We start from the raw sequence: 57671 nt of genomic DNA on the forward strand, positions 1-57671 counted from the left end.
GTCCGAGCCGTCGAGACTCGCGCCTGCGGCGCATGCGCTTCGACGACTCGGACGCGAGACGGCCACGAACGGTCGCTCGTAAGACTCGCTCCGTCGAGGTCGCTGACGGCGGGACGTTCGGCACCTGATGCACGCATGCCGGGCGGTGGAGTTCCGCGCCTGCGGGCGGATGCGCTTCGGCCACTGGGATGCGAGACGGGCCGCGAACGGTAGCTCGTAAGACTCGCTCCGTCGAGGTCGCTCACGGCGGGACGTTCGGCACCTGATGCATGCACGCCGCAAGGGCACGACTCGCGTCTGCGGCGCATGCGCTTCGACGACTCGGACGCGAGACGGGCCGCGAACGGTAGCTCGTAAGACTCGCTCCGTGGCGGTTACGCCGCGAAGCAACCCCTCGGCATGAGTACCCCGTCTAGTAGACCGGCAGTGACTTGTCTACCTGATTCGCCCAGGCGACGATGCCGCCCTGCACGTGCGAGGCGTCGGAGAAACCGGCGTTCTTCAGGACCGCGAGCACCTCCGCAGAGCGGATACCGGTCTTGCAGTGCAAGACGATCGGCCGGTTCTGCGGCAGATCCGACAGCGCCTCACCGGAGAGGAAGCGATCCTTCGGGATGAGTTTGGCGCCCTCGATGTGCACGATGTCCCATTCGACCGGCTCGCGAACGTCGATGAGCTCGATTTCCTTGCCAGCGTCGAGCAGCTCTTTGAGCTCGCGCGCGGTAATCGTCGAACCCGCCGCAGCGGCCTGCCCCTCCTCGGACACCACACCGCAGAACGCCTCGTAGTCGATCAGTTCAGTGATCGGCTGACGCTCCGGATCGCGGCGCAGCTTGATGGTCCGGTAGTTCATATCCAGTGCGTCGTAGACCATGAGACGGCCGAGCAGCGGTTCGCCGATGCCGGTGATCAGCTTGATCGCTTCAGTCACCATGATCGAACCGATGGAGGCGCACAGCACGCCGAGGACACCGCCCTCGGCGCAGGAGGGCACCATTCCGGGCGGCGGGGCCTCCGGGTAGAGATCGCGGTAGTTGATGCCACGGCCGTCCGGTGCGTCCTCCCAGAAGACCGAGACCTGGCCCTCGAAGCGGTAGATGGAGCCCCAGACATACGGTTTGCCCGCCAGCACCGCGGCGTCGTTGACCAGGTAGCGGGTGGCGAAGTTATCGGTGCCGTCGACGATCAGGTCGTACTCGGCGAACAGCTCGACGGCGTTCTCCGGCTCCAGGCGGATCTTGTGCAGCCGGACCTCGATGCCGGAGTTGATCTCGAGGATCGAATCGCGCGCACTATCGGCCTTCGGGCGGCCGATATCGGATTCACCGTGGATGATCTGGCGCTGCAGATTGGACGCGTCGACCTCGTCGAATTCGACGATGCCGAGCGTCCCGACACCGGCGGCCGCCAGATACAGCAGCGCGGGCGAGCCGAGCCCGCCGGCGCCGATTACCAGCACCTTGGCGTTCTTCAGCCGTTTCTGCCCGTCCACACCCAGGTCCGGGATGATCAGATGACGGCTGTAGCGGGCGATCTCGTCCTTGGTCAGCTCCGCGGCCGGTTCGACCAGCGGCGGCAGGGACTTCGGTGATGACACGTCCAGGGCTCCTCGAATCAATTGGCCGATCGCACTGTGGTGACTCAGCGCCTACTTACTCAACACCGACAATCGGGCCGTTCTTCCCGACCTATGGTCCAGCATCAACAACGGAGGGCAGCGACCGGCCCTGCACAACCGACCACCACGGAGCGAGTCTTACAAGCGCCCCGTTCGCGGCCCATCTCGCATCCCAATGGCCGAAGCGCATCCGCCCGCAGGCGCGGAACTCCACCGCCCGACGGAGGGCATCAGATGCCGAACGATCCACCATCACCGACCACAACGGAGCGAGCCTTACAAGCGACCCGTTCGCGGCCCATCTCGCATCCCAGTCGTCGAAGCGCATCCGCCCGCAGGCGCGGAACTCCACCCCCCGGCATGAGGGCATCAGATGCCGAACGATCCGCCATCGCCGGCCACAACGGAGCGAGTCTTACGAGCGACCCGTTCGCGGCCCATCTCGCGTCCGAGCCGTCGAAGCGCATGCGCCGCAGGCGCGAGTCTCGACGGCTCGGACGCGAGACACAGGGGGCCGCGAACACGCCGCGCCGGAGGCGCGGCCAACAATTCAGCCGCGGGGATAGGGCCATGGGTTGAAGCGACAGCGCTTACCGTCCATCGGGACCACACCGTCCGGATCGAGGGCGGCGATGTCGTTGTTCTTGGTGCCGAAGGTCTGCTGCATCATCACCGGCGCGAGCCCGCCGTCGGTCTCGCACGGCTGATGCTGGTGGTAGCCGATGGCATGGCCGACCTCGTGGTTGACCTGGTACTGCCGATAGGAACCGATATCGCCCTCGAAGGCCAGCGCACCGCGCACCCAGCGCACCTCCGAAAGCACCACTCGCCGCAGATCGGCATTGAAGCAGGAGGAATCGATCGGAATGTCGAAACCGCAAGCCTTGCGCGAGGACTCGCGGGAGGCGAGCGAAATGCGGAAGTCCGGTTCGCCATGATCGATGCGCCGGAAGGCGAATTTGGTGTCGTGCGCCCAACTCTTGGGATTGCCCAGGGTGCTGTCGACCAACTTGGCCACGGATTCGTCCCCGCCGAATCCGGAAGTGTCCACGCCGTCCTCGATTTCGACGGTGTACTTGAACTGGAACTCCGATCCGGTGCCCACCTGCGCGGTGGTCCCCGGCACCACACGCCATGTGCCCGTACCGTTTTCGGTGAACGGTCCGCCGTCGGGCAGCGCGCCGGTCGGCAGATTCGTCGGGAAGTGGCCGTCGCCGGGCGGTGCGCCGATGATCCCCGCGGATGCCGCACGCGGGCTCAATCGTCCGAATCCCGGTGCCCCGCCCGGCATATTCGCCGGATCGGTGCCCCCGCGCACCGCGTCGACGATCACCAACACGGTCACCACGAAAAGTACGGGAAGTGCGTAAGCACGCCAACCATAGGTGCGGATGAAACGACCGACCGCGCTCTGCTTCTTGGTATCGCGCTCGGGTCTCGGTGCGCGGGAACGACTCTCGTCGGGTGCGGTGGGATCCCAGCGGGCCCGCAGCGGTTGATAGGAACGGTCGACCATTGGGTCGGACGAACCGAGCGGGTCATAGACCTCGACGCCATTCTCATTCCGCGGTGGCGAACCGGATCTCCATTCGATCTCACCCTCGGCACCGTCCTGGGCAGCGGCACCGTTTCGGGTGGCTGCCCCCGTACGCACCTCGGGGCCTGGCCTTTCCACAGAGCCCGAGACTACGGAACCGGACGCGGTGGAGCCAGCCCGGCGGTGCGCACTGCGTCCGGCGCCGGAGGGTCTTTCCGGTCGGTCGGTCACGTCAACCAGCGTCTCACAGGGCGCAATACCCCCGGCCCGAGTACATCTCCGCGCCCGATGCCGACCCTTTCGGGCGACCTGCGAGCAGTCGCAAGCGGTGCGATATATCTCACCGAGTGGACTGCATCTGTGGCCCCGATCTGCAGACGCGGTACAAACGGGTATCGTTCATGGGATACCCGGTGTACACCCCTATTTGCCGGGGCATCGACTGGGAGAGCCGAAAAATGACTGACCTCGTGGACCGGATGACGTCCCGCAAAACGTCCTCCGATGCCATGGCGCCGACCAAGCGCGGTACCCGGCTTCCGCGCGACGAGCGTCGTCAACAGCTACTCGCGGCCGCCAGTGAGGTGTTCGTCCAGCGTGGCTACCACGCCGCGGGTATGGACGAGATCTCGCAGTGCGCAGGAGTGAGCAAGCCGGTGCTCTATCAGCACTTCGCCAGCAAGCTCGAGCTCTATTTGGCGGTGCTGCAGAACTACGTCGACATGCTGGTGTCGAGTGTGCGCCAGGCGCTGCGTTCGACCACCGACAACCGACAGCGTGTGCGCGCCGCGGTGCAGGCCTATTTCGATTTCGTCGACAACGAAATGCAGGGCTTCCGACTGGTTTTCGAATCCGATCTGATCAGCGAGCCGCAGGTGCAGCGCCGGGTCGAGCAGGCCACCGAGGCCTGTGTGGACGCGGTCTTCGACCTGGTCGCCCACGATTCCGGTTTGGACCCCTACCGGGCCAGGATCCTCGCGGTCGGACTGGTCGGCACCAGCCAGTTCACCGCACGGTACTGGCTGGAGGCGGATCGGCCGATTCCGAAGGAAGAGGCGGTCGACACCACCGTCGCGCTGGCGTGGGGCGGTCTGTCGCACGTGCCGCTGCATCCGATCCACTGATCGAGCTCAAGACAGCAGAGCCCCCGCACTCACCCGAGTGCGGGGGCTCTCGCCTGTTGCGTCGCGGTTCGGCTCAGACCGCCGCGAAGCCGACGCGACCACCGGTGGCGGCGCCGATCTCGACGTAGGCGACCTTCGAGGCCTGGATCAGGAACTTGCGGCCCTTCTCGTCGGTGAGCGCGACGACGCCGCCCTCGCCGCTCAGCGCACCGGACACCAGCGCCTCGACCTCGTCCGGGGTCTGCCCGCTGTTGATGACGAGCTCGCGCGGGCTATCCGAAATACCGATCTTGACCTCCACGGCCAACCTCCGAACCTAGAGTCCTGTGTGCTGTCGAAATCAAGGCTAATGCAGCACCCCGAAGCCGGTAGCACGCCCGCCTGCGCTCAGAGCGAACAAATGCTACTTGGGCTCGATGAGCTGGATTTCCAGCTCGATCTTGACGGTATCGCTGAGCATGCCGGGCAGCGGGCCCCCGACGCCGAAATCGGTGCGCTTGATGCTGCCGGTCGCGGAGAAGCCCGCATGCCGGTCGCCGGTTCCGGCGAATACCTGGACACCACCCCACTCGACATCGAGGGTGACCGGCTTGGTGATCCCGCCGAGCGTGGCCTCGCCCTCGACCTCGAACGATTCGGTGATCTGGACCGGCTCGACGGCACGGAAGCTCAGGGTGGGGCGGTTGGCGACATCGAGGAAGTCGGCTGTGCGGACGTGGTTGTCGCGATCGGCATTGCCGGTGTCGAAGGAGTCGAGGTAGATGGTGGCGCCGAGGGTGGCGAAACCGTTGTCGTCGACGACGAACTCGGTCTCGAACTTGTTGAAGCGGCCGCGGACCTTGGAGATGCCGAGGTGGCGGATGGTGAACTCGACCTGGGAATGCATCGCGTCCAGGGCCCAGGAGCCCGGAGTGAGTGTGGTAGTGGATTCAGCGGAAGATGTCATGCCATAGACCATGACCGGACCGTGGTCCGTTAGCCAGACCGCCGTTATCCTGGACCCGACAGGGCGCGGATAACCATCCCAGGACGAGGCACGATGAAACGTATGGCACCCAATCCCTTCGCGGAATACCTCATCGCACGCCGCGCCCAATTGCGGCCGACGGATGTGGGACTTCCCGAGGGCGGTCGCCGCCGTACCCCAGGACTGCGCCGCGAAGAGGTCGCAGTGCGCGCCGGGGTGAGCGCCGACTATCTGGCCCGCCTCGAGCAGGGCCGCGATACCAATCCGTCGCCCGCGGTCATCGATGCGCTCGCGCAGGCCCTGCTGATCGAGGGTAAGGACCGCCACCACTTCGGTTGGCTTGCCGTCACGACGACCAACGAATCCCGCTGCCCCACCACCCAAGCCGTCGAAGAGCATCCGACGCCCGCGATCGAGACCATCCTGCGCGCACTGCATCCCACTCCGGCCTTCGTGATCGGGCGACGGCTCAATGTGCTCGGCTGGAATCCAGCCTGGGAGGACATCGCGAAACCCGTTGGACTGCTCGACAATCCAGAGGTCGTGAATCTGGCCTGGTTCACCTTCGCGCATTCGCGCGCCAAGCAGGTGCTGCGGAATTGGGACGAGGTGGCCGATATTTTCTCGGCCGCGCTACGGCGCGCGACGATCCGCTGGCCGGGCGAGGACCGCCTGCTAGAGCTGATCGACGCGCTGCTCGCCTATCCGGAGTTCGAAAGCCGTTGGCAGCCGCAGCATATCGACGACCTGGTCTCGGGCACGATGCGGTTCGACCACCCGGAGTACGGCCATATCGATATCCCGTTCGAGGCACTGAACGCCGATAAGGATCAGTGCATCGTCGTCTGGCTCACCGACCAGGCGCAGGCGCAATCGCCCGGCCTGCGACTGGTCCGCGCTGTCAACGAGTAATCAGATTCCCAGGACGGCCATGCGTTCGGCGTGGCTGGCCTGCATGCGCTCGAACAGCGCGGCAATGCCGTTGAGGTCACCGGTCGCGGCCAGCACCAGCTCGGTGAGTTCGTCGCGCTGGGCCATCACGTATTGCGCCTGGGTGATCGCCTCACCGAGCAGCCGCCGACCCCACAGCGTCAGCCGGTCGCGCTCGGAGCGGCTCGTCGCGACCGCGCGGCGCACCTCCTCCACCACGAATTCGGAGTGGCTGGTCTCGGCGAGCACATCCCGGACCACGGCGGAGACCTCGGGAGACAGGGCGCCGGCGATCTCGGTGTAGAAGTCGGCGGCGATACCGTCACCGACGTAGAACTTCACCATCGACTCGAGCCAGGTCGAGGGATCGGTGGAGTCGTGGTAGGCGTCCAGGGCGCGCACGAACGGCGCCATCGCGTCGAAGATATCCACACCGCGCTCGGCCAGCGCGGACTCCAGGGTTTCGAAGTGCCGCATCTCGGCGGCGGCCATCTTCGCGACGGCAACCTTGCCACGCAGCGTCGGCGACAGCTTGGCCTCCTCGGCCAGCCGGTAGAACGCGGAGATCTCACCGTAGGCGAGCACCGCGAACAGGTCGATCACGCCCGTATCGTCGGTGGAAATGGACGACCCGAACAACGAAACCCCTACCGCTGCAGATGACTGTGCTCCCATGTCGACACAGCCTAGTCCCGGTCTGTTACGGATCACCGTCATCCCAGTGCATGTCGCCGTCATCCCAGGCGAACATCGGGGGCGTGGTTGTTCAGGACAGCTCGGACAAGAACTTGTCGAGATAGGTCCACGTGGTGTCGCGGGCGGTTTCTCCGGTAAGGATGCCGAGGTGGCTGCCGGGTGCGGTTTCGTAGCGAACGGACTGCGCGCCGGTGAGGATGCGCTGTCCGGCCGCCACCGCGGCGGCGGGGGTGATGACATCGGTGGGTCCGCCGACCAGCAGCACGGGCGCGGCCACGTCGGCCAATTCGATGCGACGCTCGCCGAGTTTCACGACACCACGGCCGATGTCGTTGTTCAGGATCAGGCGACCCCACAGCTGGCCGTAGAAGCGGCCCGGATAGCCGGGCATCTCGGACATGAATCGGTCGATGGACTCCATCTTGGCCAGGGTTTCGGTGCGGGCGATATTGCTCGCGACGAACCAGGGCCGGGTGAGTTCGCGGTCCCATGCGGTGACCTTGTAGGCGATTCGGGTCAGCGTGGCCGGAATGCCGCCCGCCGCACGCACCGCCGTCGAAGTGGCGATACCGCCGGTCAGCTTGGCCACCGCACGCACCTGCGGAATGCCGGTCATCTTGTCGTAGTCCAGCGGCGAGCCGACCGCCGTGATGGAGCGGATCGGCAGTTCGGGATGCGCGGCCGCGCTCAGCAGTGCGAGGGTGCCGCCGATGGACCAGCCGACCAGATCGACCGGACGGCCGTCGCGATCGGCGGAGGTGCGCAGGATCGACTCGGGCAGGATGTCGTCGATCCAGGTCTCGAAGCCCATCCGCCGGTCGGCGAAGGTGATCGCGCCGTAATCGACGACGTAGGGCGCCCGGCCCGTCTCCAGCAGGAATCGGGCCAGGCTCTGATCCGGACGCAGATCGAAGCAGCTGGCGGGCGCGGCGAGCGGCGGTACCAGCAGCACCGCCGAATCCGTTGCGGCAGCGGCGGATCCGATACCCTCGAAGCGACGCAGCTGCCGATGCGGTTCGTCCCACAGCACGGTCGACGGGGCGGGATCCGGCGCCTCGACGCCCTGGCCGAAGGTCAGCGCCCAGGCATTGCGCGCCGCGATGGTGACGGTGTCGGTGAAACTCACCTCGAGAATGTCTCACATCCCGTTACCGATGGTTACAGGCAACTCCGCTTTGTGAGCAACCGTGGACCGCTCAGCCCCGCGTCATGCCGATCGGATTGAGCGGCGGCACCACGCTCTCCTGAACACGCTTCGTCAACGGTTCGAGCAAGTAGGTCAGCTCGGCGATGGCGTCCTGCGACAGCGCCGCCAGTGCGCCGTTCCAGGCGGCTTCGTCGGTGCCCGCCTCCACTCGTTCGAGCAATTCGGCGCCAGAGCCGGTCAACTCCGGGCTGATCGGCTCCCCCACGATCAAACCCCTGGCGCGCAACTCGTCGGCGATATCGGACCATTCCCGCTCCGACCAGCCGCGCGCTGGCCGCATCACCGATTCGGGCGACTTACCGGCCGCTACCTGCAGCACCAGCGCCTGCGATCCGGACAGACCGTGGGCAACCAGGGCCGCGACATGGCCGTCGCCGCGATGTTCGCGCAGGGTGGTCGTGAGCTGCCACAGCGCGGCCACCGGATCGGCGGACAGCGGCAATTCCGCATTCGCCGCATACAACGGGCGGCCGGTCGGATCGGCCGTGCGCGCCACCGGATCGAGCAATTCGGCGGCACGGGCACAATCAGCTTCACCGGCCCCTGCCCCGCGCAACAATCCGACCGAAAAGGCGAGCCGGGCCTGCAGACATGCCTCCGGCGTCGTCCGGGTCCAGGCGTCCGGCACCGCCTTGGCCACCGTGTCCGGATGAAATCCGGCGAAGGTCGCCAGTACCGCGCCCGCGCCCACCGCCCCCAACGGCGCGGCCCGGAACGCGAAGTAGGTCTGCCAGAATCCGCGCAGTCCGAGCGCAACTCCGGCCTGCTTGACGTCCGCGCCGAAATACACGACATCGTGGATGGGTTCGAGAGTGTGCCAGATTCGACGCGCCAGATGAATTGCCATGTGGCGCAGCGTACGTCGACGGTCAACGCAAGGAAACCGCGCATTTTGTCCGGAATTACCGACCATTTCGAGCGACCTGCAAGCAGACGCTACGGCGGCCGACCGTTACATCGAATTCGAGCCGTGCAGATTATCACGCTACAATCTCTGCGGACAACGGAAATTTTCGTCCGTCGAGTCGCCGGATCGTACGGTCGCCCGAGTGTCGCCGACGAGGTTTTCGAAGTCCGGGAATATGTGCGCGCACCAGATCCGCATCACCCTTGCGCCGCGCCGATGTCTTCCGAGGTCAGCCGCCGAAACGACGAGCTCCCGCAGACATCAGGCCCGTGGCCGAGGTGAGTATCACAGGCGGATATGTGGTTGTCGCGGGCCGGCCGGTCCGCCCCACACCTCGTGCGCGCGTGACGCGATAACGAGGAAAGGCACGAACCTGAGCAAGATCACTGTCGAACAGGAACCTGGTCTGGCGGATACGCTACTGACCGCCGAACTGGACGAAACCCACACCGCTCCGACATTCGCCGAATTGGGGGTTCGCGATGAAATCGTGCGAGCGCTCGGCGAGATCGGAATCGAACGCACTTTCGCAATTCAGGAACTGACCCTGCCGCTGGCACTCGCCGGTGAAGATCTGATCGGTCAGGCCCGCACAGGTATGGGTAAGACCTTCGGATTCGGTGTGCCGCTGCTGCACCGGATCGCCACCGCCGACACCGGGACGACCCCGCTGGACGGCACCCCGCGGGCACTGATCATCGTGCCGACGCGCGAACTCTGCATCCAGGTCACCCAGGATCTGGAGAACGCGAGCAAGTACCTGAAGAACCACCAGGGCCAGCTGCGCGTGCTCTCGATCTACGGCGGCCGCCCCTACGAGTCCCAGATCGCAGCGCTGCGCTCCGGCGTGGACGTCGTAGTCGGTACCCCCGGCCGACTCATGGATCTGGCCGATCAGGGCCATCTGATTCTCGGCAAGATCGGCGTGCTCGTCCTGGACGAGGCCGACGAAATGCTGGACCTGGGCTTCCTACCCGATATCGAACGCATTCTCGGCATGGTTCCGACGCAGCGTCAGACCATGCTCTTCTCGGCCACCATGCCGGGTCCGATCATCACCCTGGCCCGCACCTTCTTGACCAGGCCGACGCATATCCGCGCCGAGGAGCCGCACGACTCCGCCATTCACGACCGCACCGCGCAGTTCGTCTACCGGGCGCACGCACTGGACAAGAGCGAGCTGGTCGCCAAGGTGCTGCAGGCCGAGAGCCGCGGCGCGACCATGATCTTCACCCGGACCAAGCGCACCGCGCAGAAGGTCGCCGACGATCTGGCCGACCGCGGCTTCGCCGTCGGCGCCGTACACGGTGACCTCGGACAGATCGCTCGGGAGAAGGCGCTCAACAAGTTCCGCAAGGGCGCCATCAATGTGCTGGTCGCGACCGATGTCGCGGCGCGCGGCATCGATATCGACGATGTCACCCACGTCATCAACTACCAGTGCCCGGAAGACGAGAAGACCTACGTGCACCGGATCGGGCGCACCGGCCGGGCCGGACGCACCGGTGTCGCCGTGACGCTGATCGACTGGGACGAACTGAACCGCTGGGCGGCCATCAACACCGCCCTCGCTCTCGGCATCCCGGACCCGGTCGAAACGTATTCGCGGTCCCCGCATCTGTTCTCCGACCTCGGCATTCCGGAGGGTGTCACCGGCACCATCCGCAAGCCGAAGCCGGTCCGCGACGAGGACGCCGAGGTTGTCGAGCGCCCCGCCCGTGCGCCGCGCAAGCGCAATCGGCGTCGCACCCGCGCGGGTCAACCGATGGACGGCGAAATCAACGGCACCGAAACCGACGAAGCCGAAACCGATACCGCCGCAGCTCCACTCGACGACGCGACCGACGACGAGACGGCGGATAAGCCCGCGCGTCGCCGCCGTCGCCGCCGCAGGTCCGCCGGTGCCACCGAAGACAGCACCGAGAACGGCACCGAGTCGAAGGACAACGGGGACAATGGGAACGGCGTGACCGCCGAGTCGGACTCGGACGGCGATACCGATGACGCCGAAACCACCGATCAGCCCGCACGCCGTCGGCGCCGTCGGCGCAAGCCCGCGGGCGAAGGCGAAGCGACCGCGGACACCGCTTCCGAAACGGTGACCGCCTCGGCATAGCGCGATACGCAGGCGCGTCTGTCATGGACAGGCGCGCCTGTGGCGTCTCAGCCGCGCCGACGCGGACGCGTCACCGATGCACGGCCGCAGTCGAGCGGCCACGGGTCGCCGAACGTGGAAATACCGGCAGGTAAGCGCCATTGAACCCGTCTGCGGCCGTCATACGTCGGCGGATGTCCACGCGAGACCGATCGCATCCCCCGGGCGACACGTTGTAGTCTCGCAAACGTGCTCGCACCCGAGCGGCGAACGCGCGCCGACATCATCTCCGCAGTCGCGATCGCCGTGGTCGTGGTGATCGCGGCAGCGGTGGTGTGGTCGCGCAGTGATGCCAGGGGCACCGAATCGGTGACGGCGGAACATCCGGTTTCCACTCCCGCGGCCGCCGATCAGGTTCCGACGAGCTTGCGCGAGCTGTGGCATGCGCCGGACCCCGCGGCGAACCGGGCGCTGGTGGCCGCGGGCACAGTCGTAACAGGCGCGGATGGCACGGTCACCGGACACGATCCGCGTACCGGTGCGGAAGTGTGGCACTACCGGCGAGACCTACCCCTGTGCGGCGTGGAGTCGCAGTTCGGCACGGTAATCGCGGTGTACAAGGATCAGCGCGGCTGCAGCCAGGCCACGCTGCTGGCCGGTGAGGACGGATCGCGCCGGACCGCACGCAGCAGCTATATGGATCCGACCGTGCAGCTATCGGTCGACGGCACCTATGTGCTGGCCCAGGGCCCGCGGCGGCTGGAGATGTGGCGCTCGGATCTGGTGCGCACCCTCGAATACGGTTACGTCGACGCACCCGTGAATGTGAAAACCCAACCGCGCAAGGGCTGCAAGCTGATCTCGTCGAGTTCGAGCTCCACCCGGCTCGCCGTCCTCGAACGCTGCCCCGAAGATCCGACCAACCGGCTGACCGTGCTCAATCCGGCGCCGAAGGACAATACGGTGCCCGAGGAGTACGGCTCGCATGTGCTCAACGGATCCGGTGCGGACTCTCCCGACGGGCGCGTAATCGCGGTGTCCGACAACCGAATCGTGCTGTACCTGCCGGGTACGCCCGCGACCGCGACCGCCGAAGCGATTTCGCCGCGGCTGGAAGTCTTCGACGGCACCGGGAATGCGCTTGTGGTGCACCAACTTTCCGCACCGCTGAGCGATAAGACGACAACCACTCGGATCAGTTCGCTGTTCCTGGTATTCACCGGCAACAGCCTGATCGCCTTGAACGCAGGCACTTTCGATCCGATCTGGGCCACTCCCGGCGCACTCGGCAGTCCCGTCTTCATGGCGGGCCGACTACTCGTGCCGGTCGACGGCGCCATCGCGGTCCTCGATCCCACTTCGGGCGCCGAGGTGTCGCGCATTCCGGTGGCCCGCCCCGGCTACGACGGCTCCCCCATCTCGCTCGCCGTCCTCGGCACAACCGTGCTGGAAAAGCGCGGCCCCGAGATCTTCGCGCTCGGCTAGCACCTGCCCGTTCCCGGCGGTGTCGGACCCGTACTCCATGATGGAAGTCATGTCCGCACGCGACGATGCCCGACTGGTCCTGCTCCGGCACGGCGAAACCACTTGGTCGAGCCAGCGGCGCCATACCGGCCGCACCGATCTGCCGCTCACCGAGCGCGGTGAGGAACAAGCCCGCGCCGCGGGCGGACTGCTCGGTGAGCTGAAGCTGCGCGACCCGCTGGTGCTCACCAGTCCGCGGCAACGCGCTGTGCGCACGGCGACGCTTGCGGGGCTCGTCGCTAGCGACTCCTTGCAGGTCGCTCGAAACAACACAGCTTTAGTCGTCGATGACGATCTGGCCGAGTGGGATTACGGCGACTACGAGGGGCAGACCTCCGTCGAGATCCGTGAGCACGATCCCGGCTGGACCATTTGGACCGGAGTCGTGCCGGGTGGCGAGACGGCCGCACAGGTCAGCGCGCGCGCCGATCGGGTACTGGCATCGGTCGAAGCCGCACTGCCTGACCGGGATATCGTGCTGGTCGGCCACGGTCATTTCTCCCGGGCGCTGATCGCCCGCTGGGCCGAACTCGATATCCGGGAGGGGCGGCGCTTCGCCATGTCGACCGCCGCGATCACCGTGCTCGGTTACGAACACGACGACCGAACCATCCTGGCGCACAACCTAGTTCCCGCAAACCATGGAGCCGCACTATGACTCGCACCGGCCAGATCCGCCGCGCCACTCCCGCCGATGTACCCGCCATGGTGGGCCTGGTCGAGGATCTCGCCGAGTACGAGAAGTCCCGCGCGGAGTGCACACTCACCGCCGAGCAATTGGACGCCGCATTGTTCGGGCCGTCGCCCGCGGTTTTCGCCCATGTCGTCGAGGACGAGACCGGTGTGGTCGGCTGTGCGATCTGGTTCCTGAACTACTCCACCTGGACCGGCGTACACGGCATCTACCTGGAGGACCTGTACGTCAAACCGGAGACCCGCGGCAAGGGTTACGGCAAGGCGCTGCTGGCCGCCCTCGCCGAGGAGGCCGCCGTCAACGGCTACAGCCGGGTCGACTGGGCCGTGCTGACCTGGAATACGCCCGCCATCGAGTTCTACAAATCCATCGACGCCAAACCACAAGACCAGTGGGTCGGCTACCGGCTCACCGGCGCGGCCATCGATAAGCTCGCCGCCGAAGCCTCGTGAGCGAGCGAACCATCAACACAGCCGAGCACTCGCTCGTGCCGGAACCGAGCGCCAGCGAGGTGGAGGCATGAGCGAGCGTAGCGAGCGAACCATCAACACAGCCGAGCACTCGCTCGTGCCGGAACCGAGCGCCAGCGAGGTGGAGGCATGAGCGAGCGTAGCGAGCGAACCATCAACACAGCCGAGCACTCGCTCGTGCCGGAACCGAGCGCCAGCGAGGTGGAGGCATGAGCGAGCGTAGCGAGCGAACCATCAACACAGCCGAGCACTCGCTCGTGCCGGAACCGAGCGCCAGCGAGGTGGAGGCATGAGCGAGTGAGGGTTACCGCACCCACGGATTGGCCGGCCACCGCGGACGAGGCCATGGCGATCCAGGATGCGTTGCGGCCATTGGTGATTACGACCGACCCGCATCCACCGCAATTCCGCACCATCGCCGGCCTCGACTCCGCCTACGACGACGAAACCGGGATCGCCGCCGCAGCCGCCGTCGTATTGGACAGTGCCACACTGGATCCCGTCGATACGGCCGTAGCGCACGGTACGGTCACCTTTCCTTACGTGCCGGGCTTGCTGTCCTTCCGTGAACTGCCCATTACCCTCGCCGCACTCGAAAAGCTCGGTACCACACCGGATCTGCTGATCTGCGATGGCCAGGGACTCGCACATCCACGCCGCTTCGGCTTGGCCTGCCACGTCGGAATCCTCACGGGCACACCGACGATCGGCGTAGCCAAGACACCGTGGGGCGACTACGCGGAGCCCGGTCCGGAGCGCGGCGCAGTCAGCGATATCGCGATGGACGGCGAAGTCGTCGGGCGCGCGCTACGCACGCGGCGTGGCGTCAAACCGGTCTTCGTCTCGGTCGGTCATCTCATCGACCTGGACACGGCATGCACTCAGGTGCTCGCGCTGACCCCGCGCTACCGTCAGCCGGAAACCACCCGCCAGGCCGATCACCTGTGTCGTCAGGCACTGCGCGCCGCCACCGCCTGAACCCGGCTACTTCGATTCCGGTTGGATCCCGTACACCTCGGCCATCCAGCGATTCGACGCGGGCGCGAACAAGAGCACCAGTGCTCCCGCCACGACCAGGCCGAGCAGCGCACCGAGCACCGGCTGATGCGAATCGGTCAGCAGCGACCAGGTCACCGGAAGCAGCAGCACCTGTGCGATCACGGCGATGGCGCGCCCCCATCGGTGCCCGAGAAAAAGTCCGATCCCGGCCGCGAGCACCGCGCCGCCGAGAATCCCGAACCATGCGGCAGTGCCGTATCCGCTCGCGGCGCTCTGATCGTGTCCGAGCAGGCCACGCACGATCAGCACGATCGCCACGACCACGGCCACCGCACCCTCCAGCGCGACCAATCCGCCCGCACCGCGCACCGTCGCGGGCACACCCGCCGAAACCTCGTCTTTGCCGCTGTCCGCCACGTGGCCAAGCCTAGAACGCACTCGGCGGCTTTTCGGACCGGGCCGTGCGCCGATTAGGCTGCCGAAGGTGCGGACGTTGCTGATCGTGAATCCGAATGCCACCTCGACTACGCCGGCGACGCGGGACCTGCTGGCGCACGCGTTGGAGAGCCGGACTCAGCTGACCGTCGCGCATACCCAGCACCGCGGCCACGCGGCGGAATTGGCGCAGTGGGCAGCTACCAACGAGATGGACCTGATCGTGGTGCACGGCGGCGATGGGACGGTCAACGAGACCATCAACGGCTATCTGCCGCTGCCCCAGGTCGACGACGGACAGGCCTGGCTGCCGCGCCTCGGCGTGATTCCGGGCGGCTCGGCGAATGTGTTCGCGCGCGCCCTCGGCATCTCCCCGGATCCGGTGACCGCAACCAACCAGCTCATCGATCTGCTCACCCTCGACCACGACCGCAAAATCGGGCTCGGCCTCGCCGATGACCGCTGGTTCGGCTTCAGCGCGGGTGTCGGCCTCGACGCCGATGTCTGCGAAGCGATCGACAACAGCCGCGCCAATGGCCATGCCGCCACCCCCGGTCGCTACGTTCGCACCACTGTCCGACAGTTTTTCAAGTCGAAGCGCAAGGAGCCGAGCGTCCGGATCGAGATCCCGGGATTCGACCCCATCAGTGAGGTCCATTACGCCTTCGTAACGAACGCCAGCCCGTGGACCTACCTGAACGCCACCCCGGTGCACACCAACCCGGGCACGGCCTTCGAAACCGGTCTCGGCGTGTTTGCCGTGCGGTCGATGTCGGTGGTCTCCACCCTGCTGCTCGCCAGACAGCTTCTCGCGACCAATGGAAATCCCAAGTCCCGCAATCTATTTCGCGAGGACGATGTGCCGTCCGTGCACGTCGAGGCCAGCGAGCCGATCGGCCTGCAAATCGATGGCGATTTTATCGGAAAACGCAACATGGTGGATTTCACAGCTGTGCCGGACGTGCTCGAGGTCGTCGCTCCCCGCCCGAAATGAGCACGAAACACGCGAAAAAACTCGGTGTTGTGCTGCGAAAACCGGGTAGAGCGAGTACAAAGGACCGGTCAGGTTCCCCCAGGGGTTCCTTGAGAGCGTGAGCTTCCCCACGGTGCACCGGATACCTATTGACATCTACGGTGTTCGTGAAAGCATTCACAAGCAACCGTGCGGAAACATTCGAGTCGCACAAGTGAACGATCCACAAACCGTAGGCGCCCTTTGCGGCGCCCAGCAAAGGAGCAGAGGAATGGACTGGCGCCACAAGGCCATCTGTCGCGATGAGGACCCCGAGCTGTTCTTCCCGGTGGGTAACAGTGGTCCGGCGCTCGCGCAGATTGCCGATGCCAAGCTGGTCTGCGCTCGCTGCCCCGTTACCGCTGACTGCCTTTCCTGGGCCCTGAAGTCCGGGCAGGATGCCGGCGTGTGGGGCGGTATGAGCGAGGACGAGCGTCGGGCGCTCAAACGTCGCAACGCCCGCACCCGCACCCGCACCGTCGTCTAGTAGGACGACCAGCGTTACCGGACCTCTCAGCCCGGCCCGGTAACGCAGTCAAGCCCGGCACTCAGGTGCCGGGCTATTTTGTGCCTGTATCTGATTGCAGCGCCTGCGGCGCTGCGTGTTCGCTCGTAAGACTCGCTCCGTGGTCGTCACCTGCGCACAGAAGCTGAGTCTTATTGCTTACCGGGTGAATTCGTCTCAGCGCCCAGAGCGTCGGCCCAAGGGGACGCGCAGCACCGCGTCGGTGCCGATGTCGGCGCCGGGGTGCAGGCCGATGGAGCCGCCGAGTTCGGCGGTGACCAGGGTGCGCACGATCTGCAGGCCGAGGCGGTCGGAGGATTCCAGGCTGAAACCCGGCGGCAGGCCGCGGCCGTCATCGCTGATGATCACGTCCAGCCAGCGCGCCGAACGCTCGGAACGGATTGTCACCGTGCCGTTTTCGCCGGAATCGAAGGCGTGCTCGATGGCGTTCTGCACCAGTTCGGTGAGCACCATCACCAACGGGGTGGCGCGTTCGGCGGAAAACACGCCGAGCGAACCCGCCCTGCGCACTTTGATTCTCGCGGTGTGCACGGTCGCGACATCCGCCATGATCGGCAGCAGCCGGTCCACCACCTCGTCGAGATCGACCTCTTCGTCCACCGACATCGACAGCATCTCGTGCACCGAGGCGATCGAGGTGACCCGGCGCACCGATTCGGTCAGTGCGACCTGCGCCTCCTCGTTCTCGGTCCGGCGCGCCTGCAACCGCAGCAGCGCGGCGACGGTCTGCAGATTGTTCTTCACCCGATGGTGGATCTCCCGGATGGTCGCGTCCTTGCTGAGCAGCGCGCGGTCGCGGCGCTTGACCTCGGTGACGTCACGGACCAGCACCGCGGCCCCGGCCAGTTCCCCGTGCGGGCGCAGCACCAGGGTGCGCAGCAGCACGGTGGCACCGCGCGCCTCGACCTCCATGCGGCGCCCGGTGCGTCCCGCCAGGGCGGCCTGGATATCGCCGACAACCTCTTGGGCGTCGAACGGATCGGTGATCAGTGACCGGGTGGTGACGGCCAGATCCTGACCGGCCAGATCCGACTGCAAACCCATCCGGTGATAGGCCGACAGCGCGTTCGGGCTGGCGTAGACGACGATGCCCTCGGTATCGAGCCGGATGAAGCCGTCGCCCGCGCGCGGACTCGAGTGCGTTGCAGCGCGGTCCTCGGTGGTCGGAAAGGTGCCGTCGGCGATCATCTGGCACAGATCGTCGGCGCAGGCGACATAGGCGATCTCCAGCGTGCTACGCACCCGCGAGCGCTGCAGATCGGTATCGCGGCTGAGTACCGCGATGACATCGTCGCCGCAGCGCACCGGAATGGCCTCGCGGATGGCGTGCACCGGATGCGGATGGTAGACGCCCTCGGCCTCGACATCGCTGTCCGCGCGCACGACCTTGCCGGTCATCAGCGCATCGAAAACCTGCGGATGATCGGTCTGCGAGGTGGTTCTGCCGACCCGATCCTCCGGATGGACGGTGGGCGCGGTCGTCGGGCGACACTGTGCGACGCAGACGATGTCGGCGCCGTCGGTGATCGGTCCCGCACCGACCCACAGCAGCAGATCCGCAAAGGACAGATCGGCGAGCAGCTGCCAATCGCCGACCACCCGCTGCAGATGGTCCACGGCGACGCCGGGTAGGTCGGTGTGTTCGGCCAGTAGCTCACTCAGTGTCGCCATTTCGATCTACCCGCTTCAGAAGTTAAGAGATGACGGCGATTAGGTGCCCGGCCTTGATCGCATCGCCCTCTTTGACGCCGATCGAGGTCACCGTGCCACCGCTCTCGGCGAGCACCGGGATCTCCATTTTCATCGACTCGAGGATCACCAGGGTGTCGCCCTCGTGTACCTCGTCACCCTCGGCAACGACAACCTGCTGCACGACCGATACCAGCTCCGAGAGCACTTCCTCCGCCATGACACCCCATCCACTCGTTCGCCCGTATCCGCTGAAGCTACAGCCAACCACACATGAAACAATGGCCTTCGATCAGAAGGGAGACTACCTATGGGTAAGCGTGGTCGTAAGAAGCGCAGCCGCAAGGGAAGCGCGGCCAACCACGGCAAGCGTCCTAACGCCTGAGCCGTAACAGACGAAAAACACCGAGGGCCAAGATCTTCCGTAAGGCACTCGGTGTTTTTTCTGTGTCCGGACCTACTCGGTGGTCTCGACCCGCGTGACCGTGACGGATCGGCGGATCTCCAGACTCAGCCGATCCCGCAGCGAATCCGGTGCCCGATCGCCGCCGCACTTGCGGCTCAGCAGGCTCTTGATCTTCTCCTCGATGCCGTAGGCCTCGATGCACGGTGAACAGTGATCCATGTGGTGCTGCAGCCGGGCCCGGGTGGCGTCGTCACATTCACCGTCGAGCATGAGCCAGACGTCGGCGAGCACAGCCGTGCAGTCCAACTCCATATCGGGGTCACGCTCCGTACTCACTGCTTGACCTCCTGGCGTTCCGCGCCGTTGCGGTTGAATCCACGTTCGCGCGCCACATCGGCGAGCAATCCTTTGAGCTGCTTGCGGCCGCGATGCAGCCGGGACATCACCGTACCGATGGGGGTGCCCATGATGTCGGCGATTTCCTTATATGGGAAACCCTCGACATCCGCGTAGTACACCGCCATCCGGAATTCCTCCGGCAGCTCCTGCAGTGCGGCCTTGATGGCGTCATCCGGCAGCGCGTCCAGCGCCTCCACCTCGGCCGAACGCAGCCCGGTCGAAGTGTGCTCGGCGGTGGCGGCGAGCTGCCAGTCGGTGATCTCGTCGGTCGGATACTGCGCGGGCTGGCGCTGCTTCTTGCGGTAGGAGTTGATATAGGTGTTGGTCAGGATCCGGTAGAGCCAGGCACGCAGATTGGTGCCCTCCTTGAAGGATTTGAAGCCCTGGAACGCCTTGACGTATGTCTCCTGCACCAAATCCTCGGCATCGGCCGGATTCCGGGTCATGCGCAGCGCGGCACCGTAGAGCTGGTCGAGCAATGGGAGCGCATCGCGCTCGAATCGCCGCACCAGCTCGGTATCGTCGACCGCGGCGCCGACCGCACCGTCGGTCACCACGTCATCGTCGCTCGTCACACCAATCCCTTCGATCGCCGTACCTGCCAAATCTACAGGCGCGGCCGGATCGAGTGAGAACTGAGAGTCCCTCTGCGACGTCACCGGGCGTTCTTCGAGCAGAACGGGCACCGACCTCTCCTTCGCGTCGTACAACCGCCGTGCGGCTTCCGTATCGCATGCAACATGTCCGCGCTCGACTGTGTTCCCATAGCGAACTCCCCGCGCCGAAAACGCCTTGCCGACCGCCATTAGGGTGACCGGCATGGCAGGAGCCTCGACCCCGGCGATCCGCACGCTGGCCAAGGCCGGTGTGGCCCATCGCGTTCACGCGTACAAACACGATCCGCGCGCGGACTCCTACGGCATCGAGGCGGTCGACGCACTCGCCGCCGAGGTCGGGGTGACGGCGGCACAGATCTTCAAGACGCTGGTGATCGAACTGTCTACCGGCGCACTCGCGGTCGCCGTGCTGCCGGTGCCGAATACCTTGTCGCTCAAGGCGGCCGCCGCAGCACTGGGCGCGCCCAAGGCGGCCATGGCGGATAAGGCGAAGGCCGAGCGAATCACCGGTTACGTACTCGGCGGCATTTCCCCGCTCGGCCAGCGCAAGCTGCTGCCCACCGTGGTCGATGCCTCGGCATTGGCCTGGGACCGCATGCTTTGCAGCGCGGGGCGGCGCGGTCTGGAGATCGAACTGGCGCCAACGGACCTGGTCCGGCTCACCGATGCGGTAACCGCACCAGTCACATCCGTATAATTCCGCACCAAGCCAGCAACATTTGTGCGTTACTGAACGGGCCATGATCGTCCGACTCGAGGATGTGATGCGAAATGTCCGCCTGTCAGCGCTTGCGCACCGTAATCGTCGCCCTGTTCGGAGTTCTCCTGCTCGCCCTCGGCCCGGTCGCGCTGCTCGCGCCGACGGCAACCGCGGCCCCGGGTGGTCCTGCGGTGACGGAAGTCAGAGACTCCCCGTTCGACGGGCAGGGCGTCGACGATGCACCGAAGAGGAACGACACCCCGAAGAAGGATGAAAAGGCCGAAAAGGCCGAAAAGCTGGGCGGCGGTGTCGCGGGAAAGGTCATCGACCTGAGCAGCGGTGCAGCGGGCAAGGCCATCGACCTGGCCGGCAGAATTGCCAAGTGTGCGCTGAATATCGCGACGAACAGCGTGAAGTGCCAGCTCTGAGCCACTGAGCTACCCCACGGCGGGCCGGGCGATCACAGCAAGCTGATCTGCCCGGCCTGTTCCGTACCGCCCCGAGAGTCCAACGGCGCCAACAGTTCCGGACCGTTATTGCGCACGCTGTTGACCAGCGATGAGACCGGACGCGCCACAATGCCCGCCACCGATTCGGCGCTCGGCGTCTCGAGCAGCGTGGCCGGCGCCGGATGATCCGGATCCAGCCAGGCCGCCCAATTCTCCTCCGGCATCGGCAGCGGCATCCGATCGTGGATGCGGGTGAGCTCGCCGACGGCGTCGGTGGTCAGAACGGTGCACGACAGCAGCGGTTCGCCCTGCTGCTGCGAACGGTCCCGCCATACCGACCACAGTCCGGCCATATACAGCCGTGAGCCATCGGCATTCGCCATGAAGTACGGATGTTTCGCGACCTTGCCCTTGGCCCCGGTATCCGGTTCGACCAACCACTCGTACCAGCCGTCCATCGGAACCAGACAGCGGCGATACTTCACCGCATCGCGGAACGATGGCGTGGTCGCGGCCTTATCGGCACGGGCATTGAACAGCGGTTTGCCCTTGACCGGCACACCGGGTTCGGCGGCCTTGGTCCAGACCGGGATCAGGCCCCAGCGCATCCGCCGGACGCGCAACTTGGGGTCGTCGTCCGGGTGGCCGTGCTCATGGCGCTCCACCACGGTCAGCACCTGAGTGGTCGGCGCGACGTTGTAGTTGGCGGAACCGCCGTTGTCAGCGGTCGGCGTCTCGTCGATGGCGTCCAGTTCGGCGGCGAGCCGACCGGGATCGGTAGTTGTCGCATATCTGCCGCACATATCTCGATACTTGCACGCAGTGCCGACAGACTCGGGAAGAATTGACGGGAGGGGTGACCTGGTGAGAGTTGTGGCATAACATCATCTCAGAGAATGGTCGTTAACTTATCTCGGCAAGAGGAGAGACCAACCGTGACAACCATCGAGACCACCCCAACGGCGCCGGAGACGGCGCTGACATCGGTCGATCCGGCCACCGGAGAGGTCATCGCAACCCATACCATCGCGGAGGCGGACGCGGTGCGCGCCGCCGTCGCCAAGGCCCGCACCGCCGCGGCCACCTGGGGCGGGCTGAGCTTCGACGAGCGGCGCAAACATCTGCTGCGCTGGTCGAGCCAGTTGGTCGCGGACTCCGCGGAATTCACCGCGCTCATCCACCAGGAGAACGGCAAACCCCTCGACGACGCGTTCCTGGAGTTGATGCTCGCGCTCGAGCACATCGCCTGGGCGGCCAAGAACGCCAAGAAGGTGCTGTCGCCGAAGAAGATCTTCCCCGGCGCGTTGATGGCGAATTTCTCCGCGCGATTGGAACAGCGCCCGCTCGGTGTCATCGGCGTGATCGGCCCGTGGAACTATCCGGTCTACACCCCGAACGGCTCCATCGCCTACGCCCTGGCCGCGGGCAATACCGTGGTCTTCAAGCCGAGCGAATTCTCCACCGGCATCGGCAATTTCCTCTCCGATGCGTTCAAGAAGGCCAATCCGGAGCTGCCCGAAGGCGTCTTCGAGACCGTCAATGGTTACGGCGCGACCGGCGCAGCGCTGGTTCAGGCCGGGGTGGACAAGATCGCGTTCACCGGCTCCACCGCGACCGGCAAGAAGATCATGGCCGCGGCCGCCGAATCGCTGACCCCGGTGCTGCTGGAATGCGGCGGTAAGGATGCGGTGATCGTCGCGGGCGATGCCGATGTGAAGGCCGCGGCCGATGCGGTCGCCTGGGGCGCCACCGCCAATAGTGGCCAGACCTGCGCCGGTGTGGAGCGGGTCTATGTAGACCGCTCGGTGCGCGACGACTTCGTCGCCGAGGTCGAGCGCATTTTGAAGGACATCAAGCCGGGCTCGGACGCCGATGCTTCCTATGGTCCGATGACTATGCCCAGCCAGATCGATATCGTGCGTCGCCATATCGATGACGCACTGAAGAACGGCGGCACCGCGGTGCTCGGCGGGCCGGAGTCGGTCAAGGGTCCGTTCATCGAGCCGGTCGTACTCGTCGATGTGGACGAGAACTCCGAGGCCGTGGCCGAGGAGACCTTCGGCCCGACGGTCACCATTCGGACGGTGGACGGCGTCGACGAAGCGGTCGAGCTGGCGAACAGGTCCAAGTACGGGTTGTCCTCGGCGGTCTACTCGAAGAAGAACGGCCTGGAGATCGCGCGCAGGCTGCGTGTCGGCGCGACCTCGGTGAACTCCGTACTCGCCTTCGCCGCCATCGCGGGCCTGCCCTTCGGCGGTGTCGGCGATTCCGGAATCGGGCGCATCCACGGCGAGCCCGGCCTGCGCGAATTCGCCCGGCCGCATTCGATCGCAGTGCAGCGCTTCGCGATTCCCGGCATGGCACTGCTCAGCTACTCCCGCACCCAGTCCACCATGAAGCTGCTGCGTCGCCTGGTCCCGATCCTGCACGGACGCCACAAGTAGGTTTGCCCTTGGCTCACGCGTCGGGCGAGCCCAGGCACACTGCCGACCAACAACGGAGCGAGTCTTACGAGCGACCCGTTCGCGGCCCGTCTCGCGTCCGAGCCGTCGAAGCGCATGCGACGAAGTCGCGGAACTCCGTCGCCCGGCATGCGTGCATAAGGTGCCGAACGATCCGCCGTGAGCGACCAACAACGGAGCGAGTCTTACGAGCGACCCGTTCGCGGCCCGTCTCGCGTCCGAGTCGTCGAAGCGCATGCGACGAAGTCGCGGAACTCCGTCGCCCGGCATGCGTGCATAAGGTGCCGAACGATCCGCCGTGAGCGACCAACAACGGAGCGAGTCTTACGAGCGACCCGTTCGCGGCCCGTCTCGCGTCCGAGTCGTCGAAGCGCATGCGACGAAGTCGCGAGTCTCGACGACTCGGACGCGAGACACAGGGGGCCGCGAACACGCCGCGCCACAGGCGCGGCAAATCAAACACAGCCCAGCCCGTGTGTCCGGTGACGCGATGGGCGAAGATGGACAGGTGAGCTTCTGGCCAGCGCCCCCTGTCGATGTCCCCGTGTACGCGACCGTGACCCTGCCCGGATCGAAATCGATCACGAATCGGGCCCTGATCCTGGCCGCACTCGCCGAGGGTCCCTCGACCATTTCCGGCGCGCTGCGCAGCCGCGATACCGAACTCATGATCGGCGCCCTGCGCGCATTGGGCGCCCGGATCGAGGGCGACGCCGAAACGCTGACCGTGACACCCGCGCCGCTGCACGGCGGCACCGTCGACTGCGGCCTCGCCGGCACCGTCATGCGCTTCCTGCCCCCGGTAGCGACACTGGCCACCGGCGATGTCGCCTTCGACGGTGACGAGCAAGCCCGGGTTCGCCCACTCGGCACCATCCTGGAAGCACTGCGCCGGATCGGTGCGGAAATCGAGGGCGACGCACTGCCGTTCACGGTGCACGGCAAGGGTGCGCTGCGCGGCGGCGCGGTCACCATCGATGCCTCCGGGTCCTCCCAGTTCGTCTCCGGACTGCTGCTGTCGGCGGCCCGGTTCGACGAGGGCATCGTGGTGCACCACGACGGCAAGGCACTGCCCTCGATGCCGCATATCGAGATGACGGTGGAGATGCTGCGACGCGCCGAAGTCGCCGTCGATGCCCCCGCCGACAGCCGCAAAGCCCAGACCTGGACCGTCGCACCCGGCCCGATCCGCGCGGTGAACTGGGATGTGGAGCCCGACCTGTCCAATGCGACGCCCTTCCTGGCCGCGGCCGCCGTCACCGGCGGCGAGGTCCGCATCCCACATTGGCCGCGCCTGACCACCCAGCCCGGTGACGTGATCCGGGAGATCCTGGTGCGCATGGGCGCCGAGGTGACCCGATTCGATGGTGTGCTGACCGTGCGCGGCCCGGAGCGCCTGGCCGGCATCGATATCGATCTGCACGATGTCGGCGAGTTGACCCCGACCGTGGCCGCCCTTGCGGCACTCGCGGATTCGCCGTCCTGGCTGCGCGGTATCGCGCATCTCCGCGGTCACGAGACCGATCGGCTCGCGGCCCTGTCCACCGAGATCAACCGGCTCGGCGGCAATGTCACCGAGACCGAGGACGGACTCGAGATCACCCCGGCCCCGCTGCACGGCGGCCGCTGGCATTCCTATGCCGACCACCGAATGGCAACGGCCGGTGCGATTCTCGGACTCCGGGTGCCCGGCGTGGAAATCGAGGATATCGGCACCACGGCCAAGACGCTGCCCGGATTCGTCGGCCTGTGGGAACAGATGCTCGATCCCACGCTCTCGGATCAGGGAGCGGCCCGCTGAGAAAGCGCGAGTACGACGAGTCGGATGTCCGGGTGCGCCCGGGCAAATCCTCTCGTCCACGCACGAAAACCCGTCCGCAGCACAATGATGCGGAATCGGCCATGGTCGTTTCGGTGGACCGCGGTCGCTGGGGTTGCGTGCTCGGCGGCGATCCGGACAAGCTGATCGTCGCCATGCGGGCCAGGGAACTGGGCCGCACTCCGATCGTCGTCGGCGATCAGGTCGACGTGGTCGGCGATCTGTCCGGCAAACCCGATACCCTGGCCCGCATCGTCCGAGTCGGGGAACGCCGAACCGTCCTGCGCCGCACCGCGGATGACACCGATCCCTTCGAACGGATCGTCGTCGGCAATGCCGAACAGCTGTTCATCGTGGTCGCCCTCGCCGATCCGCCGCCGCGCACCGGTTTCGTCGAACGTGCCATGGTCGCCGCGTATGCCGGTGGACTGCAACCGATTCTGTGTTTGACCAAACACGATCTGGCCGCCGAATCCGAATTCGCCGCCGCCTTCGACGATCTCGACCTCGCCATCATCTACGGCGGCATCGACGACCCGAGCGATCCGGTCCTCGATCTGCTCACCGACCGACTCACCGCCTTCATCGGCCACTCCGGCGTCGGCAAATCGACGCTGGTGAATCGCCTTGTGCCCGATGCGGATCGGGCGGTCGGCGAAGTCTCCGGCGTGGGCAAGGGCAAACACACCTCAACCCAATCCGTCGCCCTACCGCTCCCGAACGGCGGCTGGGTAATCGACACACCCGGTGTCCGTTCCTTCGGACTGGCTCACATCACCCCCGACGATGTCATCGCCGCCTTCACCGATCTGGCCGCCGCCATCGAGGATTGTCCCCGCGGCTGCACCCATCTCGGTCCCCCAGCGGATCCGGAATGCGCGCTGGATACCTTGCCCGGCAAGGAACGCCGAATCGCCGCGATCCGCCTCCTGCTGACCGCGCTGAACTCCAACGAATCCTGGTAGTCAGTGCCCGTCGGCCTGTTCAGGCGCGAAGGGCCATTCCTCGAATCGGTCGCACCGACCGTCGGAGTCGAACCGCAATACCCACAGATCCCGCCAGCGCGACAACGTATCCCACCGATACTCCACGCTCACCCGCACCACGGCGGTCGAATCCTGCACCGCGACAACCTCGGCTGCCATCGTGAACGCCTCATCCGGCCCACTGCGCTCGGCCTCCCAGAACACCTCGAGCGGTTCGAGACCGACAATCGGTTCCGCCCACGGCGACACCAGATACTCGACATCGCGGGTGAACAGCTCCCCGAGCATCGCGGTACCCGGCGCACGCCAGGCCCGTTCATAACCACCGACCCATTTCTCGACAGCGTCCCGGTCCACGCCTCGTAAGCTACTCCGCCGCACCACCCCTCGTGGCCGTTAGCGACTGCTTGCGGGTCGCTCGAAAGAGTCCGCTGCACCGACGACGAAGGCGCCCACGGACTTGAAGTCCATGGGCGCCTTCGTGATCGCTCAGTGCCGACGCCGCGACTTCGGTGCGCGCTTCGGCTTGGCCTGCGCGCGGGCCGCCTCGCGGCGCTCACGGCGAGTGCCGCCGTCGCCGTACTCCTCGGCATCACTGTGCACCGCGGCGTGGCCGCCCTCGTCCGGACCCGAATAGTGGAAGCCGTTGTTGGCCCGGGAATCGCCGATCCCCTTGGCACGCAACGCCGCCGGCGCGCCATTGCCGACCGGCGCCTCCTGGGTGGGCAGTGGACGCGGCGCGGTGGCGCCGACCGGCGAGCGCAGGCCCGGCTCGACCGCGACGCCCTCGGGCTGCGGCTGCTGCACCTCGACCTGCAGGTTGAACAGGAAGCCGACCGACTCCTCCTTCAGGCCGTCGAGCATCGCGGCGAACATGTCGAAGCCCTCGCGCTGGTATTCGACCAGCGGATCGCGCTGCGCCATGGCACGCAGGCCGATGCCCTCCTTGAGGTAATCCATCTCGTAGAGGTGCTCGCGCCACTTGCGGTCCAGCACCGAAAGCAGCACCTGGCGTTCGAGATTACGCATCGAGCCCTCGCCGGCCAGACCGTCGATCTGCTGTTCGCGCTTCTCGTAGGCGTCGTGCGCGTCATCGAGCAGCGATTCGACCAGTTCGTCCTTGGTCAGATCACCGGCCTCGCCGACACCGGTCTCACCGGTCAGCTCCTTGTAGTCCAGGCCCACCGGGTACAGCGTCTTCAGCGCGGTCCACAACTTGTCCAGATCCCAGTCCTCGACGTAGCCCTCGGCGGTGGCGCCGTCCACATACGCGGTGACCACGTCGGTGATCATCTCCTGGACCTGGCCTTCCATATCCTCGCCGCGCAGGATCCGGTTGCGCTCGCCGTAGATGACGGTGCGCTGCTGGTTCATCACCTCGTCGTACTTGAGCACGTTCTTGCGGATCTCGAAGTTCTGCTGCTCGACCTGGGTCTGCGCGCTCTTGATGGCCTTGGAGACCATCTTCGCCTCGATCGGCACATCATCGGGCAGGTTGAGCCTGGTCATGATGGCCTCGAGCGCGGCGCCGTTGAAGCGCCGCATCAACTCGTCACCGAGCGACAGATAGAACCGGGACTCACCCGGATCACCCTGACGGCCGGAACGACCACGCAGCTGGTTATCGATACGCCGCGATTCGTGCCGCTCGGTGCCGAGCACGTACAGACCACCCGCATCGCGCACCAGGTCGGCGTCCTCGGCGGTCTGCTCCTTGACCCGCTCCAGCGTCGGCAACCAGGCGGCCTGGTACTCCTCCGGTGTCTCCACCGGATCCAGCCCCTCTTTGCGCAGGATGATGTCGGTGATGATGTCCGGGTTACCGCCGAGCACGACGTCGGTACCACGACCGGCCATATTCGTCGCGACCGTGACCGCGCCCGGCCGACCGGCCTCGGCGATGATCTCGGCTTCCTTCTCGTGGAACTTCGCGTTCAGCACGTTGTGCGCGATGCCGCGCTTGGTGAACTGCTTGGACAGGTACTCCGAACGCTCGACGCTGGTGGTACCGATCAGCACCGGCTGGCCCTTCTCGTGCCGTTCGGTGACATCGTCGACCACGGCCGCGAATTTGGCCTCTTCGGTCTTGTAGATCAGATCGGACTGGTCCGCGCGGATCATCGGCTTATTCGTCGGGATCGGGACCACGCCGAGGCTGTAGATCTGGTGCAGCTCGGCGGCCTCGGTCTCGGCGGTACCGGTCATACCCGAGAGCTTGTCGTAGAGGCGGAAGTAGTTCTGCAGCGTGATCGTGGCGAGGGTCTGGTTCTCGGGCTGGATCTCGACGCCTTCCTTGGCCTCGATCGCCTGGTGCATGCCCTCGTTGTAGCGACGCCCGACCAGGATGCGGCCGGTGAATTCGTCGACGATGATGACCTCGCCGTCGCGGACGATGTAGTCCTTGTCCCGGTGGTAGAGCTCCTTCGCCTTGATGGCGTTGTTCAGGTAGCTGACCAGCGGCGAGTTGGCCGCCTCGTAGAGGTTGTCGATGCCGAGCTGATCCTCGACGAACTCCACGCCCGCCTCGTGCACACCGATGGTGCGCTTCTTGATATCGACCTCGTAGTGCAGGTCCTTCTTCAACAGCGGTGCGATGCGCGCGAATTCGGCGTACCACTTCGAGGAGGCGTCGGCCGGACCCGAGATGATCAGCGGGGTGCGGGCCTCGTCGATGAGGATGGAGTCGACCTCGTCGACCACGGCGAAGTTGTGGCCGCGCTGGACCAGATCGTCCAGCGAGTGCGTCATATTGTCGCGCAGGTAGTCGAAGCCGAACTCGTTGTTGGTGCCGTAGGTGATGTCGGCGTTGTAGGCCACCCGCCGCTCGGCCGGTGTCATACCGGACAGGATCACGCCGACCTCGAAGCCGAGGAAGCGGTGCACGCGGCCCATCCACTCCGCGTCACGCTTGGCCAGGTAGTCGTTGACCGTGACCACATGCACGCCGTCGCCCGAGATGGCGTTGAGGTAGGCCGGCAGCACACAGGTCAGGGTCTTACCCTCACCGGTCTTCATCTCGGAGATGTTGCCGAGGTGCAGCGAGGCGCCACCCATCACCTGCACCTTGTAGTGCTTCTGGTTCAGCACTCGCCAGGACGCCTCACGGGCCACCGCGAACGCCTCCAAGAGCAGATCGTCCAGCGTTTCGCCGTCCGCGTAGCGCTCCCTGAACTCGTCGGTCTTGGCACGCAACTCGTGGTCGGTGAGCTCCTCGAACTCGGGCCCGAGCGCGAGGACCTCATCCGCGAGGTGGGCGAGCCGCTTGACCGTGCGTCCCTCACCAATCCGTAGCAACCTCGTCAGTGTCAGCGCAGGCACGGGTCTCGTCAGTCCTCTGGTCGGTGTGTCAAATGTTCGGCCGTCACCCGGGGCGGGCAGTGTGCACATGGCCCCCGCCGAGCATGGCGGAATCCGCAGCACGCTTCATGGTAATGCGGCATCCATTTTAGGTGCCGATGACCAGCGACATAGCGCCGCATCCGCCGCTGCCGCCGAGGCGGCAGCCGTTTCTTCTCACCGTACCCGTGTGTCGGCGGTCGGAACTGGTGGGAATCCGATGGACCGGAACCTGTTTCAGCATCGGTGTCATACGATGTAAGTCGTTCGTCGTTCCGAACGCCGCGAACCCTGTCTACCAGGGACGACCCATTTCCAACGGCATACGACGACACCAAGGGGCAGCGCGGCTCAAAAGGCATCCGTTGTACGGCACCCCGATTACTGTGATCGAATCGAGCTCCTCCGGTCTCGAACCAAAGCAGCCTTCCACGGAACCTGGCGTGGGTAAAGGGGTGCGCGAATATCACTGGATACGCCACAGGGGGCAGGACGAACCGTTGTGGGCGACCACAATGGGCGATGAGACGGCTCGGGTGGGAGCCACATCGGAAGGAGCACCGGGCAGCGTGATCACGAGATTGACGCCGCAGGACACGTCGTTCTATCGGCTCGAGTCGAGCAGCAATCCGATCCATATCGGCTCTCTCGCGATCGTCCGAGGTAGCGACTCCGCACAGGGGGAAACGGCACTCGACTACGACGAACTGGTCGATCTGGTGGAGAGCAGGCTTTCCCTGGTCCCCCGCTACCGCAGGAAAGTGCGCGAAATCCCGTTCGCGCTGGGCCGCCCGGTCTGGGTCGAGGACAGCCATTTCGATATCACCTATCACATTCGCCGCTCCGCACTGCCCGCTCCGGGAACCGACTGTCAGCTGCACGATCTGGTGGCTCGGCTGGCGTCGCGACCGCTCGATCAGAGTCGCCCGCTGTGGGAGATGTACTTGATCGAGGGCCTGGCGGAGGGCCGGTCCGCGATCTTCACCAAAACCCACTCGGCACTCGTCGATGGGGATACCGCACTCGAGATCGGGCACGTCATCCTCGATACCAGCGCATCACCGCGCGGAATCGCCGATGACGCCTGGGTAGCGCCGCGCGAACCCAACGAGGTGGAACTGCTGATCGGCGCGCTCACCCACCTGTCCGCGCAGCCGCGCGAAGCGCTCGAAGTGGCGCGCGACGCGAGCGCGCACGCGTTCTCGGTGGTCGAGGCCGCGGGCAAGGCGGTGGATTCGATGGTTTCGGCCGTGCGCGCGGCCACCGTCGGCGCACCGGACAGCCCGCTCAACGCCAAGACCTCCCGCAACCGCCGCTTCGATGTGGTGCGCACGGACCTGGAGGACTACCGCAAGATCCGCAAGCGCTTCGAATGCTCGATCAACGATGCGATCCTGGCCGTCGTCACCGGGGCGCTGCGCAATTGGCTGCTCTCGCGCGGTGAGGCGCTCACCGAATCGACTGTGCTGCGCGCGGTGGTGCCCATGTCGGTCTATGTCGAAGGCATCGACGACCAGCTGAAACCGGCCAGCGAGGTCTCCTCGTTCCTCATCGATCTGCCGGTGGGCGAACCGAATCCGGTGATGCGCCTATCGCACATCTCCCACGCCACCGAGGCCAACAGCAAGCACCGGCGCGGCGTGCGGGCGCGCACCCTGGTGCACCTGGCCGGCTTCGCTCCGGCGAGCCTGCATGCGATGAGTGTGCGGGCGGCGAGTACGTTCGCAGAGCACACGTTCAATCTGGTGATCACCAACGCACCGGGTCCGCAGACCCCGATGTATATCGGCGGCGCGCGGATGCTGGAGATGTATCCGGTGTCGCCGCTGCTGCGCAACCAGGCCTCGAGCATCGGGATCACGTCCTATGACGGACGCGTCTTCTACGGACTCAACGCCGACCGCGACGCGATGGCCGATATCGGCGTGCTGGCCGCGTCGGTGCACGAGTCCATGGAGGAGATGCTCGGTGCCTGCGTCTGAGAACACCATGCGGGTCTATATCCCCGCCACCGTGCCGATGCTGCGTGAGCTCGTCGCGAACCGGGAACTGCGCCCGACCGGCGGCACCGCCTTCGCGGTCACGCCGACGCTGCGCGAGGCCTATGCCTCCGGTGACGACGAAGAATTGGCCGAGGTCGCGATGGCCGAGGCCGCGCGGGCCTCGTTGCGCCTGCTCGCCGCCGAGCGCGAGGAGGCCACCGAGGCGTCCGACGACGAGGACGCCGACGACCCTGCCACCACCTACCACAGCCCGGTCTATCGCCGCGCGGTCATCGCCGCCGATGTAACCGGTGCGAAGCTGCGCCCCGACCTCGACGACGCGGTGGTGCGATTGGCCGGACCGATCGGATACGACCGGATCGCCTCGGTGCACGTCGACCTGGCCGAGGCCGAACCCGAGGTGGCCAAGGCGGTCGATGTCGTCGATGCCGCCGACCTCGGCGATGCCGATGCCGAATTCGTGCTCGGTGATGCCGAGGACCATCAGCTGGCCTGGTACGCCGCCCAGGAGCTGCCGTTCCTGCTCGAATTACTGTGAGCGCCAGCGAGTGAACCAAAAATACAGCGCCCTTCGGGGCACGGCGGAACCGAGCACCAGCGAGGTGAGCCGTGACGCGGCGGCCTGCGTATCCCGCACTAACCTACGATGCCGTAACCTGGCTGCGAGGCGGCTTCACCGGTCGCTACGACAGGGAGACGAACGGCGGCAATGGTCTTGAAAAAAGCGGCACTCTCGGTGCGCACGGTCCGGGAGTGGCTGGAGGCTCCGGCGGCGGAAGTCGCCGAGCGCGGCGGACGGCTGAACGTACTGCGCGGCGCCGTCGCGCGCGTCACCACGCCACTGCTGCCCGACGACTATCTACACCTGGCGAATCCACTGTGGTCGGCGCGTGAGCTGCGCGGCCGAATTGTCGAGGTGCGCAAGGAAACCGCCGATTCGGCCACCCTGGTCATCAAGCCGGGCTGGGGCTTCGACTGGAAATACGAGCCGGGTCAATACATCGGCATCGGCATTCTGGTCGAGGGCCGCTGGCACTGGCGCTCGTACTCGCTGACCTGCCCGCCCAATTGGACCGATCCGGAACATCGGGGCAAGCGCCTGATCTCCATCGCGGTCAAGGCGATGCCCGAGGGTTTCCTGTCCAGCCACCTTGTCAGCGGTGTCGCCGCGGGCACCATCGTCCGGTTGGCCGCACCGCAGGGCGGTTTCGTGCTGCCGTCGCCGCCGCCGGAAAAGGTGCTGTTCCTCACCGCGGGCAGCGGTATCACCCCGGTCATGGCCATGCTGCGCGCGCTGGATCGCCGCGATGTGGTCACCGATGTGGTGCACGTGCACTCCGCGCGCACCCGCGACGATGTGATGTTCGGCGCCGAACTGCGCGATCTGCACGATCGCCACCCCAGTTTCTCCTCGCATCTGCACCTCACCGATGAGCAGGGCCGGTTCTCCCTGACCACATTGGACGAACAATTCCCGGATTGGCGCGAGCGCCAGACCTGGGCCTGCGGTCCGGCCGCCATGCTCGACGAGATCGAACAACACTGGCGCGAGGCGGGCATCAGCGACCGGTTGCATGTCGAGCGCTTCGAGATCGAGCGCTCCGCCGTGGGTGAGGGCGGCACCGTGACATTCGGCAATACCGGGCGCGCGGTCGAGGTCGACGGCGCGACCAGTCTGCTGGAGGCTGGCGAATCCGCCGGTGTACAGATGCCGTTCGGCTGCCGGATGGGCATCTGCCAAACCTGTGTCGTCACACTGACTTCCGGACATACCCGCGATCTGCGCAATGGTGACGAGCGCCGCGAAGGTGACAAGGTGCAGACCTGCATCTCGGCCGCAGCGGGCGACTGCACACTCGACATCTGAGACAGCGACACTCGCAGACGCACCGTCCCCGGGGGATCCGCCAGGTACCCTCGAGATAAATCCAGTCAGGGAAAGGACCCCGGTGGCCATCGCCGATATCAAAGCGTTCGCCCATCTCACGGCGGCTGACATCGAAACACTGGGGCAAGAACTCGATTCCATTCGGCGGTCCGTCGAACTGTCCCGCGGCGAGCGTGACGCAAAGTACATCCGGCGCACCATCGCGGCACAGCGTGGCCTGGAAGTGCTAGCGCGCGCGGTGCTGTTCGGCAGCCGCAATCGGTGGGCTTGGCTGACCGGGACGGCGCTCCTGTCGGTCGCCAAGATCATCGAGAATATGGAGCTCGGGCACAACATCAGCCACGGGCAATGGGACTGGATGAACGATCCGGAAATCCACTCCGGCACCTGGGAGTGGGATATGACCGGGCCGTCGGCGCAGTGGCGGCGGGCGCACAACTATTCGCACCACACTTACACCAATGTGCTCGGCAAGGATGAGGATCTCGGCTTCGGCATCCTGCGGATGACCCGCGACGAGCAGTGGCGGCCGATCCATCTGATCCAGCCGCTGGCCAATATCCTGCTCGCGGCCACCTTCGAATGGGGTATCGCGCTGCACGACTTGAGCATCGAGAAGGAACTCTCCGGCACGCCGCCCAAGGAGCGGATGTCGGAGCCGAACAAGGAGTTCGCCCGCAAGATAACCCGCCAGGTGGCCAAGGACTTCCTGTTCTACCCCGCGCTCACCGGACCGGCCTTCATGTCGACGCTCAAGGCGAACGCGACCGCCAACCTGGTGCGCAACCTGTGGGCATATGCGGTGATCTTCTGCGGCCACTTCCCCGATGGCGCCGAGAAATTCACCATCGAGCAGCTCGAGGGCGAGACCAGCGGCGAGTGGTATCTGCGCCAGATGCTCGGCAGCGCCAACTTCAAGGCCGGACCCGCGATGGCCTTCATGAGCGGCAACCTCTGCTACCAGATCGAACATCACCTGTTCCCCGACCTGCCGAGCAACCGGTATCCGGAAATCGCCGAGCGGGTCCGCGAATTGTGCGACAAGTACGACCTGCCCTACACCACCGGCTCCCTCGGCAAGCAGTATCTGCTGGCCTTCCGGACCATCCACAAGCTCGCACTGCCGGACCGTTTCCTCAAGCGCACCGCCGATGACGCACCGGAGACCTCCTCGGAGCACAAGTTCGCAGGTATCTCACTGCCCGCCATGCCGTCGATGCCCAATGCCGAGCGCTGGGCCGACAAGTGGAACGAGACGCACTGGCTGCCCGTCGACCCCGAGACCGGTAAGCGTCGCGGCCTGCGCTCGGCGCTCAACGAGGCCAAGGTGGTGCTGCGGGAGAAGGCGCGGCACGAGAAGGAAGTGCTGCGCGAGGCCAAGCTGGCGCTGCAGGAAAAGGCCCGTCAGGAGAAGGCGACATTGCAGCGTAAGGCCATGCGCGAGCGGGCGCTCCGCAGCATCCGCCGCCGGAAGTGAACTAGCACCCCCCAGCCACATTCGCAATGGGGGATTTGCCACACTTCGGAGATACTCCTCGCAACCTACGGTCTCGTAACTTACGGTACTGTAACCGCCATGGCGATCTCGGATGTCAAGGAATACGCGCACCTCACCGAAGCCGATGTGGAGGCACTCGGTGCGGAGTTCGACGCGATCCGGCGCGATATCGAGGCCTCGCGCGGTGCTCGGGACGCGCGGTATATCCGCAATGTCATCCGCTTGCAGCGTGCGCTCGAGATCAGCGGCCGCGCGGTGCTGTTCGCCAGTTTCCTGCCCCCCGCCTGGCTCGCCGGTGTGGCCCTGCTCAGCACGGCCAAGATCATCGAGAATATGGAGATCGGGCACAACGTCATGCACGGGCAGTGGGATTGGATGAACGATCCGGAAGTCCACTCCAGCACCTGGGAATGGGATAACACCGGCCCCTCCAAGCACTGGAAGCAGACGCACAACTACCTGCACCACAAGTACACCAATGTGCTCGGCATGGACGACGACATCGGCTACGGCCTGCTGCGCGTCACCCGGGATCAGCGGTGGAGGCCGTTCAATATCGGCAATCCGGCCTACAACCTGATGCTGCAGCTGTTCTTCGAATACGGCGTCGCGATCCAGCATCTGGAGCTGGGCAAGGTGCACCGGCTGAAGGAGGGCTCGCCGGAGCGGGCCGCATTCGAGGTCAAGCGCCGCGAGGTACTGGTCAAGATCGGCAAGCAGGCCGGAAAGGATTACCTCCTGTTCCCGCTGCTCACCGGCCCCGCCTTCGTCTCGACGCTCACCGCGAACCTGACCGCCAATATCATCCGCAATATCTGGACCAATGCGGTGATCTTCTGCGGCCACTTCCCGGACGGCGCCGAGAAATTCACCAAGGCCGATATAGACGGCGAATCCAAGGGCCAGTGGTATCTGCGCCAGATGCTGGGCAGCGCCAATATCTCCGGCGGTCCGGTCATGCACTTCATGACCGGCAATCTGAGCCACCAGATCGAACACCACCTGTTCCCCGATCTGCCGAGCAACCGCTACGCCGATATCGCGGTGCGGGTGCGCGCCCTGGCCGAGAAGTACGACCTGCCCTACACCACCGGCTCGCTTCCGGTGCAGTACTTCAAGTCCTGGCGCACCATCCTGAAGCTGGCACTGCCGAACAAGTACCTGCGCGCGACCGCCGACGACGCCCCCGAGACCGCTTCGGAGCGCAAATTCGATGGCGCCGCAATACCGAGCTTCGACCCGGCCACCGGTAAGCGTCGCGGCCTGCGCACGGCGTTGCAGGATGGGCGCCGCCGGTTCGCCCGTCGGGCCGTTTCCGTCGCCTGACGCACAGTCGTACCGAAGGCGCCCACGGAAGTCCGTGGGCGTCTTCGCCTTTCGATGGGCCGACCATTCAGGGCGCGGCGGCCTCGCGGTATCCGCCCGGGCCTCGGTAGGAGCGCCGGTTGCGGCTGGTTGACTGAGGGCGTGTGTGCTGAAGATCTGAGCGTTTACGAGGCGATCCGGATGCGGCGGGATGTACGGGCCGAGTTCACCGGTGACCTCGTCGACGATGCGACGCTGTGGCGGATACTTGATGCCGCACATCGCGCGCCCAGTGTCGGCAACTCGCAGCCCTGGGACTTCGTGGTGGTGCACGAGCATGCGACGCTGCGGAAGTTCGCCGACCACGTCGCACAGAAGCGGATCGAGTTCCGGGACGCGCTGCCGCCGGATCGGGCGGCGACCTTCGACCCGATCAAGATCGAGGGCATTACCGAGAGCGGCACCGGCATCGTGGTCACCTACGACCACGACCGCGGCGGCCCGCAGGTTCTCGGCCGCGCCACCGTACCTGAAACCGGCATCTACTCGGCGGTTCTCGCCATCCAAAACCTCTGGCTGGCCGCCACCGCCGAGCAGATCGGCGTCGGCTGGGTCTCGTTCTACGACGCCGAATTCCTCACCGACCTGGTCGGCCTACCCGACGGCATCCGCCCCGTCGCCTGGCTGTGCGTCGGCCCGGTGCACGAATTCCAACGCATACCCGACCTCGAACGCTTCGGCTGGCGCACCGGCCGCCCCCTGACCGACGCCGTCCACCAAGAAACCTTCCGCGTCTGAATCCGCGAAAGAACTACTGCCGCAAAGGCTTTGACTACCTCGCACTAGGCACAGCCTATGCGAGGAAATCACTGCTTTTGCGACAGCCGATCGGTGCTGACGCGACCGCATCCCGTCCGCCGATGCGGAGCGGCGGGACGCTGGTACAGGGCGGTCAGACTCGCTCGAGCACTGCCGATGCGCCGATTCCGCCTGCGGCACAGATGCCGAGCAGGGCGGCGTTCTTGCCGGAGCGGGCCAATTCGTTGGCCATTGTGGTGACCATGCGCGCGCCGGTCGCGCCGAACGGATGTCCGAGCGAAACCGAACCGCCGTGCACATTGAGCTTGTCGATATCGACCTCGCCGACCGCGGCATCGCGATCGAGGCGGGTCTTGGCCCACTCGTCGCTGTTCAGTGCGGCGAGCACGGACAGCGTCTGGGCCGCGAATGCCTCGTGGATATCGACGAAATCGATATCGCCCAGCGACATTCCGGCCTTGTCGAGGGCGCGCGGCATGGAGATGGCCGGGCCGATCAGCACCTGATCGGTCGGGTCGACGCTGACGTAGCTCCAGGAGCGGAAGGCGGCCAGCGGTCGGTAGCCGAGGGCGTACGCCCGCTCCTCGCTCATCAGCAGCACCGCCGACGCGCCGTCGGTGAGTGGGCTGGCATTGCCCGCGGTCACGCTGCCGTCGCGGGCGAAGACCGGCTCCAGCTTCGCCAACTTCTCGACACTGGTATTCGCGCGCACCAGTCCGTCGCGCGCGACATCCGTGCCTTGCGGGGTGCGCACCCGCAGCACCTCGTCGTCGAAGCGGCCCGAATCGATGGCCGCGGCGGCCCGGTGGTGTGAGCGTGCGGCGAATTCGTCCTGATCCGCGCGGCTGATCCCGTGGATGCGGGCCATCTTCTCGGCCGACTCCCCCATCACCTCGCCGGTGGTGCGTTCGGCGATTTTCGGTCGGCTCGGCAGCAGATCGGTAAAGGGCGCGAGCTGACGTGCTGCCGCGAGATAGTCCTTCGGCTTCGGCTTGCCCAGTGCGAGCGGCGCACCGGCGTGCACCAGCTTCTGCGGCAGCTTCACCTCGGCATTGCTGGTCGAATCGCTGCCGCCGGCGATCATGATGTCGTATTCGCCGCGCTCGATGGCCGCCACCGCCGAGGTGATCGCCTGGAGTCCGGAGGCGCACGCCCGCGTCACCGTGTACCCCTCGCACCCGGGGTCGAGACCGAGATCCAGTGCGATCTCCCGCGCGATATTCGGTGCGGCACTCGGCAGAATCACCCCACCCCACACGATCGCCTGCACCTGCGCGCCGGGCAGACCGGTCCGCTCCAACAGCCCACGCACCGCGGCATCGGCCAGCGCGATCGAATCCATCCGCGTGTAGTCACCGAACGCCTTGACGAACGGCGTGCGCGCACCGGAAACGATGACGGCACGGCGACCAGCACTGGTAGCCATAGGATGCTCATCCGCCTCTCCGAATATTCAGGCCATACAAGTCGTGAGCCGCGAGATCAGCGTTCAGGTCCTGCGTGGGATGCCTGGCCGGGTTCTGGACGTACCCGGCGAGTTACCCATGTACTCACGAAATCAATTGTCGCCTATGGATCCACTGACAGTACCCGCGAGCGCCCGGCTCAGCGATCCCCTCCATCGCCGCTGAGCCGGGCATTCTCCACCGCCCCGCCGCGCCCACGTATCAACCGATTCCGCAAGCACATGGGTAACTCCTCGGGCACGTCCGAAAGCGGGCCCGGCACTCAACCGCCGGCCCGCGACGACACTGTCGGGGCACCCCGCGCCCGGCAAAAGGCACGGGGAAGGCGGATGAGCGGCGCCTGTCCCGGCGAACGCCCCTGCTCGTCCCGGAACCCGCAAGGTCGACGTCGACACCACTCGGCGCAAGGAAACAGTAGCAATCTTTCTATTAGTTTTTCAAATCTTTTCTATGAAGTTGTCATTTCTACCAAAGAACCTCTAGCATGAGGCTCACTATGCAAAGCCCTTCGGAGCTGTCGCGACATAAGCGCTTCGGCCGAATCATCAAGGAACGCCGGGACGAACTCGGCCTCACCCAGATGCAGATCGGCGATCTGGGAGGGCCCTCGGCGCCGACGATCCGCAAGATCGAAGACGGCGATGCGACCATCAGCACGCACACGCTCAACAAACTCGACGCGCCGCTGCGCTGGCTGCCCGGCAGCGCGGCGCGCACCTATGCGGGCGGCGATCCGACCGCACACGAGGTCGCGGCGCACACCCCGAGTACCGATGAGTCGATCGTCTCCGGACCCGATTCGATCCGCTTCGAACTCTCCGATCTAACCGGACTGCTCGCCGCCGCCGGTCGGCTCAACGACGCGGTCGAGCGCGGCCGGACCACCGAACCCCATGTGGTGGCGGCCATTTCGGATCTCAACGGAGTCGTCTCCCGACTGTCCGCGCGGTACGCCACCGCGATGCTGGAACGCAACGGCGGACCGGGCAAAACCCTGCATCCCTTGGTCGCGATGGCGTTCTCGCATCTGCTCGACGTACCCGCCGTGTCCAGCGACCCCGCCGACCTGGAGGAACGCCGCTATCGCCGCTGGCTGGCCGGACGCGCGGAGGATGTGGACGCCGCCACCGAGGGCCACTTCCGCGCACGCTGGCTGGCAGCCAATCCCGGTGCGGCATCGATTCGAAACGGCAAGCAGTAGAGGGCAGTACAGATGACCGACGATGCGACGAGCCGAGCGCGACTGACGCTCAGCCACAAGGTGAATCGACTATTCGCGACCGTGCACCCACGGTCGGAGCCCGAGCGCACGACGGCCGCGGTGGCCGAACAGGTCGGTGCGCAATTGGGCCGCACCGTCCCGGAGGACCAGCTCGACCGGTTGCGGCGCGGCGAATTCGACTCGGCGCCGGTCGGATCCGAACTGCTCAGCGCCATCGCACACTGCTTCGGCGTGAGCGCCGACTATCTGACCACCACGGGCGCGGCGGCGGCCGCGATCGATCGGGAACTCGAATTGCTCGCCACCATGCGCGATGCCAATGTCGCGAGCATCGCGCTGCGCGGATCCGATGTCGATCTCACCACGCTGACCGCGCTCATCCACCGCACGGATCAACCGGTCGAGCGACCGTAGACCGGGCAGTTTCCGAACAGTAGGTAGCATCGTCGGTTGCATGGGGCGGGACCGCAGCGCTGTAGGAGATTGCCGACGAATGCCCGGTATGGAGCACCGGTTCCGGGAAGTATCCCGGGACGTACCGATACCGTCCCCGTGGAATCTGACCGCATACCTCGATGCCGTCGCCGACCATCGCGGTCGCACCATCACCCTGCAACCCGTCGAGACCGCATTGCTCGCGGGCACCGGCTGCGGCACCGGCAGTGGTCTGTGGATTGCCAAGCGCGACAGCGACATCATCGTCTACGGCGCAGACACCACCGAATGGCATGCCGAGCACATCATCGTCCACGAACTGGGTCATATGCTGCTCGGCCACGGACCGGAATCGGGGACCGAAACCCCCGCGCCACAACCGATGTCGACCCTCGCGGACGTACTGCCCTCGATTTCCCCGGAGTCCATCGCCTATGTGCTCGGGCGCAGCGATTACGCATCCGCCCGCGAACGCGATGCCGAAACCTTCGCCGACCTGGTCATGTTGCAGACCATGCGCCCGCAGCGCCGAGATTCCGTGCTACACAGAACCTTCTTCCGCGAACGGCTCCCCCGCCTCCCCGGACCTCAGGCCGAAGATTAAGCACCACGACACTTACGTCGCGGACCGGCGGTCGAAGCCTGGCCAAGGTTTGGACGTACCCGATGAGTTACCCATGTGCTTGCGAAATCTGTTGTTACGCCGAGCAGGCGGACAGCGCGGCTCTCCGGGCATCCAACTCGTGCGCTGAATACCCGGAGAACAAGGGTGGCGACTGACTACGCGAGCCGGATCAGGCCGTAGTCGAATGCATGGCGACGGTAGACGACCGACGGTCGGTCGGTCTCTTTGTCTTGGAAGAGGAAGAAGTCGTGCCCGACGAGCTCCATCTGGTAGAGCGCGTCGTCGACCGACATCGGGGTCGCGGAATGGTCCTTGGTTCGGACGATATGGCCGGGGCCGGCCGCGTAATCCGGAGACTCCGTTTCGGGCCGACTGCGTTCGGCCTCGGGATGCTCGTGTGCGGTGGCGCCCTCCGCCTGTGCGAACAGTGAGTCATCGATCAGATCGGCGGTCGCCTCGGCCACCGAGACCGGGGTCTTGTCCCCGTAGTGGACGCGGCGGCGATCCTTGGTTCGACGCAGCCGGCTCTCCAGCTTCGCGGTCACCGATTCGAGGGCAGCGTAGAAGCTGTCCGCACATGCCTCCGCCCGGACGACCGGGCCCTTGCCGCGCGCAGTGATCTCGACGCGCTGGCAGGCCTTACGCTGACGACGATTGCGTTCGTGGAACAACTCCACATCGAAGATGAATATCGACGGATCGAAGCGTTCGACACGGGAGAGTTTCTCCGCGACGTAAATTCGGAAATGGTCGGGAACCTCCACATTGCGGCCCTTCACCACGACATCGCCGCGCGGCGCGCGAGGTCGGTCCGCTGTGGATTGCTCTGTCGCATCCAGGGTGCTGTCATCGAGCACCGAGGCCTGTGTTTCTTTCACAGCGAGGGCGTCTTTCACTGAAGGTCGTGAAGAAGTCGTCACGCGTACCTCCCGGATATGGCCGCACAGACCAGCGTGCGTGCGGCGGGATGAGCCGTGCCGATAGACAATCTCTCGGCACATGATGTCCGAGGCGCCACCTCCAAACTCCCGGTTCGGGTGTGTGATCGCGACGCTAGTACGTCAACGGGCGGTCCGCCACTGTTCACGCAAATTTCCCGGAGTCAAGCCGAACACGTCACCAGCACGGCACGTACCGGCACCCCGATCCGGTCGAGCGCGCGCACCGATTCGCGGACCGTAGCGCCGGTCGTGAGCACATCGTCGACCAGTACAACCTCAGCATTCTCCGCGATTTCCGACCCGGCTCCGGTACCTGGTCGGGCCATGATCCGACCGCGCAGATTGTGTTGCCGCTCACCGACTGTCAAGCCCACCGAATCGCGCACACCCCACCACACCCGCAACATCGGCATCACCCGGCTATCCGGCAGCCACCGTGCCGCCGTCCGCGTCGCGCGCACTACCGGATCTCCGCCGCGGCGGCGCGCGGACACTCGCCGACTCGGCGCCGGGATCAACACCAGCGGCCGCTGGTCATCGCGCAGTCGCGCCAGACCATCGGCAAGTGCCAGCCCCACCGGCTCGGCCAGATCGCGACGCCCATGCTCCTTTGCCGCGAGCACCGCCCGCCGCGCCGGACCCGCATACGCCGCGAGCGCCCAGCAAGGCACACCCGGATCGGCGCGCGGCCGCACCCGCATCGGCGGCCCCGCCAGGGTGGCCGCACAGTCCGCACACCAGCCCACACCCGCCACGCCGCATCCGGCACAGGCCGTAGCCAGGATCAGATCCAACAGGGTTCGCATCGCCCGAGTCTGCGCCCACCCACCGACAGACTTCATCGACCGACGCGGCCGTGAACCCACGGCCTCCCACTGCGACGATCGGTCAGCTCATGCGCTGATTCCGTTGCAGCAGAACCATTTACGCCACATCTTCCATCGAAGTACGCTACCACCGCCATAGCGATCACGGGTTCGCTGCTCTCGAAACCGCGACCGTCGCCGCACCGTCTGCGGGTGCCCAGATAGTCAGCTATCAGTCCGAGTACGAATGCGAGCATCCGAGAGACCTGCCATACGCGGTGGAATGCGAGTACATCGCGAATCTCGATATTCCCCCGATGTACGCTCCCTGGGTCCGAAAGCACTAGGCCAGTCGGCTGCCGAGCCGGACTCGAACGTATCCGCGCTACGCACAGGTACCGCGCACCCGCGATTCACCAGCTTGCCGATCCCTGGAAAATACCGGTTTTCCGGGAATGCAGGCCGTCGACGGGCTCTCAGCCGGGCAGTACCGGGACCGAGTTGTCGCCGTTGAGACCGGGCACCTCGCGCCAGAAGCGGTCGGAGGTCTGATCGCTGTACTGGAGTTGGAGCACCGCACGCGAATCTCCCACGTACTCGGCTTCCGGCGAGGCACTGACCACCCGAACGGGCGCGGTCAGATTCTGGCTGATCTGCGGGGTCGGCTGCGATCCGTCGATCGAAACGGTCGTCAGCGGATCGACATTGCCCTCCCGCGCGATGACGATTGTGTCCGCGGTGAGCCAGCTCAACGACACCGCCCGTGTGCTGAGTGTGAGTGCGAGCTGTATCGGCGAGGTGAGCGTGTACTTGCCGTCTGGGCGTCGTTCGACCACCGCCATATAGACCTTGCCGTCTGCGATGAGCGCCACACGCACACCGGTGCGCGAGACCCGCAACTCGGTGATCGGCAGGCGCAATCCCTGCGCCGAGGCCACCAGGGCCGAGATATCCACATCCTGTACCGAGACGTTTCCGGTGGCGCGATCGTTGACCGCGCGGATGACCCGTTCGCCATCGATCACGGCCCAGGCGGCTGTGCCGTCGGCATTCCAGGACGGTCGGCTGATGGCGGCCCCCTCGGCGACCGGGAAGGCGTTGCCGCCGTAGCTGCCGACCATCAGTGTGCGCGGCGGCTCCGGCGGCGGACGTCCGGCATCGGCGACCGCGGCGACCAATTGACCATCCGGGGAGAGCGCGACCGACTGCAGATTGTTCACCGCGCCGAAGTAGCCGGGCGGTGTGATCATCCCGCCGTCGGTGACCTGCACCAGCGAGCCGTTGCGCAGCGCGTGCAGTCCGATCTGGTTGCGCGCGTAGACAGCTGGGCTCAGCTGTTCGACATCGGCGACCGACCAGCCGTTGGCGGCGAAGCGATCGTCGAACGGTTTGCCGTCGGCGAGCAGCATGTACGGTCCGAGGATTTCCGCACCCGCCAGCGTGAGTACCACCTGTCCGGCAAGGAGTTCTTTATCGCGCGGGGACAGCCCGGCGGCACCGGCGAAATCGATGCGGACGCCGCCGAGCCCGACACCGACGTCGTTGTCGTCATTGTTCGGCTTGGTGATGGGGCCGCGCAGGGTCACCGGTGCGGCGAGTTCATTGCGTACGACCGAGGCGAGCGTGGGCTGGGCGCCCTCGGCCAGCAGGCTGAGCAGGCGTTGGGCCAGCTGGTTCTTGGCCACCGAGATCCAGCGCAGATCGGGGACGACGGTGGTGCCGGTCGGGTCGACGAAGTACAGGACGTAGCGCCGGTAGGACTTGGCGAAGGCGGTCTGCTCCATCACAACGCCGTCGGGCAGCTCATCGATGCGCCATTCGCCGTCGACCTTGGTCATTTCGATCTTGTTTTCCAAGGGCGCGTCGATGGCCCGATAGGCGCCGTCGGCGGCCAGTTCGCCGACCTTGTGCGCCCGGATCACATAGGTCGCCTTATCGCCCGAGCGCGATTCGCGCAGGGTATCGGCCCGGTCCACGATCAGTGTGCCCGCCGTGTCGTCCCACTGCGACGATGCCGATGGTGTCATGTACTGCCGTGCGGCCAGATGCCGGTTGGTCGGATCGGCGGTGGCCTGCAGGAAATCGCGGAGCAACAGGTCCGGATCGCGACCGCCGATGGGCGGCGGTGGACCGTCCGAGGTGGGCTGGCGATTGATGGTGCCGAGTGCCTGCGGTGCGGAGGATTCCGGCAGGCTCGCACATCCGGTGAGTACCATCAGCGCAGCTACGGCCGCCGCACCCAGCGCGGACAGCCGCAGCGTTGTACGCCTCGGATACCAGCTACGCATCCTCATGACTGTACGTCCCCGCCGTCACCCGGCATGCTGTGCCCGGCCTGCTTCGGTTCGGTGGATTCGGATTGCGCGGCCTCCCGTCCCGTGCCATTGGTGAGTCCGATCGAACCGACACCGTTCGAGTCGTCCGCGTCCGCTGCATCGGTGTCCGTCGCTTCCGCGGCAGTTCCACTCGGGAGCGCTTCGCCACCGTTGGTCTCGACGCGGATCACCGGCAACTCGGTGACCGTGGCTTCGGGTTCCGACTCGTCGGTGGCCGGATCCTCGGCCGGTTCCGGATCGACCCGCGGCGCGGGTAATGCCTTGCGCAGCACTGGTTCCAGCGGCAGCGGGCTCGCGCCCATCTTCTTGCCACGCACCAGCGGCAGCGTGAGCCGGAAGCTCGCGCCGATACCGATCTCGCCCCACGCCTCGAGCTTGCCCTCGTGCAGATTCGCGTCCTCGACGCTGATCGACAGACCGAGTCCGGTGCCGCCGGAACGCCGCATCCGGGAGGGGTCCGAACGCCAGAACCGGTTGAAGACCAACTTCTCCTCACCGGGCCTCAAGCCGACACCCTGATCGCGCACGATGACCGCGACCGCATTGGCGTCCAGATCGCCGCGCATCCGGATCAGCACCGGCTTGCCCTCGCTGTGGTCGATCGCATTGGCCAGCAGATTGCGCAGCACCCGCTCCACCCGTCGCGGATCGACCTCGGCGACCAGCGGCTCCTCCGGCATATCGATGACCACCTCGACACCGGATTCCTTGGCCAGATGCCGCACGGTGGAGATCGCCGCCCGCGCGCACATCCGCACGTCGAGCGATTCGACCTGCAGTTCGGCCACACCGGCATCGTGACGGCTGATCTCGAGCAGATCGTTGAGCAGACCCTCGAAGCGATCGAGTTCGGTCACCAGCAATTCCGAGCTGCGGGCCAGCGCCGGATCGAGATCGTCGCTGCTGCCGTGGATCAGGTCGGCCGCCATGCGGACGGTGGTCAGCGGGGTGCGCAACTCGTGGCTGACATCGGAGGTGAAGCGACGCTGCAGATTTCCGAACTCCGCCAACTCGTTGATCTGGTTGGACAGACTCTCGGCCATCTCGTTGAAGGCCTGAGCCAGCCGCGCCATATCGTCCTCGCCGCGCACCAGCATGCGTTCCTTGAGCCTGCCGTCGGCGAAGCGGCCCGCGATCCGCGCGGCCGAGCGGATCGGCAGCACCACCTGCCGGGTGACCAGTGCGGTGATCGCGGCCAACAGCACCAGCAGCACGACGCCGCCGATCAACATGGTGCCGCGCATCAGCGACAGGCTGCGCTCCTCATTGGCCAGCGGGAAGATCAGGTAGGTCTGCAGCGTCGGAATCTCCGCGCTCGGGCTGCCGATGATCAGCGCCCGGCCGTGGTAGCCGTCCGGATCCGCGACCGTGGCGAACTGGTAGCTGACCTGGTTGCGCGCGACGAAGCGGCGCAATTCCTCGGGCACCTCCTGGATCGGCCCGGTCGAGATCTGCTGCTGCGGGGTACCGCCGACAATGCTCAGCGCGGAATCGAAACTGCCTGCAACACCGGTGGATTGGCCGGTCCCGCCGCGGTTGGACAGCGCATTGCGGGCATCGATGAGCCGCTGCTGCTGGGTGCCGATATCGTGCACACCGGCCAGCTGGCTCTCCACCGTACTGCGGGCGCGATCCATCTCCTCGACCGCGCCGTTGATCTTCGCGTCGATCAGCCGATCGGTGATCTGACTGGTCAGCACCACACCGAGGATCGTAATGACGATCAGCGACAGGGTGAGTGTGGACACGATGACGCGCAACTGCAGCGAACGCCGCCAAACATGGCCGAGTGCGCTGCCGACTTCCTTGAGCCAAGCAACCACCGGCGCGAGGGACCGTTCGAGGCGCTGCACCACACCGGGCGAGGCGGTCGAACGATCCGCGTCGCCACCGATCACGCCTTCGCCTCGCTGGCGCTCGGCTCCGGCGTTCTCGCGAACGCTGTGTCCTTGGTTCGCTCGCTGCGCTCGCTCATGCCTACGCCTCGCTGGCGCTCGGCTCCGGCATGACCGAGCGACTCGGCTGTGCCTATGGTTCGCTCGCTGCGCTCGCTCACGGTGGCCCGGCCTTGTAACCCACACCGCGGACCGTCAGGACGATCTCCGGATTCTCGGGATCCTTCTCGACCTTCGCCCGCAACCGCTGCACGTGCACGTTCACCAGTCGGGTGTCGGCCGCGTGCCGGTAGCCCCATACCTGCTCGAGCAGGACCTCACGGGTGAAGACCTGACGCGGTTTGCGGGCCAGCGCGACGAGCAGGTCGAACTCCAGCGGTGTCAGCGAGATCTGCGCGCCGCCGCGGGTCACCTTGTGCGCGGGCACATCGATGACGATATCGGCGATGGAGAGCAGCTCGGCGGGCTCCTCCTCGGTGCGCCGCAGGCGAGCACGCACGCGGGCGACGAGTTCCTTCGGCTTGAAGGGTTTGACGATGTAATCGTCGGCACCGGACTCCAGACCGAGCACGACGTCGACCGTATCGGTCTTCGCCGTGAGCATCACGATCGGAACTCCGGAGTCGGCCCGCAGCACCCGGCACACGTCTATACCGTTCATGCCTGGCAGCATCAGGTCGAGCAGCACCAGATCGGGACGAATCTCCCGAACCGCCGCCAGCGCCTGCGTGCCGTCGCCGACCACATGCGGGTCGAACCCTTCCCCGCGCAAGACGATCGTCAGCATCTCAGCGAGTGCCATATCGTCGTCGACGACCAGAATCTTCGGCTTCATAAGTACTATGTTGTCATCTCTCGCGCTCGGAACGGGCCGCCACGCCAACACTGGTGCAATCCCGCCGCACATCCAACCTTATCCAGCAACAATTTCGACCAAACGAATAGTCAGCGTCGCCGGATCGTCATCGGATCGGTATCTCGACCACGGTCCGTACCAGTCCCGTTCGGCCAGCTCACGGTACACCTCGCCGGTACGGCGCTGTAGTCCGCCGTCGCGCTCGTAGGCATCGAGCGCGCGGCTGTCGTCGAGTTCGCCACGCAGCCGGGCACGCTCGGCCGCGACCTCGGTCGGCACGTCCAGCAACAGCTGCAGTGTCGGCACCGGCAACTCGAACCGGCCGAACTCCAATTCGCCCACCCAGCGCACGATTTCGCCGTCGGCCGACTGATGTAGGCGCGCAGCCGAATACGCGGCATTGGAGGCCACATAGCGGTCCAGGATCACGATGTCGTTGTCGGCCAACAGCTTCGACAGGTCGTCGCGCGCCGCGGCCCGATCGAGTGCGAACATCAGCGCCATGCCGTGTACCGAATCGGCGAGATCGCCATGGGCGCCACGCAATGCCTCGGCCGCGAGATCCGCATGGACGGACCGGTCATAGCGCGGAAACGCGAGTGTTTCCGCGCGCAGGCCCCGCGCACGCAGGTTCGCGACGACACGGTCGATCAGCGTCCGCTTCCCGGCGCCGTCGAGCCCCTCGACCGCAATCAACACGCCCATGGCGAGCAGGCTACCGCCAGGCCACGACACCTGACGACAGCGCCCCGCCGACCGGGTTCGGTCGGCGGGGCACAGGCCTTTTCGGCGCTACCTGCGGTGGCTCAGTAGCGGTAGTGATCGGGCTTGTACGGGCCCTCGACGTCGACGCCGATGTACTCGGCCTGATCCTTGGTGAGCTTGGTCAGCGTGCCGCCGAGCGCCTCGACGTGGATGCGCGCGACCTTCTCGTCCAGATGCTTGGGCAGGCGGTAGACCTCGTTGTCGTACTCCTCCGGCTTGGTCCACAGTTCGATCTGCGCGATCACCTGATTGGAGAAGCTGTTCGACATCACGAACGACGGATGTCCGGTCGCGTTGCCGAGATTCAGCAGCCGCCCCTCGGACAGCACGATGATGGACTTGCCGGACTCCTTGAACGTCCACAGGTCGACCTGCGGCTTGATATTCAATTTCGTTGCGCCGGAACGCTCCAGCGCCGCCATATCGATCTCGTTGTCGAAGTGACCGATATTGCCGAGGATGGCCTGGTCTTTCATCGCCTTCATATGATCGAGGGTGATGATGTCCTTGTTGCCGGTCGAGGTGATGACGATATCGGCCTGGCCGATTGCCTGCTGCACGGTGACGACGTCGTAGCCGTCCATCAGCGCCTGCAGCGCGTTGATCGGATCGATTTCGGTGACCTGCACCCGGGCGCCCTGTCCCGCAAGCGATTCCGCGCAGCCCTTGCCGACGTCGCCGTAGCCGCAGATCAGCACCTTCTTGCCACCGATCAAAACGTCGGTGCCCCGGTTGATTCCGTCGATGAGCGAGTGGCGGGTGCCGTACTTGTTGTCGAACTTGGACTTGGTGACCGAGTCGTTGACGTTGATCGCCGGGAACACCAACTCACCCGCCGCCGCGAACTGGTAGAGCCGCAGCACGCCGGTGGTGGTTTCCTCGGTGACGCCCTGCACCGATGCGGCGATCTTGCCCCACTTGGTCTTATCGGTTTCGAAGCGCTCGCGCAGCAGGTTCAGGAAGACCTTGTACTCGGCCGAGTGGTCCTCGTCCTCCGGCGGCACCAGACCCGCCTTCTCGAACTGCGCGCCGCGCAGCACGAGCATGGTGGCGTCACCGCCGTCGTCGAGGATCATATTGGCCGGCTCGCCCGGCCAGGTCAGCATCTGCTCGGCGGCCCACCAGTATTCCTCCAGGGTCTCGCCCTTCCAGGCGAAGACCGGGGTGCCCTTGGGCTCGTCCACGGTGCCGTGCGGTCCGACGACGACCGCGGCCGCGGCGTGGTCCTGGGTGGAGAAGATGTTGCAGGAGGCCCAGCGGACCTCGGCGCCCAGCGCGGTCAGCGTCTCGATCAGCACGGCGGTCTGAATGGTCATGTGCAGCGAACCGGAGATGCGCGCACCCCGCAGCGGCAGCACCTCCGCGTACTCGCGGCGCAGCGCCATCAGACCGGGCATCTCGTGCTCGGCGAGGCGGATCTCCTTGCGACCGAATTCGGCCAGCGACAGGTCCGCCACCTTGTAATCGATGCCGTTGCGGACATCGGCGGTCAGGGACGTGCGTGCGGGAAGTTCTGAGGTCGTCATCTGCCTCTATCAGCCTCTCCTGGTTCGTCAGTACCGGGTTAAGGCTAACCGCTGAGCGCACCCGCCGGATTACGCGGTCACGCCATAGGACATCAGGATCCGACGACGCTTACGCGGCTGGATATTCGCGAGGGTGATGTCGCCGCCGTAATGGGCCAGTACGCGGTGATCCATGATGTGCCGCCACAGCGGCGGGATGGCCGCGAACGCGATCATGGACAGGTATCCAGCGGGCAGCTGCGGCGCCTGCATCGAACTGCGCAGGGTCTGGTACCGGCGCCCCGGATTCGCGTGGTGATCGCTGTGCCGCTGCAGATGGAACAGGAAGATGTTGGTGACCAGATGGTCGCTGTTCCAGCTATCGCGCGGCGAGCAGCGCACGTAGAGGCCATTGGGTCGGCGGGCCCGCAGCAGCCCATAGTGCTCGATGTAGTTCACCGTCTCCAGCAGCACGACACCGATCACCGCCTGCAGCGCCAGATACGGCAGCACGTGCCAGCCGAAGACCGCCAGCAGCGTGCCGAACAGCACCACGCTCATCGCCCACGCCTGCAGGACTTGGTTGTCCAGGCTGAACCAGCGTTTGCCCTTGCGGGTGAGGCGCTCGCGTTCGAGCCGGATGGCGGAGCGGTATCCGCCGGAAACGCTGCGCGGCAAGAACTCCCAGAGTGATTCGCCCATCCTGGCGCTGGCGGGATCCTCCGGCGTCGCCACCCGCGCGTGATGGCCGCGGTTGTGCTCGACGAAGAAGTGTCCGTATCCGGATTGCGCGAGCGAAATCTTGGCCAACCAGCGCTCCAGATGTTCGACCCGATGCCCGAGTTCATGCGCCGCGTTGATGCCGATACCGCTGACGAACCCGAGAGTCGCTGCCAGCCCGAGCTTGTCGACCACGGCCAGCTCGTCGCCCGACCACATGACGGCGGCGATGACCAGACCGACCAACTGAACCGGCAGGAACAGATAGGTGCACCACCGGTAGTACCGATCGTTGGACAGCAACTCGTAATCCTCGTCGCGCGGATTGGTGCCGTCCACACCGACGACCCAGTCCAGCACCGGGATGACGATCAATACGATGATCGGCCCGATCCACCAGAAGACCGGAGCGCCGGTACGCAAGACCAGCTGCGACGGCAACAACGCGATCGCAGGAGCGATCAGGCCGAGAACCCACAGATGGCGTTTAGGGTCGGGCGACCCCGCCGGTTTGCCAACCGTTTGCACGTTTGCCCCGCTAAATAAGTACCCTAACTCCGACGCATGACAATACATACAGACCTTACGTCCGTTACACAGCAGCTCGGCGCCGAAAGATGTCAACCGTTACATGCGTGGCGGTTGGTTTTTAAGCACCCTCACATGTAGCCATGATCAGGGCATACTCGCCGCAAACGGTCAATTTCCCAGCGCTGGGATCAGTGCCGTTCGCGCGCGGCGAGAATCGCCTCGACGTACGGACTGAAAACGGCACTCAATTCGGCGGGCGCATTGCGCCCGGCCGCGGGTGGGGTCGGGATGTAGCTCAGCGCGATACGCACCAAAGCCTGTGCCAGCACGTCGGATTCGACGGCAGTCGCCTGCACCCAGCTGTGCTCGAATGCGATGGACAGCCGAGCGGTCGCATGTTCGAGCAACGGCTCGGCATCAAGGGTGATGAGCCGCAACAGATCCAGCTTCACCTCACCGGCGACCAGCGACTGGACCAGCGGGTCGGCGGCAGCCGCCTGGAAGAAATCGCGTAGCCCCTCTTCGAATGCGGCGCGCGCGTCGCCGATATTGCCGTCGATCGCGGAGCCGACATGATCGACCAGATCGTCGGCCAGGCGCAGCGCATAGGACTGCGCAAGCCCGGCGCGCGAACCGAATTCGTTGTAGAGGGTCTGTCTGCTGACACCGGCGCGGGTGGCCACATCACCGAGGGTGATCTTGGACCAGTCCCGCTCGGTGAGCAGCTCGCGCATCGAATCCAGGACGGAGGTGCGCAGGAGTTCCCGCGCCGCCTCCTGATAGGAAACTCTGGGTCCGTTGCGCGGCATACCCGCGAGGTTGTCACGGGCGGTTGCCGCAGTCAAAATTCACGACCGTTCGATCTCGACCATGTAGAAGTCGGCCTTGGCGGCGCCGCAGTCCGGGCAGGTCCAATCGTCCGGAATGTCGTCCCAACGGGTGCCCGGCTCGATTCCGTCCTCCGGCCAGCCCTTGGCCTCGTCGTACTCGAAGCCGCACTGGATGCATTGAAACAGTTTGTATTCACTCATTTGGGAACCCCCATCGGTTCGAAGTCGATCTTCTCGCGCACGCCGCAGTCCGGACAGCACCAGTCGTCGGGTATCTTTTCCCACCCCGTGCCCGCCGGAAACCCTTCGTGCGGTGCGCCTTTCAGCTCGTCGTAGACGTAATCGCAAACGGGACAACGAAATCTGCTCATGCCTGCGCCTCGCTGGCGCTCGGCTCCGGCATGCGCAATGCGCGCTGGCACATGATTCGCTCGCTTCGCTCGCTCATGGTCACGCCTCCGATGCGGCCGTGCCGTAGCGCGCGATCACCTTGTCCCGCTTGGCCGGATGGATATTGGCGCGGGTGATATCGCCGCCGTAATGCGCGAGCACCCGCTTGTCCATCACGCGCCGCCACAGCGGCGGGAAGTAGGCGAGCAGGATCATGCTGGCATAGCCGCTCGGCAGATTCGGCGCACCGTCCCAACTGCGCAGCGTCTGATATCGGCGGGTCGGGTACGCGTGGTGATCACTGTGCCGCTGCAGGTGGTACAGGAAGATATTGGTGACGATGTGGTCGCTGTTCCAACTGTGCACGGGGGCGGGCCGCTCGTACCGACCGGATGCGGTGCGCTGGCGGACCAGACCGTAGTGCTCGAGGTAGTTGACCGCCTCCAGCAGGCTGAAGCCGACTACCGCCTGCAGGATCAGATACGGCAGCAGACCGATTCCGAACACCGCGAGCAGGACCGCGAACAACACCACCGACATCAGCCAGGCGCTGAGCACTTCGTTCCGCAGACTCCACGACTTCTTGCCCAGTCGATCCAGCCGGGTCTGCTCCAGCCGCCACGAGGAGATGAAGCTGCCCCACACCGTGCGCGGCCAGAAGGCCCAGAACGATTCGCCGACACGGGAACTCGCGGGATCCTCGGGCGTCGCGACACGCACGTGATGGCCGCGGTTGTGCTCGATATAGAAGTGGCCGTAGAAGGACTGGGCCAGGGCGATGCGCGACAGCCAGCGCTCCAGATCGACCTTCTTGTGGCCGAGTTCGTGCGCGGTATTGATGCCGATGCCGCCGATCATGCCGATGGTGATGGCCAGGCCGATCTTGTCGACGATGTGCAGCCCGCCGTCGATGCCGAGCCAGCTCAGGTTGTCCGCCGTGATCAGGTAGCACCCCAAGATCAGCGTCGCGTACTGGAACGGCAGGTAGAGGTAGGTGAGATAGCGGTAGTACTTGTCGTTCTCCAGGTACTCCATCACCTCGTCGGGCGGATTGTCGCCATCCGGGCCGAAGAAGATATCGGCCAGCGGGATCACCACATAGACCAGCACCGGGCCCAGCCAGAACGGCACTTGGGCCAGCCTGTGCCAGCCGAATTCGTTGAATGCCCAGACCAGCGGAAGGCCGATGGTGAAAAGGCCGGTCGGCGCGAACAACCCCCACAGCCACATGTATCGCTTGCGGTCGCGCCAATCGGTCGCTGCGGCCGGGCGGCCAGGCGCATGGGTTTCCGTGGACATCGTTGTCTCCTCATCCAAGCGGCACATCACATGTGATGTGCAGTACCACTTACTTGGACATTAGAGATCAACTTGTCTTCTGTCTAGACAAATTTATGAATTTGTAAAGACTGGCGGAAACGGCAAATCGGACACCGCAGCACGCCCGATACGACGATCGCCGCGTCATCCCATCGAATGTGGGATGACGCGGCGATCGATCTGTGCAGATTCAGCGAAGCAGGACGTCGGCGTTGTCGGGGAGTGCGTCGACCGGCCACCAGCGCAGATCGGTGGATTCATGGCTGCGGATCGGGACCGCACCGGGCGGCGCGACGATGCGGAACAGCAGGTCGAGGTGGCGGGTCGGGACGCCGAGCGAGCAGGTGATCGGATGGGCCTGCGCACCATAGAGTTCGGCCTCCATGCGCAGGCCCGTCATGCCGGACTCCTCGGTCGCCTCCCGCAGCGCCGCGTCGGCCACCGTCTCGTCACCCTCCTCGCAGTGGCCGCCGAGTTGGATCCAACGGCCGACCCGCGGGTGCAGCGTCAGCAGCACCTCGCGCTCGTCGTGCGAAAAGACGACGGCAGAGGCCGTGATGTGACCGGGTGCGTGCTCGCGCAGACACCCGCGCGGCGCGGATCCGAGGAAGGCCAGCATCGCCTCGCGCAGCGAGGCATCGACCCCCGTCGCCTTCCACGTCTCCAGTAACTGGGTTGCCGAGGCGCGCAGCGAACTCGCGCTCACGAATGCGCCTCGCTGACGCTCGGCTCCGTCGTGCGCGGGGGCGCACTGTGCCCATGGTTCACTCGCAGGCGCTCGCTCACAGTTCAACCAGGCCGGGGCCCGGGCCGAAGACCGGACGTGGGGTGAGTTCTTCGAGGGGGTGGCCGATCGCAATGGCGCCCAGGGGGTTCCAGTCGTCGGCAAGGCCGAGAACCTCGCGGGTGGTCTCCGGCGCGAAGATGGTCGAGCCGATCCAGCAGCTGCCGATGCCCTCGGTGGCCAGCGCGACGAGCAGCCCCTGTACCGCCGCGCCGACCGCGACGGTGAACATGGTGCGTTCGTTGCCGCGCCGCCGCTCATCCGGATAGTCATGTGCGCCATCGGGCACGCAGAACGGGATGATCACCTCGGGTGCGTCGTGCAGGATGCGGCCGCGGGCGATGCGACGTTCCACCCGCTCCGGATCGAGACCGTCCGCGGTGAGATCGGCCCGCCACCGCTCGGCCATGGCCTCCAACAGTTGCGCGCGCAGACCAGGCTTGCGGACCCAGACGAAGCGCACCGGACGGGTGTGATGCGGCGCGGGCGCGGTGAGCGCCTTCGCCACCGCGGCGCGGATGCGTTCGGGATCGACTGGAGTATCGGCGAATTGACGGATCGAGCGACGCAGCAGCAACGCCTCGGAGCGCCCCTGCTCGATCGCCTCGGCCGTGCCGAGCCAGAACAGGTCATCGGTGCCGCCGCGCAGCAGATCCGCGGCACAGGAGCCGTCATCGGTGACCGGCAGCCCGCGCACCACCGCGACCGGGACACCACCGAGCTTGCCCTTCACCAGATCTGCGGCGGCGGCCAATTCGTCGGCCACCGCCACCTGGGTGACCTGCAGTTCATTACCCTGCCCGTCGACCGCGCCCGCATAGTCGTGCAGCACCCGCAATCCGGCGGCGCCGATGGCGGTGTCGGTCTGTCCATTGCGCCAGGCCCGGCCCATGGTGTCGGTGACGACCACCGCGACGTCCACCCCGAGGCGCCCGGACAGCGCGGTGCGCAACGCCTTCGCACTCCCATCCGGATCCGATGGCAGCAACACGAGCTCACCCTGCTCGACATTGGATCCGTCCACCCCGGAAGCGGCCTGCACGATGCCGAGCTTGTTCTCGGTGATCAGCGTGCGCCCCTTGCGCGCGAGTACGCGCACCGCCTCCTGCTCCACCAGCGCGCGGCGCGCGGTATCACGCTCCTCCGGATCCAGCGGCGCCTCGACGATGCGGCCCTCGACCTTGGCGACGATCTTGCTCGTGACGACCAGGATGTCGCCGTCGACCAACCAGGGCGCGGCGGCGGCGATATGTTCGGCGAGATCGTCGCCGGGCCGGAATTCCGGCAGCCCGGTGATCGGCAGGATCCGCAACTCCCCCGCTGCGTGATCGGCTGGTTCCGTCAATGGCTCTTGCGTACTGCTCATGGCTTCACCTCGCCGACGCTCGGTGCCGCCATGACCGGCGGCGCTGTGTCTTTGGTTCGCTCGCTGCGCTCGCTCACGCCGGCCAGGTCGAGCGCCTCCCGCACCATTTCGGCGGTGGTCGGCGGATCGGTCATCAATAGCGGCACGCTGCGCACTTCGACACCGGGCACATCCGCGGTATCGGTGCTGTGGATCAGCCATCCGTCCAGGATGCCGGTGGCCGAGCGCGCACCGTAGTAGCGCCCGATCGCCTCGGCGGTGGTTTCCACGCCGATCACCGAGAGGCATTCATCGGCCATGCCGCGCAGCGGCTTTCCGTCGATCACGCCCGAGATGCCGATCACCTTGGCCTCGGTGGTGCGCAGTGCGCCGCGAATGCCGGGCACCGCGAGGATGGCGCCGATGCTCACCACGGGGTTGGACGGGGCCAGTAGCACCGCGTCGGCCTCGGATATGATCTGTGTCACATTTGGCGCCGGTTTGGCGTCATCGGCCCCAATTGTGGCGAATCCGTGCGTCTCGATGTCCGCGCGGTAGCGAACCCACCACTCTTGGAAATGGATCGCGCGGCGTTCGCCAGGGTTGTCCGGGTCACTGACAACGACATGTGTTTCGCAACGATCGTCGGTAGCCGGGATGAGTTTTACGCCCGGCTGCCACCGGTTGCACAACGCCTCGGTGACCGCGGATAGCGGGTACCCGGCACGCAGCATTTCGGTCCGAACCAAGTGCGTCGCGATATCGCGATCCCCCAAACCGAACCAATCGGGTTGGGCATGATATTTGGCCAGTTCTTCCTTGGCGTGCCAGGTTTCGGCGACCCGGCCCCAACCGCGTTCGGTATCAATTCCGCCGCCGAGGGTGTACATGCAGGTATCGAGGTCGGGGCAGATCCGGAGGCCGTGCATCCAGACGTCGTCACCGACATTGACGATGGCGGAAACATCCGCATCGGGCAGTAGTTCCCGGACGCCCTGAAGGAAGCGCGCGCCGCCGACCCCGCCCACCAGGACGGCGATCTTGGGCCCACTTGCGGGTGCGGTGTCCGCTTGTTGTGGAGTCACATCGACACAGCCTATGCGCTGCCGGAGCGGCCGCGGTTCGCACTGTATTTGCCGGTCATTTGCTATTCCGTGTTCAAGATCAGCTACGGAAAGCGGTAGCGGATAGTAACGGAATTGCGACGGCGGCTTGACCATCGACACGTTCGGCGTGTCTAATCACAGTCATGTCATTTCGGGTTCGCGCGAGAGTTGAACGCGCGGACAGGTTTTCGAACACATGTTCGCACCGAGGTGGCAAGCTCGGGGATGTCCGCGGGACAACGTCGCGGGGTACGGCCGTCGGTGTGCGTGTTGGTCCGACGGAAAGAATCAATCTGCGCTAACACACAGTGAGGAGGCGGAGCGATGGCCAATGAGCTGGCCCCTTCGGGCATGCCGGGCGGCGTATCGCAAACCGATTCCACAGCAGGCGCAGCACGTGGCGTCTGCGCAGAGATCGGTCGGATCGAACCGGACCGGATCGAGCCTGAGATGACCGACGGAGTGACAGCACCCCGGCTCAGCTTGGTCGTGACGGGCTTCGACGAGATGTTCGAATCGATCGAGGAGCAGTGGCAGGAACGTGCCCTGTGCGCACAGACCGATCCGGAGGCGTTCTTCCCCGAGAAGGGCGGCTCGACCCGTGAGGCCAAACGGATCTGCATGGGCTGCGAGGTACGCGACGAGTGCCTGGAGTACGCGCTCGCACACGATGAAC

The 57671-nt window shown here is 65.8% G+C and carries 56 protein-coding genes (1 of these 56 only partly in view); 25 read left to right on the top strand and 31 right to left on the bottom strand.

Translation table 11 applies throughout. The annotated features are described in order from the left end of the window. Positions 1-412: 412 nt before the first annotated feature. Positions 413-1597: an adenylyltransferase/sulfurtransferase MoeZ gene (gene moeZ, locus OIE68_RS24155; RefSeq protein ID WP_040694816.1), complete on the bottom strand. Its 1185-nt coding sequence runs from the start codon at positions 1595-1597 to the stop codon at positions 413-415. Between the two features lie 571 nt (positions 1598-2168). Next, positions 2169-3293, bottom strand: a complete 1125-nt coding sequence (locus OIE68_RS24160; protein WP_419150555.1) for a DUF3152 domain-containing protein — start codon at positions 3291-3293, stop codon at positions 2169-2171. Between the two features lie 320 nt (positions 3294-3613). Here OIE68_RS24160 and OIE68_RS24165 point away from each other — a divergent pair, with 320 nt between their 5' ends. Further along, positions 3614-4279, top strand: a complete 666-nt coding sequence (locus tag OIE68_RS24165; RefSeq protein ID WP_063041158.1) for a TetR/AcrR family transcriptional regulator — start codon at positions 3614-3616, stop codon at positions 4277-4279. Between the two features lie 73 nt (positions 4280-4352). On the opposite strand, the gene OIE68_RS24170 is transcribed toward OIE68_RS24165, so the two are convergent. After that, positions 4353-4580, bottom strand: a complete 228-nt coding sequence (locus tag OIE68_RS24170) for a DUF3107 domain-containing protein (protein WP_062984284.1) — start codon at positions 4578-4580, stop codon at positions 4353-4355. A 102-nt stretch (positions 4581-4682) separates the two neighbouring features. Next, complete coding sequence (locus OIE68_RS24175; protein ID WP_327093396.1) at positions 4683-5225, bottom strand: YceI family protein; 543 nt, start codon at positions 5223-5225, stop codon at positions 4683-4685. Positions 5226-5327: 102 nt separating this feature from the next. Between OIE68_RS24175 and OIE68_RS24180 the strand changes: the two genes are divergently transcribed. After that, complete coding sequence (locus tag OIE68_RS24180) at positions 5328-6158, top strand: helix-turn-helix transcriptional regulator (protein WP_327093397.1); 831 nt, start codon at positions 5328-5330, stop codon at positions 6156-6158. On the opposite strand, the gene OIE68_RS24185 is transcribed toward OIE68_RS24180, so the two are convergent. From OIE68_RS24185 to OIE68_RS24195, 3 genes are all read right to left on the bottom strand, one after another. Next, complete coding sequence (locus tag OIE68_RS24185; RefSeq protein WP_040694842.1) at positions 6159-6851, bottom strand: ferritin-like fold-containing protein; 693 nt, start codon at positions 6849-6851, stop codon at positions 6159-6161. A 91-nt stretch (positions 6852-6942) separates the two neighbouring features. Continuing rightward, positions 6943-7998, bottom strand: coding sequence for an alpha/beta fold hydrolase (locus tag OIE68_RS24190; RefSeq protein WP_327093398.1), 1056 nt, complete (start codon positions 7996-7998; stop codon positions 6943-6945). 70 nt (positions 7999-8068) lie between these two features. Then, positions 8069-8926, bottom strand: a complete 858-nt coding sequence (locus OIE68_RS24195) for an SCO6745 family protein (RefSeq protein ID WP_327093399.1) — start codon at positions 8924-8926, stop codon at positions 8069-8071. Positions 8927-9338: 412 nt separating this feature from the next. Here OIE68_RS24195 and OIE68_RS24200 point away from each other — a divergent pair, with 412 nt between their 5' ends. The 5 genes from OIE68_RS24200 to OIE68_RS24220 all read left to right on the top strand — a co-directional run bounded on the left by OIE68_RS24200 (position 9339) and on the right by OIE68_RS24220 (position 14747). Beyond that, entirely contained in the window at positions 9339-11102 is a 1764-nt protein-coding gene (locus tag OIE68_RS24200; protein WP_419150790.1) for a DEAD/DEAH box helicase, read from the top strand. Between the two features lie 228 nt (positions 11103-11330). Continuing rightward, complete coding sequence (locus OIE68_RS24205) at positions 11331-12566, top strand: hypothetical protein (RefSeq protein ID WP_327093400.1); 1236 nt, start codon at positions 11331-11333, stop codon at positions 12564-12566. 49 nt (positions 12567-12615) lie between these two features. Beyond that, entirely contained in the window at positions 12616-13263 is a 648-nt protein-coding gene (locus OIE68_RS24210) for an acid phosphatase (RefSeq protein WP_327093401.1), read from the top strand. After that, positions 13260-13751 (top strand): GNAT family N-acetyltransferase, encoded by a 492-nt coding sequence (locus OIE68_RS24215; RefSeq protein WP_327093402.1) that lies wholly within the window; start codon positions 13260-13262, stop codon positions 13749-13751. The genes OIE68_RS24210 and OIE68_RS24215 overlap by 4 nt, the downstream gene beginning before the upstream one ends. Positions 13752-14066: 315 nt before the next feature. Continuing rightward, the gene (locus OIE68_RS24220; protein ID WP_327093403.1) at positions 14067-14747 is read left to right on the top strand and encodes an endonuclease V; all 681 of its coding nucleotides are present in this window, start codon (positions 14067-14069) and stop codon (positions 14745-14747) included. 6 nt (positions 14748-14753) lie between these two features. Here OIE68_RS24220 and OIE68_RS24225 read toward each other — a convergent pair whose 3' ends face one another. Then, a complete protein-coding gene (locus OIE68_RS24225) occupies positions 14754-15185 on the bottom strand; it encodes a hypothetical protein (protein WP_327093404.1) in 432 nt (143 codons plus the stop codon). A gap of 67 nt (positions 15186-15252) precedes the next feature. On the opposite strand from OIE68_RS24225, the gene OIE68_RS24230 reads away from it, so the two are divergent. Both OIE68_RS24230 and OIE68_RS24235 read left to right on the top strand, forming a co-directional pair. Then, positions 15253-16197 carry a diacylglycerol/lipid kinase family protein gene (locus OIE68_RS24230; protein ID WP_327093405.1) on the top strand — a complete coding sequence of 315 codons (945 nt, stop codon included), beginning with the start codon at positions 15253-15255 and terminating at the stop codon, positions 16195-16197. Positions 16198-16447: 250 nt separating this feature from the next. Then, entirely contained in the window at positions 16448-16702 is a 255-nt protein-coding gene (locus OIE68_RS24235; RefSeq protein WP_011211115.1) for a WhiB family transcriptional regulator, read from the top strand. A 195-nt stretch (positions 16703-16897) separates the two neighbouring features. On the opposite strand, the gene OIE68_RS24240 is transcribed toward OIE68_RS24235, so the two are convergent. Together OIE68_RS24240 and OIE68_RS24245 are read right to left on the bottom strand one after the other, a co-directional pair. Continuing rightward, the gene (locus OIE68_RS24240; protein ID WP_327093407.1) at positions 16898-18412 is read right to left on the bottom strand and encodes a sensor histidine kinase; all 1515 of its coding nucleotides are present in this window, start codon (positions 18410-18412) and stop codon (positions 16898-16900) included. 22 nt (positions 18413-18434) lie between these two features. Further along, positions 18435-18650 carry a biotin/lipoyl-binding carrier protein gene (locus OIE68_RS24245; RefSeq protein ID WP_040694864.1) on the bottom strand — a complete coding sequence of 72 codons (216 nt, stop codon included), beginning with the start codon at positions 18648-18650 and terminating at the stop codon, positions 18435-18437. 90 nt (positions 18651-18740) lie between these two features. Here OIE68_RS24245 and OIE68_RS47150 point away from each other — a divergent pair, with 90 nt between their 5' ends. Continuing rightward, positions 18741-18815 (top strand): 50S ribosomal protein bL37, encoded by a 75-nt coding sequence (locus tag OIE68_RS47150; protein WP_095887907.1) that lies wholly within the window; start codon positions 18741-18743, stop codon positions 18813-18815. A 72-nt stretch (positions 18816-18887) separates the two neighbouring features. Here the strand turns inward: OIE68_RS47150 and rsrA are convergent, their stop codons facing one another. Both rsrA and OIE68_RS24255 read right to left on the bottom strand, forming a co-directional pair. Next, positions 18888-19148, bottom strand: coding sequence for a mycothiol system anti-sigma-R factor (gene rsrA, locus OIE68_RS24250; RefSeq protein ID WP_327101779.1), 261 nt, complete (start codon positions 19146-19148; stop codon positions 18888-18890). A 20-nt stretch (positions 19149-19168) separates the two neighbouring features. Next, positions 19169-19840: a sigma-70 family RNA polymerase sigma factor gene (locus OIE68_RS24255; RefSeq protein WP_419150791.1), complete on the bottom strand. Its 672-nt coding sequence runs from the start codon at positions 19838-19840 to the stop codon at positions 19169-19171. Between the two features lie 214 nt (positions 19841-20054). On the opposite strand from OIE68_RS24255, the gene ybaK reads away from it, so the two are divergent. After that, a complete protein-coding gene (gene ybaK / locus OIE68_RS24260; protein WP_327093408.1) occupies positions 20055-20549 on the top strand; it encodes a Cys-tRNA(Pro) deacylase in 495 nt (164 codons plus the stop codon). A 74-nt stretch (positions 20550-20623) separates the two neighbouring features. Continuing rightward, positions 20624-20980 (top strand): hypothetical protein, encoded by a 357-nt coding sequence (locus OIE68_RS24265; protein ID WP_327093409.1) that lies wholly within the window; start codon positions 20624-20626, stop codon positions 20978-20980. Between the two features lie 32 nt (positions 20981-21012). On the opposite strand, the gene OIE68_RS24270 is transcribed toward OIE68_RS24265, so the two are convergent. Then, entirely contained in the window at positions 21013-21804 is a 792-nt protein-coding gene (locus OIE68_RS24270) for an SOS response-associated peptidase (RefSeq protein WP_327093410.1), read from the bottom strand. Positions 21805-21936: 132 nt separating this feature from the next. Between OIE68_RS24270 and OIE68_RS24275 the strand changes: the two genes are divergently transcribed. The 3 genes from OIE68_RS24275 to rsgA all read left to right on the top strand — a co-directional run bounded on the left by OIE68_RS24275 (position 21937) and on the right by rsgA (position 26247). Beyond that, positions 21937-23445, top strand: a complete 1509-nt coding sequence (locus OIE68_RS24275) for an aldehyde dehydrogenase family protein (RefSeq protein ID WP_419150556.1) — start codon at positions 21937-21939, stop codon at positions 23443-23445. A 508-nt stretch (positions 23446-23953) separates the two neighbouring features. Beyond that, on the top strand, positions 23954-25264 hold the full coding sequence (aroA, locus tag OIE68_RS24280; RefSeq protein ID WP_327093412.1) for a 3-phosphoshikimate 1-carboxyvinyltransferase: 1311 nt from the start codon (positions 23954-23956) through the stop codon (positions 25262-25264). Further along, entirely contained in the window at positions 25213-26247 is a 1035-nt protein-coding gene (gene rsgA / locus OIE68_RS24285; RefSeq protein WP_419150557.1) for a ribosome small subunit-dependent GTPase A, read from the top strand. Before aroA ends, rsgA begins: the two co-directional genes overlap by 52 nt. On the opposite strand, the gene OIE68_RS24290 is transcribed toward rsgA, so the two are convergent. Both OIE68_RS24290 and secA read right to left on the bottom strand, forming a co-directional pair. Continuing rightward, positions 26248-26625 carry a nuclear transport factor 2 family protein gene (locus tag OIE68_RS24290; protein WP_327093413.1) on the bottom strand — a complete coding sequence of 126 codons (378 nt, stop codon included), beginning with the start codon at positions 26623-26625 and terminating at the stop codon, positions 26248-26250. Between the two features lie 132 nt (positions 26626-26757). Beyond that, positions 26758-29586, bottom strand: a complete 2829-nt coding sequence (secA, locus tag OIE68_RS24295; protein ID WP_327093414.1) for a preprotein translocase subunit SecA — start codon at positions 29584-29586, stop codon at positions 26758-26760. Between the two features lie 587 nt (positions 29587-30173). On the opposite strand from secA, the gene OIE68_RS24300 reads away from it, so the two are divergent. The 6 genes from OIE68_RS24300 (at position 30174) to bluB (ending at position 37096) form a co-directional block, all read left to right on the top strand. Beyond that, entirely contained in the window at positions 30174-31586 is a 1413-nt protein-coding gene (locus OIE68_RS24300; protein ID WP_327093415.1) for a wax ester/triacylglycerol synthase family O-acyltransferase, read from the top strand. Positions 31587-31593: 7 nt separating this feature from the next. Then, complete coding sequence (locus tag OIE68_RS24305; protein WP_327101782.1) at positions 31594-32145, top strand: DUF6912 family protein; 552 nt, start codon at positions 31594-31596, stop codon at positions 32143-32145. A gap of 171 nt (positions 32146-32316) precedes the next feature. Further along, positions 32317-33474: a ferredoxin reductase gene (locus OIE68_RS24310; RefSeq protein ID WP_327093416.1), complete on the top strand. Its 1158-nt coding sequence runs from the start codon at positions 32317-32319 to the stop codon at positions 33472-33474. Between the two features lie 82 nt (positions 33475-33556). Further along, on the top strand, positions 33557-34972 hold the full coding sequence (locus OIE68_RS24315) for a fatty acid desaturase (protein ID WP_327093417.1): 1416 nt from the start codon (positions 33557-33559) through the stop codon (positions 34970-34972). Positions 34973-35071: 99 nt separating this feature from the next. Next, entirely contained in the window at positions 35072-36319 is a 1248-nt protein-coding gene (locus OIE68_RS24320) for a fatty acid desaturase (protein ID WP_327093418.1), read from the top strand. 129 nt (positions 36320-36448) lie between these two features. Further along, positions 36449-37096, top strand: a complete 648-nt coding sequence (gene bluB / locus OIE68_RS24325; RefSeq protein WP_419150558.1) for a 5,6-dimethylbenzimidazole synthase — start codon at positions 36449-36451, stop codon at positions 37094-37096. A 154-nt stretch (positions 37097-37250) separates the two neighbouring features. Here bluB and OIE68_RS24330 read toward each other — a convergent pair whose 3' ends face one another. Continuing rightward, complete coding sequence (locus OIE68_RS24330) at positions 37251-38543, bottom strand: acetyl-CoA C-acyltransferase (RefSeq protein WP_327093420.1); 1293 nt, start codon at positions 38541-38543, stop codon at positions 37251-37253. Positions 38544-39079: 536 nt separating this feature from the next. On the opposite strand from OIE68_RS24330, the gene OIE68_RS24335 reads away from it, so the two are divergent. From OIE68_RS24335 to OIE68_RS24345, 3 genes are all read left to right on the top strand, one after another. Beyond that, complete coding sequence (locus OIE68_RS24335) at positions 39080-39784, top strand: helix-turn-helix transcriptional regulator (RefSeq protein ID WP_327093421.1); 705 nt, start codon at positions 39080-39082, stop codon at positions 39782-39784. A 12-nt stretch (positions 39785-39796) separates the two neighbouring features. Further along, a complete protein-coding gene (locus OIE68_RS24340) occupies positions 39797-40219 on the top strand; it encodes a hypothetical protein (protein WP_327093422.1) in 423 nt (140 codons plus the stop codon). Positions 40220-40298: 79 nt separating this feature from the next. Continuing rightward, entirely contained in the window at positions 40299-40844 is a 546-nt protein-coding gene (locus OIE68_RS24345; RefSeq protein ID WP_327093423.1) for a hypothetical protein, read from the top strand. Between the two features lie 176 nt (positions 40845-41020). Here the strand turns inward: OIE68_RS24345 and hpf are convergent, their stop codons facing one another. From hpf to cofD, 15 genes are all read right to left on the bottom strand, one after another. Next, positions 41021-41722, bottom strand: coding sequence for a ribosome hibernation-promoting factor, HPF/YfiA family (gene hpf / locus OIE68_RS24350; protein ID WP_419150792.1), 702 nt, complete (start codon positions 41720-41722; stop codon positions 41021-41023). A gap of 245 nt (positions 41723-41967) precedes the next feature. Next, positions 41968-42612, bottom strand: coding sequence for a ComF family protein (locus OIE68_RS24355; RefSeq protein WP_327093424.1), 645 nt, complete (start codon positions 42610-42612; stop codon positions 41968-41970). Positions 42613-43088: 476 nt separating this feature from the next. Continuing rightward, complete coding sequence (gene lpqB, locus OIE68_RS24360; RefSeq protein ID WP_327093425.1) at positions 43089-44900, bottom strand: MtrAB system accessory lipoprotein LpqB; 1812 nt, start codon at positions 44898-44900, stop codon at positions 43089-43091. Between the two features lie 2 nt (positions 44901-44902). Beyond that, positions 44903-46801, bottom strand: coding sequence for an MtrAB system histidine kinase MtrB (gene mtrB / locus OIE68_RS24365; RefSeq protein WP_419150793.1), 1899 nt, complete (start codon positions 46799-46801; stop codon positions 44903-44905). 199 nt (positions 46802-47000) lie between these two features. Continuing rightward, on the bottom strand, positions 47001-47678 hold the full coding sequence (gene mtrA, locus OIE68_RS24370) for an MtrAB system response regulator MtrA (RefSeq protein ID WP_062984230.1): 678 nt from the start codon (positions 47676-47678) through the stop codon (positions 47001-47003). A 78-nt stretch (positions 47679-47756) separates the two neighbouring features. Further along, complete coding sequence (locus OIE68_RS24375; RefSeq protein WP_327093426.1) at positions 47757-48404, bottom strand: dTMP kinase; 648 nt, start codon at positions 48402-48404, stop codon at positions 47757-47759. A 101-nt stretch (positions 48405-48505) separates the two neighbouring features. Beyond that, positions 48506-49990: an adenosylhomocysteinase gene (gene ahcY / locus OIE68_RS24380; protein WP_327093427.1), complete on the bottom strand. Its 1485-nt coding sequence runs from the start codon at positions 49988-49990 to the stop codon at positions 48506-48508. A gap of 69 nt (positions 49991-50059) precedes the next feature. Beyond that, on the bottom strand, positions 50060-51130 hold the full coding sequence (locus OIE68_RS24385) for an alkane 1-monooxygenase (RefSeq protein ID WP_327093428.1): 1071 nt from the start codon (positions 51128-51130) through the stop codon (positions 50060-50062). Between the two features lie 278 nt (positions 51131-51408). Further along, complete coding sequence (locus OIE68_RS24390) at positions 51409-52029, bottom strand: TetR/AcrR family transcriptional regulator (RefSeq protein ID WP_327101785.1); 621 nt, start codon at positions 52027-52029, stop codon at positions 51409-51411. A 39-nt stretch (positions 52030-52068) separates the two neighbouring features. Then, complete coding sequence (locus tag OIE68_RS24395) at positions 52069-52251, bottom strand: rubredoxin (RefSeq protein WP_062984220.1); 183 nt, start codon at positions 52249-52251, stop codon at positions 52069-52071. Then, a complete protein-coding gene (locus OIE68_RS24400) occupies positions 52248-52421 on the bottom strand; it encodes a rubredoxin (protein ID WP_327093429.1) in 174 nt (57 codons plus the stop codon). The genes OIE68_RS24395 and OIE68_RS24400 overlap by 4 nt, the downstream gene beginning before the upstream one ends. A gap of 79 nt (positions 52422-52500) precedes the next feature. After that, the gene (locus tag OIE68_RS24405; RefSeq protein ID WP_327093430.1) at positions 52501-53739 is read right to left on the bottom strand and encodes an alkane 1-monooxygenase; all 1239 of its coding nucleotides are present in this window, start codon (positions 53737-53739) and stop codon (positions 52501-52503) included. A gap of 211 nt (positions 53740-53950) precedes the next feature. Beyond that, positions 53951-54466: an NUDIX hydrolase gene (locus OIE68_RS24410; RefSeq protein ID WP_327093431.1), complete on the bottom strand. Its 516-nt coding sequence runs from the start codon at positions 54464-54466 to the stop codon at positions 53951-53953. A gap of 76 nt (positions 54467-54542) precedes the next feature. Beyond that, the gene (locus OIE68_RS24415; protein ID WP_327093432.1) at positions 54543-55910 is read right to left on the bottom strand and encodes a coenzyme F420-0:L-glutamate ligase; all 1368 of its coding nucleotides are present in this window, start codon (positions 55908-55910) and stop codon (positions 54543-54545) included. After that, on the bottom strand, positions 55907-56974 hold the full coding sequence (gene cofD, locus OIE68_RS24420) for a 2-phospho-L-lactate transferase (protein ID WP_327093433.1): 1068 nt from the start codon (positions 56972-56974) through the stop codon (positions 55907-55909). Before cofD ends, OIE68_RS24415 begins: the two co-directional genes overlap by 4 nt. A gap of 528 nt (positions 56975-57502) precedes the next feature. On the opposite strand from cofD, the gene OIE68_RS24425 reads away from it, so the two are divergent. Further along, positions 57503-57671: the 5' portion of a WhiB family transcriptional regulator gene (locus tag OIE68_RS24425; RefSeq protein WP_029901515.1), read on the top strand. The gene runs 65 nt beyond the window's last position; the window shows 169 of its 234 coding nt (coding positions 1-169); its start codon is at positions 57503-57505; its stop codon lies beyond the right edge, outside the window.

The organism is Nocardia vinacea (genome assembly GCF_035920345.1).
Lineage (GTDB): Bacteria > Actinomycetota > Actinomycetes > Mycobacteriales > Mycobacteriaceae > Nocardia > Nocardia vinacea_A.

Coding starts and splice junctions, on each gene's coding strand:
- OIE68_RS24165 (WP_063041158.1), top strand. CDS start 3,614: ATGACTGACCTCGTGGACCGGATGACGTCCCGCAAAACGTCCTCCGAT.
- OIE68_RS24175 (WP_327093396.1), bottom strand. CDS start 5,225: ATGACATCTTCCGCTGAATCCACTACCACACTCACTCCGGGCTCCTGG.
- OIE68_RS24180 (WP_327093397.1), top strand. CDS start 5,328: ATGGCACCCAATCCCTTCGCGGAATACCTCATCGCACGCCGCGCCCAA.
- OIE68_RS24185 (WP_040694842.1), bottom strand. CDS start 6,851: ATGGGAGCACAGTCATCTGCAGCGGTAGGGGTTTCGTTGTTCGGGTCG.
- OIE68_RS24195 (WP_327093399.1), bottom strand. CDS start 8,926: ATGGCAATTCATCTGGCGCGTCGAATCTGGCACACTCTCGAACCCATC.
- OIE68_RS24210 (WP_327093401.1), top strand. CDS start 12,616: ATGTCCGCACGCGACGATGCCCGACTGGTCCTGCTCCGGCACGGCGAA.
- OIE68_RS24215 (WP_327093402.1), top strand. CDS start 13,260: ATGACTCGCACCGGCCAGATCCGCCGCGCCACTCCCGCCGATGTACCC.
- OIE68_RS24235 (WP_011211115.1), top strand. CDS start 16,448: ATGGACTGGCGCCACAAGGCCATCTGTCGCGATGAGGACCCCGAGCTG.
- OIE68_RS24240 (WP_327093407.1), bottom strand. CDS start 18,412: ATGGCGACACTGAGTGAGCTACTGGCCGAACACACCGACCTACCCGGC.
- OIE68_RS24245 (WP_040694864.1), bottom strand. CDS start 18,650: ATGGCGGAGGAAGTGCTCTCGGAGCTGGTATCGGTCGTGCAGCAGGTT.
- rsrA (WP_327101779.1), bottom strand. CDS start 19,148: ATGGAGTTGGACTGCACGGCTGTGCTCGCCGACGTCTGGCTCATGCTC.
- ybaK (WP_327093408.1), top strand. CDS start 20,055: ATGGCAGGAGCCTCGACCCCGGCGATCCGCACGCTGGCCAAGGCCGGT.
- OIE68_RS24265 (WP_327093409.1), top strand. CDS start 20,624: ATGTCCGCCTGTCAGCGCTTGCGCACCGTAATCGTCGCCCTGTTCGGA.
- OIE68_RS24270 (WP_327093410.1), bottom strand. CDS start 21,804: ATGTGCGGCAGATATGCGACAACTACCGATCCCGGTCGGCTCGCCGCC.
- aroA (WP_327093412.1), top strand. CDS start 23,954: ATGGGCGAAGATGGACAGGTGAGCTTCTGGCCAGCGCCCCCTGTCGAT.
- OIE68_RS24305 (WP_327101782.1), top strand. CDS start 31,594: ATGCGGGTCTATATCCCCGCCACCGTGCCGATGCTGCGTGAGCTCGTC.
- OIE68_RS24310 (WP_327093416.1), top strand. CDS start 32,317: ATGGTCTTGAAAAAAGCGGCACTCTCGGTGCGCACGGTCCGGGAGTGG.
- OIE68_RS24320 (WP_327093418.1), top strand. CDS start 35,072: ATGGCGATCTCGGATGTCAAGGAATACGCGCACCTCACCGAAGCCGAT.
- OIE68_RS24330 (WP_327093420.1), bottom strand. CDS start 38,543: ATGGCTACCAGTGCTGGTCGCCGTGCCGTCATCGTTTCCGGTGCGCGC.
- OIE68_RS24335 (WP_327093421.1), top strand. CDS start 39,080: ATGCAAAGCCCTTCGGAGCTGTCGCGACATAAGCGCTTCGGCCGAATC.
- OIE68_RS24340 (WP_327093422.1), top strand. CDS start 39,797: ATGACCGACGATGCGACGAGCCGAGCGCGACTGACGCTCAGCCACAAG.
- OIE68_RS24345 (WP_327093423.1), top strand. CDS start 40,299: ATGCCCGGTATGGAGCACCGGTTCCGGGAAGTATCCCGGGACGTACCG.
- OIE68_RS24355 (WP_327093424.1), bottom strand. CDS start 42,612: ATGCGAACCCTGTTGGATCTGATCCTGGCTACGGCCTGTGCCGGATGC.
- lpqB (WP_327093425.1), bottom strand. CDS start 44,900: ATGCGTAGCTGGTATCCGAGGCGTACAACGCTGCGGCTGTCCGCGCTG.
- mtrA (WP_062984230.1), bottom strand. CDS start 47,678: ATGAAGCCGAAGATTCTGGTCGTCGACGACGATATGGCACTCGCTGAG.
- OIE68_RS24375 (WP_327093426.1), bottom strand. CDS start 48,404: ATGGGCGTGTTGATTGCGGTCGAGGGGCTCGACGGCGCCGGGAAGCGG.
- ahcY (WP_327093427.1), bottom strand. CDS start 49,990: ATGACGACCTCAGAACTTCCCGCACGCACGTCCCTGACCGCCGATGTC.
- OIE68_RS24390 (WP_327101785.1), bottom strand. CDS start 52,029: ATGCCGCGCAACGGACCCAGAGTTTCCTATCAGGAGGCGGCGCGGGAA.
- OIE68_RS24395 (WP_062984220.1), bottom strand. CDS start 52,251: ATGAGTGAATACAAACTGTTTCAATGCATCCAGTGCGGCTTCGAGTAC.
- OIE68_RS24400 (WP_327093429.1), bottom strand. CDS start 52,421: ATGAGCAGATTTCGTTGTCCCGTTTGCGATTACGTCTACGACGAGCTG.
- OIE68_RS24405 (WP_327093430.1), bottom strand. CDS start 53,739: ATGTCCACGGAAACCCATGCGCCTGGCCGCCCGGCCGCAGCGACCGAT.
- OIE68_RS24415 (WP_327093432.1), bottom strand. CDS start 55,910: ATGAGCAGTACGCAAGAGCCATTGACGGAACCAGCCGATCACGCAGCG.